The organism is Vibrio sp. C8 (genome assembly GCF_054051265.1).
Window position 1 is genome coordinate 357134 of the sequence record NZ_JBPAOE010000022.1, and the last position, 57671, is coordinate 414804.

44 protein-coding genes (2 of these 44 running past the window's edge) are annotated in these 57671 nt (G+C 43.6%); 14 read left to right on the forward strand and 30 right to left on the reverse strand.

The genetic code is table 11. The features are described 5' to 3' along the window. Positions 1–930, forward strand: partial view of an HlyD family secretion protein gene (locus ACRQQK_RS12945; RefSeq protein WP_457511994.1) — the 3' portion only. Its footprint begins 201 nt before the window's first position; the window shows 930 of its 1131 coding nt (coding positions 202–1131); the start codon falls outside the window, past its left edge; the stop codon is at positions 928–930. A gap of 78 nt (positions 931–1008) precedes the next feature. Here the strand turns inward: ACRQQK_RS12945 and ACRQQK_RS12950 are convergent, their stop codons facing one another. The 3 genes from ACRQQK_RS12950 to ACRQQK_RS12960 all read right to left on the reverse strand — a co-directional run bounded on the left by ACRQQK_RS12950 (position 1009) and on the right by ACRQQK_RS12960 (position 4115). Then, a complete protein-coding gene (locus tag ACRQQK_RS12950) occupies positions 1009–2394 on the reverse strand; it encodes a DASS family sodium-coupled anion symporter (RefSeq protein WP_457511996.1) in 1386 nt (461 codons plus the stop codon). A gap of 214 nt (positions 2395–2608) precedes the next feature. Further along, positions 2609–3466, reverse strand: a complete 858-nt coding sequence (locus tag ACRQQK_RS12955) for an alpha/beta fold hydrolase (protein WP_457511999.1) — start codon at positions 3464–3466, stop codon at positions 2609–2611. 58 nt (positions 3467–3524) lie between these two features. Further along, positions 3525–4115, reverse strand: a complete 591-nt coding sequence (locus ACRQQK_RS12960; RefSeq protein ID WP_457512001.1) for a TetR/AcrR family transcriptional regulator — start codon at positions 4113–4115, stop codon at positions 3525–3527. 197 nt (positions 4116–4312) lie between these two features. Between ACRQQK_RS12960 and zntR the strand changes: the two genes are divergently transcribed. The 5 genes from zntR to ACRQQK_RS12985 all read left to right on the forward strand — a co-directional run bounded on the left by zntR (position 4313) and on the right by ACRQQK_RS12985 (position 8737). Beyond that, positions 4313–4732 (forward strand): Zn(2+)-responsive transcriptional regulator, encoded by a 420-nt coding sequence (gene zntR, locus ACRQQK_RS12965; RefSeq protein ID WP_457512003.1) that lies wholly within the window; start codon positions 4313–4315, stop codon positions 4730–4732. 1 nt (position 4733) lies between these two features. Further along, complete coding sequence (locus tag ACRQQK_RS12970) at positions 4734–5834, forward strand: SO_0444 family Cu/Zn efflux transporter (RefSeq protein ID WP_457512005.1); 1101 nt, start codon at positions 4734–4736, stop codon at positions 5832–5834. Between the two features lie 136 nt (positions 5835–5970). Beyond that, the gene (locus ACRQQK_RS12975; RefSeq protein WP_457512007.1) at positions 5971–6933 is read left to right on the forward strand and encodes an AEC family transporter; all 963 of its coding nucleotides are present in this window, start codon (positions 5971–5973) and stop codon (positions 6931–6933) included. 129 nt (positions 6934–7062) lie between these two features. Next, positions 7063–8088: an acyltransferase gene (locus ACRQQK_RS12980; RefSeq protein ID WP_457512009.1), complete on the forward strand. Its 1026-nt coding sequence runs from the start codon at positions 7063–7065 to the stop codon at positions 8086–8088. Between the two features lie 7 nt (positions 8089–8095). Then, complete coding sequence (locus ACRQQK_RS12985) at positions 8096–8737, forward strand: START domain-containing protein (protein ID WP_457512011.1); 642 nt, start codon at positions 8096–8098, stop codon at positions 8735–8737. Positions 8738–8803: 66 nt separating this feature from the next. Here the strand turns inward: ACRQQK_RS12985 and glgB are convergent, their stop codons facing one another. From glgB to ACRQQK_RS13000, 3 genes are all read right to left on the reverse strand, one after another. Further along, entirely contained in the window at positions 8804–10990 is a 2187-nt protein-coding gene (gene glgB, locus ACRQQK_RS12990; protein WP_457512013.1) for a 1,4-alpha-glucan branching protein GlgB, read from the reverse strand. A gap of 175 nt (positions 10991–11165) precedes the next feature. After that, entirely contained in the window at positions 11166–13346 is a 2181-nt protein-coding gene (gene malQ, locus ACRQQK_RS12995; RefSeq protein ID WP_457512015.1) for a 4-alpha-glucanotransferase, read from the reverse strand. 156 nt (positions 13347–13502) lie between these two features. Then, positions 13503–15956 carry a glycogen/starch/alpha-glucan phosphorylase gene (locus tag ACRQQK_RS13000; protein ID WP_457512017.1) on the reverse strand — a complete coding sequence of 818 codons (2454 nt, stop codon included), beginning with the start codon at positions 15954–15956 and terminating at the stop codon, positions 13503–13505. Between the two features lie 531 nt (positions 15957–16487). Here ACRQQK_RS13000 and malT point away from each other — a divergent pair. Next, complete coding sequence (gene malT, locus ACRQQK_RS13005; RefSeq protein WP_457512019.1) at positions 16488–19196, forward strand: HTH-type transcriptional regulator MalT; 2709 nt, start codon at positions 16488–16490, stop codon at positions 19194–19196. 58 nt (positions 19197–19254) lie between these two features. On the opposite strand, the gene ACRQQK_RS13010 is transcribed toward malT, so the two are convergent. Both ACRQQK_RS13010 and ACRQQK_RS13015 read right to left on the reverse strand, forming a co-directional pair. Beyond that, positions 19255–19611: a YibL family ribosome-associated protein gene (locus ACRQQK_RS13010; protein ID WP_457512021.1), complete on the reverse strand. Its 357-nt coding sequence runs from the start codon at positions 19609–19611 to the stop codon at positions 19255–19257. A gap of 220 nt (positions 19612–19831) precedes the next feature. Beyond that, positions 19832–20779 carry a sodium-dependent bicarbonate transport family permease gene (locus ACRQQK_RS13015; RefSeq protein WP_457512023.1) on the reverse strand — a complete coding sequence of 316 codons (948 nt, stop codon included), beginning with the start codon at positions 20777–20779 and terminating at the stop codon, positions 19832–19834. A 134-nt stretch (positions 20780–20913) separates the two neighbouring features. On the opposite strand from ACRQQK_RS13015, the gene ACRQQK_RS13020 reads away from it, so the two are divergent. Next, positions 20914–21864 carry a LysR family transcriptional regulator gene (locus ACRQQK_RS13020; RefSeq protein WP_457512025.1) on the forward strand — a complete coding sequence of 317 codons (951 nt, stop codon included), beginning with the start codon at positions 20914–20916 and terminating at the stop codon, positions 21862–21864. 156 nt (positions 21865–22020) lie between these two features. On the opposite strand, the gene ACRQQK_RS13025 is transcribed toward ACRQQK_RS13020, so the two are convergent. From ACRQQK_RS13025 to cyoA, 13 genes are all read right to left on the reverse strand, one after another. Next, positions 22021–22905, reverse strand: a complete 885-nt coding sequence (locus tag ACRQQK_RS13025) for a GGDEF domain-containing protein (RefSeq protein WP_457512027.1) — start codon at positions 22903–22905, stop codon at positions 22021–22023. Positions 22906–23349: 444 nt separating this feature from the next. Then, positions 23350–24585, reverse strand: a complete 1236-nt coding sequence (locus ACRQQK_RS13030; protein ID WP_457512029.1) for a phosphopentomutase — start codon at positions 24583–24585, stop codon at positions 23350–23352. Then, complete coding sequence (locus ACRQQK_RS13035; RefSeq protein ID WP_457512031.1) at positions 24578–25747, reverse strand: YhfX family PLP-dependent enzyme; 1170 nt, start codon at positions 25745–25747, stop codon at positions 24578–24580. Before ACRQQK_RS13035 ends, ACRQQK_RS13030 begins: the two co-directional genes overlap by 8 nt. A 69-nt stretch (positions 25748–25816) precedes the next feature. Next, entirely contained in the window at positions 25817–27118 is a 1302-nt protein-coding gene (locus ACRQQK_RS13040) for a YhfT family protein (RefSeq protein WP_457512033.1), read from the reverse strand. A 9-nt stretch (positions 27119–27127) separates the two neighbouring features. Next, a complete protein-coding gene (locus ACRQQK_RS13045; protein ID WP_457512035.1) occupies positions 27128–27487 on the reverse strand; it encodes a DUF2620 domain-containing protein in 360 nt (119 codons plus the stop codon). Positions 27488–27495: 8 nt separating this feature from the next. Next, positions 27496–28374, reverse strand: a complete 879-nt coding sequence (locus ACRQQK_RS13050; RefSeq protein ID WP_457512037.1) for a phosphotriesterase family protein — start codon at positions 28372–28374, stop codon at positions 27496–27498. After that, complete coding sequence (locus ACRQQK_RS13055) at positions 28368–28745, reverse strand: hypothetical protein (protein ID WP_457512039.1); 378 nt, start codon at positions 28743–28745, stop codon at positions 28368–28370. The genes ACRQQK_RS13050 and ACRQQK_RS13055 overlap by 7 nt, the downstream gene beginning before the upstream one ends. 25 nt (positions 28746–28770) lie before the next feature. Continuing rightward, the gene (yhfZ, locus tag ACRQQK_RS13060) at positions 28771–29661 is read right to left on the reverse strand and encodes a GntR family transcriptional regulator YhfZ (RefSeq protein ID WP_457512378.1); all 891 of its coding nucleotides are present in this window, start codon (positions 29659–29661) and stop codon (positions 28771–28773) included. Between the two features lie 240 nt (positions 29662–29901). Then, positions 29902–30768 carry a heme o synthase gene (gene cyoE / locus ACRQQK_RS13065; protein WP_457512041.1) on the reverse strand — a complete coding sequence of 289 codons (867 nt, stop codon included), beginning with the start codon at positions 30766–30768 and terminating at the stop codon, positions 29902–29904. A 6-nt stretch (positions 30769–30774) separates the two neighbouring features. Beyond that, a complete protein-coding gene (gene cyoD, locus ACRQQK_RS13070; RefSeq protein WP_457512043.1) occupies positions 30775–31089 on the reverse strand; it encodes a cytochrome o ubiquinol oxidase subunit IV in 315 nt (104 codons plus the stop codon). Continuing rightward, positions 31089–31682, reverse strand: coding sequence for a cytochrome o ubiquinol oxidase subunit III (gene cyoC / locus ACRQQK_RS13075; RefSeq protein WP_457512045.1), 594 nt, complete (start codon positions 31680–31682; stop codon positions 31089–31091). The genes cyoD and cyoC overlap by 1 nt, the downstream gene beginning before the upstream one ends. Beyond that, on the reverse strand, positions 31672–33708 hold the full coding sequence (gene cyoB / locus ACRQQK_RS13080; protein ID WP_457512047.1) for a cytochrome o ubiquinol oxidase subunit I: 2037 nt from the start codon (positions 33706–33708) through the stop codon (positions 31672–31674). Before cyoB ends, cyoC begins: the two co-directional genes overlap by 11 nt. 6 nt (positions 33709–33714) lie before the next feature. Next, positions 33715–34629, reverse strand: a complete 915-nt coding sequence (cyoA, locus tag ACRQQK_RS13085) for a ubiquinol oxidase subunit II (RefSeq protein ID WP_042479557.1) — start codon at positions 34627–34629, stop codon at positions 33715–33717. A gap of 656 nt (positions 34630–35285) precedes the next feature. On the opposite strand from cyoA, the gene ACRQQK_RS13090 reads away from it, so the two are divergent. After that, on the forward strand, positions 35286–36947 hold the full coding sequence (locus tag ACRQQK_RS13090; RefSeq protein WP_457512050.1) for a methyl-accepting chemotaxis protein: 1662 nt from the start codon (positions 35286–35288) through the stop codon (positions 36945–36947). 145 nt (positions 36948–37092) lie between these two features. Further along, positions 37093–38979, forward strand: a complete 1887-nt coding sequence (locus tag ACRQQK_RS13095) for a methyl-accepting chemotaxis protein (RefSeq protein WP_457512052.1) — start codon at positions 37093–37095, stop codon at positions 38977–38979. Between the two features lie 115 nt (positions 38980–39094). Here ACRQQK_RS13095 and ACRQQK_RS13100 read toward each other — a convergent pair whose 3' ends face one another. The 5 genes from ACRQQK_RS13100 to ACRQQK_RS13120 form a co-directional block, all read right to left on the reverse strand. Beyond that, positions 39095–39970: an NAD(P)-dependent oxidoreductase gene (locus ACRQQK_RS13100; RefSeq protein WP_457512054.1), complete on the reverse strand. Its 876-nt coding sequence runs from the start codon at positions 39968–39970 to the stop codon at positions 39095–39097. Positions 39971–40136: 166 nt separating this feature from the next. Further along, a complete protein-coding gene (locus ACRQQK_RS13105) occupies positions 40137–40856 on the reverse strand; it encodes a YebC/PmpR family DNA-binding transcriptional regulator (protein WP_457512056.1) in 720 nt (239 codons plus the stop codon). A 72-nt stretch (positions 40857–40928) separates the two neighbouring features. Further along, complete coding sequence (locus ACRQQK_RS13110; RefSeq protein ID WP_042479545.1) at positions 40929–41138, reverse strand: DUF3283 family protein; 210 nt, start codon at positions 41136–41138, stop codon at positions 40929–40931. Positions 41139–41342: 204 nt separating this feature from the next. Next, positions 41343–41540, reverse strand: coding sequence for a PA3496 family putative envelope integrity protein (locus ACRQQK_RS13115; protein ID WP_042479543.1), 198 nt, complete (start codon positions 41538–41540; stop codon positions 41343–41345). A gap of 623 nt (positions 41541–42163) precedes the next feature. Further along, positions 42164–44140, reverse strand: coding sequence for a replication initiator protein RctB domain-containing protein (locus tag ACRQQK_RS13120; RefSeq protein WP_457512059.1), 1977 nt, complete (start codon positions 44138–44140; stop codon positions 42164–42166). A gap of 1254 nt (positions 44141–45394) precedes the next feature. Between ACRQQK_RS13120 and ACRQQK_RS13125 the strand changes: the two genes are divergently transcribed. Beyond that, on the forward strand, positions 45395–46612 hold the full coding sequence (locus tag ACRQQK_RS13125; RefSeq protein WP_042479538.1) for an AAA family ATPase: 1218 nt from the start codon (positions 45395–45397) through the stop codon (positions 46610–46612). Between the two features lie 7 nt (positions 46613–46619). Continuing rightward, on the forward strand, positions 46620–47591 hold the full coding sequence (locus ACRQQK_RS13130; protein ID WP_457512061.1) for a ParB/RepB/Spo0J family partition protein: 972 nt from the start codon (positions 46620–46622) through the stop codon (positions 47589–47591). Between the two features lie 51 nt (positions 47592–47642). On the opposite strand, the gene ACRQQK_RS13135 is transcribed toward ACRQQK_RS13130, so the two are convergent. Next, a complete protein-coding gene (locus ACRQQK_RS13135; protein WP_457512063.1) occupies positions 47643–48674 on the reverse strand; it encodes an ABC transporter substrate-binding protein in 1032 nt (343 codons plus the stop codon). Between the two features lie 220 nt (positions 48675–48894). Here ACRQQK_RS13135 and ACRQQK_RS13140 point away from each other — a divergent pair, with 220 nt between their 5' ends. Next, the gene (locus ACRQQK_RS13140) at positions 48895–50925 is read left to right on the forward strand and encodes a tRNA(Met) cytidine acetyltransferase TmcA (protein ID WP_457512065.1); all 2031 of its coding nucleotides are present in this window, start codon (positions 48895–48897) and stop codon (positions 50923–50925) included. 51 nt (positions 50926–50976) lie between these two features. Here ACRQQK_RS13140 and ACRQQK_RS13145 read toward each other — a convergent pair whose 3' ends face one another. After that, positions 50977–52647 carry a sensor domain-containing phosphodiesterase gene (locus tag ACRQQK_RS13145; RefSeq protein ID WP_457512067.1) on the reverse strand — a complete coding sequence of 557 codons (1671 nt, stop codon included), beginning with the start codon at positions 52645–52647 and terminating at the stop codon, positions 50977–50979. Between the two features lie 357 nt (positions 52648–53004). Here ACRQQK_RS13145 and ACRQQK_RS13150 point away from each other — a divergent pair, with 357 nt between their 5' ends. Next, the gene (locus tag ACRQQK_RS13150) at positions 53005–54678 is read left to right on the forward strand and encodes a DUF342 domain-containing protein (protein ID WP_457512069.1); all 1674 of its coding nucleotides are present in this window, start codon (positions 53005–53007) and stop codon (positions 54676–54678) included. Positions 54679–54764: 86 nt separating this feature from the next. On the opposite strand, the gene ACRQQK_RS13155 is transcribed toward ACRQQK_RS13150, so the two are convergent. Next, the gene (locus tag ACRQQK_RS13155) at positions 54765–56879 is read right to left on the reverse strand and encodes a type I secretion system permease/ATPase (protein WP_457512071.1); all 2115 of its coding nucleotides are present in this window, start codon (positions 56877–56879) and stop codon (positions 54765–54767) included. A 17-nt stretch (positions 56880–56896) separates the two neighbouring features. Then, positions 56897–57671, reverse strand: partial view of a bifunctional diguanylate cyclase/phosphodiesterase gene (locus tag ACRQQK_RS13160; protein ID WP_457512073.1) — the 3' end only. It continues 1136 nt past the right edge of the window; 775 of the gene's 1911 nt are visible here — the last part of the coding sequence; its start codon lies off the right edge, out of view; its stop codon occupies positions 56897–56899.

Consider the following 57671-nt stretch of genomic DNA (forward strand, 5'->3'; position numbering starts at 1 on the left):
TCCGGTGTTCGCGGCAAGGTTATTGAAGTAGACGTGATTCCAAACCAGCCTCTGAAGCGAGGCGATGTGTTGTTTAAAATCGACCCAACTCCATTCCAAGCTGAAGTTGTGCGTAAAGAAGCTGCGGTTGCAGAAGCACAGCAACAAGTTCTTCAATTAGAATCTGTTTACAAAGAAGCCGTTTCCAATACTACTAAAGCTGAAGCTGCTCGCGATAAAGCGAAAAGAGAGTTTGAGCGTTACGAAAAAGGCTTCAAACGTGGCGCATTTACTGCTCAACAAGTCGATACAACCAATCAGGCGTACAAAGGTGCTCAAGCTTCTTTAGAAGCTGCCCAAGCAAGTCAGGAATCTGCTCGACTAGCGTATGAGTCTGAGATTAACGGAGAAAACACAACCGTAGCTCGCGTTCAGGCAGAACTAACTCAAGCACAATTCAACCTAGAACAAACCGTTGTAACCGCACCTACTGATGGATTTGTCACTCAACTGGCTCTACGTCCGGGTATGATGGCTGTACCACTACCGTTAGCTCCGGTAATGACTTTCGTTCACACCGAGGACGTCTACTTCTACGGTGCTTTCCGCCAAAACTCTATGCAACGTTTACAATCGGGGTTTGAAGCTGAATTCGTATTTAGATCGCTTCCGGGTAAAGTATTCAAAGGAGAAGTGGTTGACGTCATCCCTGCGATTGCTGAAGGACAGGTTCAGGCGAGAGGTTCACTGTTGGGTACTCAGGCAATCAATACGCAAGGCCGAGTGATGGTTAAACTGAAACTCACTGATGACATGAGCGAATACCATCTACCACTAGGTTCAAGCGCAGAGATCGCGGTGTATTCAGATAGCTTTGAACACGTTTCGATTATGCGTAAAGTTCTTATCCGCATGAAGAGCTGGCAGAACTACTTATACCTAGATCATTAATCCTGTTTTCAAAGAGATAAAACAGACAGTAAAAAGGAGCAATATAATTGCTCCTTTTTATTTGCTTTAAAGCCAAACTCACCAGAATGTCATTGCGATGGTAGTCAAAATAGCAATACAGGCGATGTTGAGGATGAAGCCGACTTTCATCATCTCTCTTTGGTCTATATGCCCTGTTGCAAACACGATAGCATTTGGTGGAGTGGCAACAGGTAACATGAATGCACAAGATGCTGAAACCGCAATCAGCACTGATAGCAGAACTGGTGATACACCGAACACTTCCGCAACGCTTGCGAATACAGGAACAAGCAAAGCCGCGCTTGCCGTGTTACTTGCGAATTCCGTTAGGAATACAACGAATACAGCGATAACAAACACGATGAAGAATAAGCCAAAGTGTGAAATCAACTGGCTCAGTTCATTAGCAAGAAAAACACTGGTGCCCGTTTGTTTTAATACATTGCTTAAACAGATACCACCACCAAACAGAAGCAACACACCCCAGTCGGCTGTTTTTTCAATATCTTTCCAGTGCACAACTCGGGCAAAACTCACCATGATGATGGCAGAAAGTGCAATAAGTGAGTCAAAACTCTTAAAACCACCAAGCATGGCATTCACAGGCTTACTGAAAACCCACAGGAACACCACCAGCGAGAAGATCGCTAATGTGACAATTTTGCCTTTGTCCCAATCCACAGGTTCTGCATGAGTATCAAACTGACCACTGAGATCAGGCTTTAGCATGAAGTAGAGAATGGCCAAGCAAATTGGCAGCATAACTAAAGTGGTTGGAAGACCAAATTTCATCCAGCCGACGAATGTTAGACCAACTTCTGCGGCTGCGATTGCGTTAGGTGGGCTGCCCACCACAGTTGCAATCCCACCAATACTGGCGCTATAAGCAATACCTAGTAGCACAAACACATAGGTAGAGTGCCCCCTCTTATCATCCACTTTACTTAAAATACCAAGCACTAGAGGCAACATCATCGCGGTCGTCGCAGTGTTACTGATCCACATAGAAAGAGCGGCAGAAACACCAAACAACATAAAGACAGCGACACTCATTCGACCTTGAGCAAGTACGAGGACTTTATCTGCGATGACTTTATCTAAACCTTGACGATGCATAGCCGCCGCTAGGGCAAAACCGCCCAAAAATAGGAAGATAATCGAATTCGCAAAGTTGTTTAGGGCAGCTTGCGTGTCAAACACGCCAGACAATACCGCCATAATAGGGACAAGTATCGCGGTGACGGTTACATGTAATGCTTCCGTTAGCCAGAGGATGGCGATAAACGTCAGCATACTTAAGCCTAAAACAACGTTGGATTCAAACGGGAGGGTAAACAGTAAGATGAAAAACAGAGCAAGATCGGCAATGACAATCATACTGTTTCGGTGAAAAAACCATTCTCGGGTGTTACTGGGTAAAGGGACACTATCATTTCTATTCATTATTATTTTCCTTATAAAGGCCTTACGGCAACACAATGATCACACGTAACCAAACAAGGAGATAATAAATTTTTGTCAAGTTGTTAAACTAATCAACATTAAAACCAACAACTTAACATCATGAAATAAATAGAAATATAAATATCCCTTTTCGTTTGACTGATGTTTAATAAAACACCAGTTTTAAACAGTTTTCCAAGTAAAATCCTTAATCTTAAGAAACCTGCCTAGAAATTTGATCAAATGCGGTCATCACCTCAGGGCTTGTCATCACTCTGCCATGACCTTGGTTTTGAGTGGTGATAAGCGTAACATTTTCCATCTCTTGAGACGCCTTTTGCGATACCGAATACTTCGCAAACTTATCGTCTTCGTCATGAACAATTATAGTCTGAGACTCACGCTGCTTAAGCTTTTTGTATGGATCAATAGACTGAATTGGGTAGTGGTATTCGTCTTGGACTTCGTTGACGACTTCTTCAAATAGACGCATGGAATAACCAGAACGAGCTACGGTGCTGAACAGGTTATCTAGATAGTCCAATACGGGAGCAATCAGCAACATAGGACAATTTACTACTTTGGCGTGCCGACATTCCAAAGCCGTCGCATTGCCCATGCTATGTCCAATCAAACCAACCACATTTTCTTCACTGTCCAGAATAGCTTCCAGTCCGCGAACAAACGCAGGGATATGCCCTAAAGCCCCTTCACTTTCACCATGTCCTGGATGATCGTAAGCAAGGGCGGTAAAACCTAAAGAGGCGATGTGTTCCATCAAAGGATAAAACTGATTCGAAGAACCTGACCAGCCATGGGTTAATACCCAAACCGGTCCTTTACCCAAACGAAAAGTGGTTAATTGGCCTTCTGGTGAAGAAACGTAAGATTTGATTAAACCCTCAGGAGCCTGATTCTTCGCTTTCATACGACTTGGAGTAAGAAGGAGCTTTCTTGCTGTTTTTTTCGCGTGCCTTGGAGCCAACGAATGGTGCAAACGTGTGGTGACATTGACTAAGCTGCGACGCCAATTGAAACGTTGCGCTGTATTGAAGTAAATTTTCTCACTCATAACTATCCTTAAACCAAAAACGTACGGTCGTGCTTTTTATTGGTAAATTTTTTTCTGGTTAACGTTTCCAGCGATCAAATAAATCGCTGACTCCTTGCCAAAATCTCTCGTGGCTTTGCTCTTGTCCATAGATGGAATAGAACAAATGCGCGCTAAGGTACAAGCCATAAAGCTCGTAACTCGCTTGCTTGGCGTCCAAATCCGTTCGGAACTGGCGGTTCTCGACGCCTTTATCTATTTGAATTTGTAGATACTGAATCCAGTGAGAAATGATTTTCTTGAGCTCTTGCTGAATGGCACATTCACTTTTTGCCGATTCTTTCCAAGCATCCAAAAACATACAGCTTCCTTGGAATGAATGGTTCCATCCCATCCAGTTATCTAATAGGGAACGTAGTTTGTTTTCCATATCTTTATCACCCAATTCACGAGCGGGAGCAATAACGCGAGAGATAAAAACTTGGTTCGCAAAATCAACCACAGCTAATTGCAGGTTCTCTTTTGAATTGAAATGAGCAAACAGACCACTTTTTGACATCCCGCACTGCTTGGCAAGCTCACCTATCGTCAAGCTTTCCAGGCCATTCTCACTGGCAAGATCAAATGCTTTGGCCAAAATGTTTTCGCGGGTAATTTTTCCTTTGCTCATAACTCATCAGATTCAGTTCACACGCCAAGAAGTTTAGTACGATCGTTCTTTTATTACAAACAGTGTTTATGCGAGCAGTCTTATTACAAATAGAGATAGCGGAAATAAATGTAGATAGAAACAAATAAAGTATTGACCTTGTACTTAACTACAAAGTTTATACTGGTGGAAAATGACAAGAGAATCGAGGTTTGTACATGGCGTCTTTAACCCGAGGCCAACTGGCTAAACAGCTCGGAATCAACACTGAGGCAATTCGATTTTATGAGCAACAAGGCTTAATTGAACCACTGCGCGCCGACAATGGTTATCGTCAATATGATCAAAACTGCATTGATAAGTTGAAATTCATTCTTCACGCTAAAGAAGTGGGTTTATCTCTGAGTGATATTCAGGAACTGCTTTCGATTCAAATAGAACCGGAGCAGCACACATGCCAAGAAGTGAAAGACATCACTCAAGCAAAACTTCATGAGATTGAACTGCGTATTGCCCAACTTCAGCATATGCATGACGCCTTGAAAGTGATTAATGAACGTTGCTGCGGTGGCTCTCATTCCGCCGAACACTGCACTATCTTGACGGCCCTTACTCAAACTCAACCAGAGGAAGCTTAATATGCAAGCTATCACAACCTTTTTAGATACCTTACTCAATTTGTGGCTTGATGCTTCTTTCTGGCTGATCATAGGTTTGTTCGTGGCCGGTATTCTTAAAGTAACGCTTAGCAACGATAAACTAAGTAAACATCTTACCGGACACGGTATGTGGCCGAGTGTCAAAGCGGCTGTTTTGGGTATGCCACTGCCGCTCTGTTCTTGTGGCGTTATTCCAGCGGCGGTTGGGCTTCGTCGAGGTGGCGCTTCAAAAAGCGCAACAACTGCCTTTCTAATCTCAACCCCAGAGACAGGCGTTGACTCCATTGCCATTTCCTATGCGCTATTAGGGCCCTTTATGGCGGTCATTCGACCTATAGCAGCGACAACTTCAGCTATTGCTGCTGCGTTTCTGGTGTTGCTCACAGACAAAGAGACACAAACACCACCGCCAGCGACCGAAGCCGTCAAAACTTCATGTTGTTCAGGCTCTCACAGTTGTAGCAGCAGCTCTGGATCATCTGAACACTCGTCTCAACTAAAATCAGAATCATGGCTGAGCAAGTTATGGCAGGGGCAAAAATACGCATTTACCGATTTAATTGAAGACCTGTCACTGTGGCTTATTGTGGGTCTTATCATCTCTGCTTTGGTTGTGACATTTGTGCCATCCGAAGCATTGGTGGAAATCAGCCGTAGCCCTTGGGCAATGGTACTGATGGCACTAATTGGTGTACCTATGTATATATGTGCTTCTGCTTCAACGCCAATTGCTGCTGGCCTAATGCTGGCAGGTGTATCACCCGGTGCAGTATTGGTCTTTTTACTTGCAGGCCCTGCGACCAATATGGCAACCCTTGGTATTGTGAGAAAAGAATTAGGAACAAAAGCGCTGGTGAGCTACCTAATCGGTGTGGTGGGTGTGGCGATTCTATTTGGCTATGCCACCAACTTTTTAGTCGATACTTTCGCTATCAATATCGATGCACAGCTAGCGGCCAGTAATGAACTATTACCACCAGTGCTCGCTTGGACAAGTGGCATTGCATTGGCGGTTATCATTGCGGCTGACTTGTGGAAAAGATTTAGCCCGAAACAAGAGAAAGCGAGCTGTTGTTCATAGCGTTAACCGTTCGCATGCGTATTCCAATCAACTACAACACGCTGTAGAGTATAAAAATCTTACAATAAGCACCGTCGGTTGTTAGAACGACGGTGCTTTTTTCTTCAAATCGTTATCTTCACCAGAAGTTCAAGGAATGAACGTGGACAGTCTCTTTCAGTTATTAATGTTTTCGGCCTCAATTACAGGCCCTATTTGCTTAATGCTGGTACTCGGAGTATTTCTTAAACGTATCAATCTGATTAACGATAACTTTATCGAAGTCGCCTCCAAGATAGTGTTTGAAGTGACGCTGCCAACCATGTTGTTCTTGAGTATCATAAGTTCAAAACACGATTTCTCTTCCAGCGCATCTCTAATTATTTACGGCCTCGTAGCGAATTTTCTGTTCTTTCTGTTCACCACTTTTGTTACCAAAAAAGCGTTTAATCGCCCGAAAGATCAAGGGGTGATCATACAAGGCGCATTTCGCGCCAATACCGCTATTATCGCTATCGCCTATGTCGCCAATGCTTATGGTAATGATGGAGTGGCACTTGCAGCAATTTATGTGGCGAGCATGACATTGCTATACAACGTACAAGCGGTCATCGCGTTAAGCGCGAAGAGCGATACCAAAGGCACTCCGCCATCCAAAATAATCTTTCGCACTTTAACCAAAAACCCACTGATTATTGCGATTCTCTCCGGTCTCTTCTGCTACGGATTTTCCATCCCTATTCCTGAAATGGTCACAGATGCTGGACGCTATTTGGGTAACATGACACTGCCTCTGGCACTTCTTTGCACTGGTGGCTCGTTAGACCTAAAAGCGTTGAAAGATGATAATGCACCCGCTTGGTATGCCACAGGTTTTAAACTGATACTCGCTCCGCTTTTGACCACCCTTGGCGCACTAATGTTTGGATTCAGAGGAATGGAACTCGGGCTGGTTTTCCTGATGAGCTCAGCGCCAACCGCAGCGGCGAGTTACGTGATGGCGCGAGCGATGGGCGGAAATGCCACCTTGGCTGCCAATATCATTGCACTCACCACTGTTTTTTCCCTTTTCTCATGCACCTTGGGAATCTTCCTGCTTTCAGCATTTGGTCTGATGTAACCGAACAGAATCGAGTTCACATATTGGAGTAATAATTCTCACCAAGAACGAATTTATTGACGTGCGTCGAAAGGGATAAGTTGCATATACAGTATTGTTCTCGCTTTCCTTTTTTCTGTGTAAGTACTTATGTCTTCGATAAATAAAATCAAGAGCCTAGAGTTCGGAAGAACGGTGGCTATGCTCGCTATTATAGGCCTTCACTGCCAGTTATTTACCACTCATACCTTTTACAATGATGAACCTTGGCTTGCATATCTGTTTAATCAAGCCACTCGTTTTGCAGTTCCGCTTTTCTTCTTGATATCAGGTTACCTTATTCAGCCTAAGCTAAAGGCGATACCTTTCGACACGGTGAAACGATATTCTCTACCACTAATTCGTATTTGGTTAGTCTGGAGTATTCTCAGCCTTGTGATGCCTTTTAACTCTGACGAACTGATAAAAAGCGGCTATCTCGCAGAGCGCATGATCTACTGGGACTATCTGCTGATGAATCCGGTGAACTCTTTGCTTGAAGGCGGCTTAGTACACCTATGGTTTATACCTTCACTGATTATGGCGATAGCAATTATTGCTGCTTTAGTTCGCTGGAATATGTCAAAGTGGATCATTCCAGTCGCGGCAATGCTATACATCTATGGTGTACTGGCGGGAAGCTACAATGTAGTGACGGAATTGGAAGCACCATTTTTTACTCGTAATGGCCCGTTCTTTAGTACTTTGATGGTGACTATTGGTTATGTGATACGCGAACGCAATATCTCCTGTAACATAAAAATGGCATCGTTATTGGCGCTATCGGGAATGGCTCTGCATTTCGTTGAAGCCTTTGGGTTACACCAATATGGGCAAATGTTTGGCTATAACGATTACCTATTTGGTACGCCATTATGGGGCGTGGGGATTTTCTTTGTGCTGTTAGCAAAACCCAACTGGGGAAGTGCAACGTGGATACAATCTTTCGCCAATAGCGTATTGGGCATCTATGTTAGCCACTTACTGGTTGCGATAGTGGTGATGAACATTTCTGGTATATTGCAACAGAGCAGTTGGGATAGAGATATCACACTGTTTGCAGGAACGACGATTATCACACTACTCTTAGTGAAAGGAATCGAGCGTACTCCTCTCAGGAGGATACTGTTTAGATAGGAGTTTTATGTTTACGCGCGTCATCACTTTATCGCTGCTTTTCGCTCAAAGTCTGGTTTGGGCGAACAGTGACAACACAGACATGCCATGGAAACTCGCAAAAAGCGAAGACGGCATTCGAATTCACATTCGTGAGCATCAAGGAGGCTTGGTCGAAATCCGCGCACAAATGTTTGCTCCCACCACATATCAAGCGTTCTTAGTATTACTGGAAGACAGTGAAAACCTGCCCAAATGGCTCGACAACGTCAGCAGCAGCAAGGTATTGAAGCAGATATCACCCAACGAAAACATCGTCTATACCCAGTTCTCTGCCCCATGGCCTGCCCGAGACAGAGATATGGTGACGTACTCAAAATACCAAGTTGATAATGGTGCGTTTAAGCTGGAAATCAAAGACGCGGCAGATCAATACCCAGAACAAAAAGACTACGTTCGGATAAAATCGGTTCAGGCGGATTGGACTTTAGAAAAGCTCACCAATGGATTAACACATATCGATTACACTGCATACGCAGATCCGGGTGGTTTTCTGCCTGACTGGCTGGCAAATCAGCTTTCTGTTTCGAGCGCTTTCAACACTTTTGAAGCACTAAAAGCTCAGCTGCCTCAATACCAAAATCGGCAGCATCCAAACATCAATGAGTGATTGTTGAAGCGATAAAAAAAACCCCGATTTATAGTGTAAATCGAGGCTTGCTTTTCTCAGTTTTTACTACGATTTTAGCTTGTAGAACAGGGTCGAAAGTGGCGGTAAACGCACCAATAGAGACTGGTCTAAACCTTCACTTTGTACACTTTCCGTTTCTGCTACTGTGATCGTTTCGAAATCACTGCCTGAATAGTGACCACTATCCGTGTTCAGTAGCAACTCATAGCGTCCCTCGTTTGGCACCCCTAAACGGAAGTGTTCATGCGGTACTGGTGTAAAGTTGGTAATGGCTAAGATTCTCTCGCCCTTATCACTGATACGCTCATGAGCAATCACGCTAATGTCCGCCGCATCTTGCAAACGCCACTCGAAGCCGGATGGTTCGCAATCTCGTTCATGTAAAGCAGCTTCATTCTTATACAGATGATTCAGGTCACGAACTAAACTTTGAATACCACGGTGGCGATCAAACGCGGTTAAGAACCACTGTAACTGGTCGTCATGATTCCACTCTGCCGTCTGTCCAAACTCAGCCCCCATGAAGTTGAGTTTCTTACCCGGCTGCGCGTACATATAGCCAAAATAGGCACGCATATTCGCCGTCTGTTGCCACTCATCTCCTGGCATCTTGTGGATCAACGACTGTTTACCGTAAACCACTTCATCGTGAGACAAAGACAACACATAGTTCTCACTGAATGCGTAAATTAACGGAAAAGTTAACGTGTTGTGGTGGTATTTACGATGTACCGGATCTTCTTTGATGTATGAAAGGCTGTCGTGCATCCACCCCATATTCCACTTGAAACCAAAACCTAAGCCGCCCATAAAGGTTGGCGCTGATACGCCCGGAAAGGCTGTTGATTCTTCAGCAATGGTCATCGCATTTGGGAAGTACTTATAAACCTCTTCGTTCATCCACTTAAAGGTTGCGATGGCATCATAGTTTTCACGACCACCATCGACGTTTGGAATCCACTGATCATGGCTACGTGAATAATCGAGATAAAGCATCGACGCCACAGCATCAACTCGAATACCGTCGACATGGAACATATCGAACCAATACAGAGCATTGGAGACTAGGAAACGACGCACATGTTCACGTCCAACATCATAGATGTAAGAATTCCAGTCCTGATGCCAGCCACGGCGCGGATCAGGGTCATGGAATAGCGGCGTACCATCGAAGTTGGCCAAACCATGATCATCCGACGGGAAGTGTGCAGGAACCCAATCGAGAACCACACCAATACCTGCCTGATGGCACATATCAACAAAGTATTTGAAATCATCCGGCGAGCCATAACGACTGGTTGGAGCAAACAAACCAACCGGTTGATAACCCCAAGAGCCATAAAACGGATGTTCAGAAACCGGCATAAGCTCTACATGGGTGTATCCCATATCAACCAAATACGGAATCAAATGCTGAGCTAACTCGCGATAATTGAGGAAGTTTCCATTCTCGTCACGTTTCCACGAGCCTACATGCAGCTCATAAAAAGAAAGGGCTTCTTTTCGCTTTTGCGTAACAGGGCGATGTTGCCATTCACTGTCTTGCCATTGATAACGGCTATGATCATAAGTCACAGAGGCAAATGAAGGATGTTGCTCAGCATAAGAGCCCCAAGGATCTGCTTTATGAGGCAAGCCTTCACCATGTGGTCCTTTCAGTTCAAATTTGTATTGAACACCTTCCTCTAGCCCCGGTATGAACAGCCCCCAAACACCATAATCTAAACGTTGCATCGGATGACGACGGCCGTCCCACTGGTTAAAGGAACCAACCAAACTACACGCAGAAGCGTGAGGTGCATAAACAAGGAAACGAATACCTGAGATCTGCTTACCGTCGCGTTCTAACGTAATGAACTGCGATCCCATATGACGATACATCTCTTTCGGAGTGTGCAGATCATCATATTCGGCATAAATTCCGTGGTACTGGTATGGGTCATCAATAATTTGCTCGCTACCCGCCCAGTCAATCGCAAGGGAATAATGGGTGAAGCGAAGGTCTCTGTCTGATCTAAGAATAAAACCGGCATCGATTTCTCTTTCAAGAGCCACTCTCGGCTCTCCTTCCACTAACAGCTCTACTTTATCAGCACCCGGCATCCATACGCGCAATGCCCCTTGCTTAGAAGAAATAAACGGACCTAAAAATGCAAATGGATCAGCAAAACCCGCATGGGAAAGCTGGTTATAGGCAACTTGTGTTTTCGATGGCTTTTTAGCTTTTTTCAATACTCTTCTCCCAGCGCAACAGAGAAATAAAAATGCCCGCTACATTGGCGGGCATACTAGCGTTAATTCATCTTACAGAACTCAGGAGAACGAGAGAGTGACCTAACTTAAATTTCTTAGTGTAAATATAAGAAATCACTAAATTTCCCCCTGAGTTTTTTAAGTACAAACTCTATTACTGACTGGCTTTCGCACGCGTTTCCGTTAAACGTGCTGAAATTCGGTTCACATCTTCACGGGCGAAGATTTCATCCAAATTCATCGACAACTTACGACGCCAGTTTGGATATTCATCAACGGTTCCCGGAATGTTGACAGGATTATCCATTTCTAACCAGTCTTCAAGCTGAATACTGAGTAGACCTGAAGAACCTGCCGCAACATGCAGTTGCAATGCTTCACTCAGGTATGAATCCATAGGAACCAGACTTGCATCACGACCTACGCCTTCAGGCAAGTAACCATGCCAAGCCACAGAGTCCAAAATGCCTTGTTTGCACTTCAAGCGGTCATCAAACAACTCTGCCAGTTGTTCTTTGTCTGGATACAAGCCAATTTCGCTACCCATTTTCAGGTCAGCGCAGTGCCAGAAACCACGCAGAGTCGGCATATCGTGCGTACACAGAGCCGCCATGGATTGAGGCGCATAGTGCTTAGGAGAAATAAAACCGCCGTCTTCTTTAGATGTTTCGAAGAAGAAGACTTTGTATGAGTGAACGCCCGCATCACGAAGCAGATCCACGATTTCGTCTGGTACAGTACCTAAATCTTCACCGATCACACTGCATTGGTGACGGTGCGATTCCAGCGCAAGAATAGCTAACATGTCTTTCACTGGGTAGTAGATGTACGCACCTTTAGTTGCGTTTTCACCTTTTGGAATCCACCATAAACGCAGCAATCCAAGTACATGGTCGATACGCAGAGAACCACAATGCTTCATGTTGGCACGCAATAGCTTGATGTAAGCATCATAGCCCGTCGCTTGCAGCACTTGTGGGTTTAGCGGTGGTAATCCCCAGTTTTGACCTAGCGGACCAAGAACATCTGGCGGAGCGCCAATACTGGCATCGAGAATCAAGTTGCCTTCATCAGCCCATGTTTCAGAGCCAGAATCCGCGACACCTACCGCTAGGTCGCGGTACAAGCCAACAGCCATGCCTTTTTCTTCGGCCAATGCCTGAGCTTCGTTGATTTGCGTGTCAGCAACCCACTGCAAGTACATATAAAGGTGAACAGCATCTTGGTTGTCTTCAATGAAAGTTTGTACCGCAGGGTTTTCAAAGCGGCGGTATTTTTCAGGGAAAACAGGCCAGCCCCAAACATTGCTGTCTTCTGCATGCAATTGTGCGTGCAGTGCATCAAAGGTTGCTTGATGCAATAGGCTATCACCGCCCTCTTCCACAAAGTCCAAAAACGCGCGAGCACGATCGGTATTTTTGTCCAAATGACGAGCTTTAAATTCAGTGAACAACAGTGGCAGTACGCTCATTTTCATTTGCGCGACTTCGGTGTAGTTCACCCAATGAGATTCACGTGCTTTTTGCAGACGCTGTTGGAACTCTGCACTGCCCACTTTTTGCTGTGCTTCACCGCTTAGAGCGAACTCAGGTACTGAGCTCACATCAATATAGAGAATGTTCAACCAACGACGAGAAGACGGGCTGTATGGGCTCGCACCTTCTGGGTTTGCTGGGAACAGAGAATGAATTGGGTTCAAACCGACAAAATCACCACCACGAGATGCGATATCTGCAACCAACTGTTTCAAGTCACCAAAATCGCCGATACCCCAGTTGTGCTGAGTTCGTAATGTGTAGAGCTGTACACTTGGTCCCCAAAGCTTTTGGCCTGTTTCCAGAGCTGATTGTTTGTAACATGCTGTTGGTGTCACAATAACCGTCATCTCATAAGGCGTTTTACGACGCTTACGAGAAACAAATAGCTTGTGGTAACCCAGCGCTAAATCGCCCGGTAAAGAGAATACAAGCGGACCACCTTCTGCGCGCTCATCACGAACGATTTGAGATTGTAGGTAGCCTTCAAATACTTCGCCCTGTTCGGTTTCTAGTCGCCAGTCAAATTCACTTTCACGAGCACTAGAACCTAGGTTGAGAGAAACCTCTAACGGCTCTCCTTGACGAATTACTAATACGGGTTCCAATACATCGGCTTTGTGTTTTTTCTCAGCCGATTTTAATAAGGTTTGATCATTGGTTGTGTCATAACCTAAAGAAGCCAAAAGACGACGAATTGTTTCATCTTCTACCTTTGCTTCATCGCCCCAAGCACTCACATAGCTGTCGGCAATTTTTGCCATCGCAGCGACTTGTTTTAATGCATTTTGTTCTTTCATCGCTCTCTCCGAAGGGACTGCATAATCCTTCAAATGTGTAGGGTGTGTGATTATTAATCTTTGTCGTTTTGACTTTTATTCATTCTGTAACATATGTTCGTTAAGCGTTATAAGCCATTCAGCCAAGGCTTTCGCCTTGGCTGTTTGGTTTTGCTATTAACGTTTCACTGTTTCAAGCTGCCAAATATTATTCACGTAATCGCGAATACTGCGATCTGAGCTGAACTTGCCCACCAATGCGGTGTTCAATATTGCTTTCTTCGCCCACCCCGCCTGATCACGGTACTGCTTATCCATATCTTCATGCGCTTTCACATACGATGCGAAATCTGCAAGAACAAGATAAGGGTCGCCACCATCAAGCAAGCTGTCGTAAGTAGCGCGAAGCTTCGCTGGCTCACCTGGAGTGAACTCATCTGACATCAACAGTTCCATTGAAGCTTTCAGTAATGGATCCGCATTGTAGTAGTCATAAGGGTTGTAACCGTTTGCTTTCATTGACTCTACGCCATCCACATCCAGACCGAAGATGTATATATTGTCATCACCCACTTCTTCACGAATCTCAACGTTTGCACCGTCCATCGTACCGATTGTTAGTGCACCGTTTAACGCCATCTTCATGTTGCCAGTACCTGATGCTTCTTTACCTGCGGTAGAGATTTGCTCAGACACGTCAGCAGCAGGGATGATGATCTCCGCCATGCTTACACGGTAATCAGGAATGAAGACCACTTTCAGTTTGTTACCGATACGTGGATCGTTATTCACTTTCTCTGCAATCTTGTTGATTGCGTAGATGATCTCTTTCGCTAGGTGGTAACCTGGCGCTGCTTTCGCTGCGAAGAACACCACACGAGGATGCACATCAAAAGATGGATCGTTGATGATGCGGTGGTACAGAGAAAGAATGTGCAGCATGTTTAGATGTTGACGTTTGTACTCATGCAGACGCTTGATTTGAACGTCAAAGATCGCATTGGTATCAAGTTCGATACCCATGTTCTCTTTTACCCAATCAGCTAGACGCTGTTTGTTCTCTTTCTTCACAGCCATAAACTTCTTCTGGAACTTCGCATCACCTGCGTACTGAGAAATCGACTCTAGTTGATCGAGATGTGCTGGCCACTGGTCACCAATTTTCTCAGTAATCAATGCAGACAGAGCTGGGTTACAGAATTTCAACCAACGACGAGGAGTAATACCGTTGGTAACATTCTGTAGACGACTCGGATACAACTCGTTGAACTCAGGGAACAGGTCACGTTTTACTAACTCTGAGTGCAGAGCGGCAACACCGTTTACAGCGTAAGAACCTACTACACAAAGGTTTGCCATACGCACCATGCGATGGAAGCCTTCTTCAATAATTGACAGTTTCTGTTGTTTAGAAACATCACCAGGCCATTTCGCACGAACTTCCTGCATAAAGCGATGGTTGATTTCGTAAATGATTTCCATATGACGAGGAAGTAGTCGCTGAATCAAAGACTCGCTCCAAGTTTCCAATGCTTCTGGCAACAAGGTGTGGTTGGTGTAAGCGAATGTCTTAGAACAGATGTTCCAAGCTGCTTCCCAAGATAGACCGCGCTCATCCACCAAAATACGCATCAATTCAGGAATTGCGATGGTTGGGTGAGTGTCGTTAAGCTGAATAGTCTCTTTCTTCGGTAAGTCTTCCAGCGTAAAACCAGCACCTTCATGACGACGAAGAATGTCACGTACCGATGCCGCACTGTGGAAGTACTGCTGCATCAGACGCAGTGTTTTACCTTTCTCATGGTTGTCGTTCGGGTAAAGCACTTTAGTAATGTTGCCCGCATCAATCAGTGAGTGCTGAGCTTCGAAGTAGTTACCGTTGTTAAAGCTCTCTAGTGAAAATGGTGCAATGGCACGACATTCCCAAAGGCGCAGTGGATAAACAGTATCGCTTTGGTAGCCCACAATTGGTAAATCCCAAGGCATCGCTTGCACTAACATGCCCGGAACCCATTTACGTACTTCTTTACCGTTTTCATGGGTCACTTCAACGTGGCCGTAGAAACCGATTTCTTGTTTCAGTTCAGGGCGTGCGATTTCCCAAGGGTAACCTTCGATACCACACCAAGCATCTGGCGCTTCTTTCTGATGACCTTGCTCAAAAGACTGTTTGAATAAGCCATATTCGTAGTGAAGACCGTAACCTACTGTTGGGTATTCTTGAGCAGCACATGAATCCATGAAACACGCAGCAAGACGACCAAGGCCACCGTTACCCAATGAAGGGTCGCGCTCTTCTTCCAACAAATCCGTTAAGTTTTGGCCTAATTCCGCCATCGCCTCAGAAACCTGTTCATAAAGGCCCATGCTAATCAAGTTATTACCTGTCAAACGACCAATCAGGAACTCAAGAGATAGGTAGTTCAAGCTTTTCGCATTGACGATACGTTCGTCTTGCTCTGTTTCAAGCATGTCGAACGTTGTTAATTCTGCTAGAGCATGACCCATAGCCAAATACCAAGAGCGGCTAGAAGCATGTTCAACTGTGGTCGCGTATGTCGCGGTAAGATTACGCTTTACGTTCGCTTGGAACGCTACTTTATCAAACGTTTTCTGTTGCGTAGGTTTCATCGAGAAATCTCTCTTATCAGTTCTAATTCATCTGTGCCATATCCTGCCCGTACAACAAAATGTAAACATCCTCCCAAGTTGTCATGAGTTTAGGAGGAGGAGTGAGGGCGTAGAGGGTGTAGCACTTAAGTCGGAGTGATCAATCTCTCATTGATTGTCCAATACTCGAGATTCTGAGTGATTGAGATCACAACGACTGCCTCAATAACCTTAGACGGGGTTTAAACAGCTAGGATATTCAAGCAGTGAACCTTTTGCTCATAATGTATACTTCGTCACACTAAAATTATCGTTTTTACTCAAATTACATAAAATTTCGTACAACCCACCAACCAAAAAATCGGATACCCCTAGAATTTTCTTGATCTAAATCACAAATTAGGGGCGTAGTCAGCTTAAGAATGTGAATAGTGCGAAATTCGAGAAAAGGATCAATAAACGTAGTGAAAAACTTCAAGTAACATCGTTGCCATAAAAGTGACAGAGATCTCTGTTTTCACCTCCTACTATTTGATCGAAGGGAAATCAAGAATGTGGATACCTTCTAAACTGACGCGCCCTGGGCGTCTACACAACGCCATTGTTCGCCCAAGAGTGCTGGACATTTTGCATAACGCCACTTGCTATAAGCTAGTGCTATTTCGCTCCCCTGCAGGCTATGGAAAAACCACCATGGCTGCTCAGTGGCTTGCCGATAAACCTCATGTTGGTTGGTACAGCATTGACGATAGTGACAATGATCCTTTCCGTTTCTTGAACTATTTTCTACAAGCGATCAATAAAGCAACGGATCAAAGTTGCCCGAATGCGCAAAAACTGGCGGAAAAGCGTCAGTTCTCTTCGATTCATTCACTGTTTAGTGAAGTGTTCACCGAAATGGCGCACTACCATCAAGAGTGCTATGTGGTGCTGGATGACTATCATCTTCTGTCTGATGACGAAATACATGAAGCGATGCGCTTTTTCATCAAACATATGCCAGACAACATGACCTTAGTGGTAACCAGCCGTGCAGCTCCACCTTTGGGCACGGCTAACCTTCGTGTACGCGATTTAATGATTGAAATTGGTAACGAACTGCTGGCATTCGACACCGAAGAAACCACCCGTTTCTTTAATCAGCGAGTTACCGACGGCGTAGACGACTCTACAGCAAACAGCTTACGTGATTACGTGGAAGGCTGGCCTTCAGCGTTGCAACTTATTGCGCTGCAAGCGCAATATCAAAAACGAACGCTGGAACAAAGCGTGGAGTCCGTTTCTCACTTCAATCACGCACATTTGTGGGATTACTTGGTTGAAGAAGTATTTGACCTTCTCGACAACGAAACTCGTCAATTCCTTATGCAGTGTTCAGTATTGGAACATTTCAACGATTCTTTAGTCACCGCACTGACCAAGCGTGACGATGCGTTAAGCATGATTGAATCGCTTAACCGTTTTGGCTTGTTTATCTACCCGTTAGAAGGCGAACACAACTGGTATCGCTTCCACAATTTGTTTGGTGAATTCCTTGCTCACCAGCGTCTAGCGCGCATTCCACAGCAAGAGCACGATTTACACCGCGAAGCTTCACTGGCTTGGTTAGAAATGTCTAACCCGCACCAAGCTTTGCGTCATGCCAAAATCGCTCAGGATACCGATTTACTCGCCACTATTTTAAGCAAACACGGCTGGAGCATGTTCAACCAAGGCGAATTGGAGATGTTGGAGTCTTCAATCAACCAGCTTTCTTCTAATCAGCTTTATAGCGAACCTAAGCTCTGCATGCTTCAAGCTTGGCTCGCTCAAAGTCAGCACAGATACAACGATGTCGGTGCCCTGCTTTCGAAAGCTGATGAAGAGATGGCAAAGCTTAATGTGGAATTGTCGAGCAAAGAGCAAGGTGAATTCAACGCATTACGCGCTCAGGTTGCGATTAACCAAAACGAGCCGGAAAAAGCTTTAGAGCTCGCTGAATTGGCGTTAAGCCAGCTCGATAACACCATCTATCGCAGCCGAATTGTAGCAACGTCCGTTGTGGGTGAAGTTAACCACGTATTAGGTCAACTCAGCCGTGCTCTACCTATGATGCAGCAGACCGAGAAATTGGCTCGCCAGTATCAGGTTTATCATCAGGCGCTTTGGGCATTATTGCAGCAAAGCGAGATTCTGATTGCTCAAGGTTATGTTCAAGCCGCTTATGAGGTTCAGGATAATGCATTCAAACTGATTGAAGAACATCAACTTCACCAGCTTCCGTTGCATGAATTTTTGTTACGAGTACGAGCACAAATTCTCTGGTGTTGGAACCGTTTGGATGAAGCCGAAGAGTGCGCCTACAAAGGTTTGGACGTTCTCGGCAATCACTCACCAAGCAAACATCTGCACAGTTATTCTATGTTGGCGCGTATCTCAGTTGGCCGTGGTGAACTAGACAAAGCGAGCCGCTTCATTGAGCAGATTCTGCACCTGATGAAGCAATCTAGTTACCATGTTGACTGGACGGCGAACGCATCGCTTTCATTGCTACTTTACTGGCAAGCTCGCGGTGATATGGATTCGATTCAGAATTGGCTGAATACTTCTATTCGCCCAGAGAGAGCGTGTAACCACTTTTCGCAACTGCAATGGCGCAACATTGCCCGTGCTCAAATTAACTTAGACATGATGGAAGAAGCCCAACAAACGTTGGAATTCATGCAAGAAGAAGCGAAGAAGTATCAGTTAATTACCGATATCAACCGTAATCTGATTGTTGAGTCGATTCTGGCAACTACTCTTGGCAAAGAAGAGGAAGCACGGGATAAGCTGAAGCAAGCGTTAGCACTCACTAACCAAACCGGTATGATTGGCAACTTTCTGATCGACGGTGCCAAAGTGGGTCATGTGTTAGAGAAACTGATTCAACGCGGTGAGCTGGGCGATTTAGAACGCCACCGTGCGCAACAGTTAATGAAAGAGATTTCTACGACCCAACGCAGCCGGTCGGTTCATTTTGATGAAGAGTTCGTAGAGAAACTGATCAATCACCCAAATATTCCGGAGTTAGTACGTACTAGCCCGCTAACCCAACGTGAATGGCAAGTGTTAGGTTTGATCTATTCCGGTTTCAGCAATGAACAAATTGCACAGGAGTTGGATGTGGCAGGAACAACCATCAAAACTCACATTCGCAATCTGTATCAGAAACTCAATATTGCCAACCGCAAAGAAGCGGTTCACACCGCAGAGAATCTGTTGCAGTTGATGGGGTATTGATTCATGTAAAACGCAAAGAGCCAGCAAATGCTGGCTCTTTTTATATTCTTTCTAAAAGTTAGAAAGGTTTTGGCGCGAAACCAGTCATCACTTCAACACGCATGGCTTTACCAATTTTCGTCATTGGGTGAACAACCACTAAGCCTTTTACTTTCTTCTTAAGCTTGCCTAAATCCGCTTGCTCTTCTTTCGTGATTTCACGAGAGAAAGCCATGTCCGATAACTCTTTACGCTCTTTATTCAGATCGTACTCAGCTTTGTGCTTCAAGCTTTTTAGCTGCTTAGTCAGTCTATCGATGTCATCGGTAAATTTAGTGATCATCGCACTATCGCCGCGAGTCTTGGCTGCATCCAACTTGTGATGGCAAGTATCGATGCGATTGTTCAGTTGTTGAATGTCGTTCTTCAGACTCATGGTTTAGTCCTTACATAAAATTTGGAGGCGGAGTATAGCATAGCTGCTTCTGTAGGACATGTGGAATTTATAGCGAATCAATTCGTTGCTACTTATTCACTTCCTTGGGCATAAAGTATCAAGGTATGAATATCGACCTTGTGGTTACAGACACTCAATTCACCTCAGTGAAGAACAAACATCAGCACTGAGGTGAAACAAGATTATTAAACCAAGACCTCTAGGTTAATATCGGCACAAGTTGATGATACAAGCCGATTCCCAGCAAGACGTTGAATGGGAATGTCAAACCCAGAGAACTCAGCATCGCAAGACCAATGTTTGCTTCCGGTATTGCCGCTTTAATCGCAGCAGGAGCCGCAATGTAGGACGCACTGGCGGTTAAGCTGGCAAGTATCACTATCGACCCTTCGCTTAAGCCGAGAAGACCGCCAATCACCACGCCTATTGCACCTAAACACAGTGGAGCGCAGAGTGCAAATACCATCAATCGCCATTGATGAACAGGTAAAGGTCTAAGTGTATGCGCAGCCGTAATGCCCATTTCTAATAGGAATAGAGCCAGCACCGCTTTAAAACCGCCCATTAGTAAATCGGTTACCGGAGCGCCTTCTGTACTGCCATACATTAGACCGATAATCACTCCACCCACCAGCAATATAACGCCTTTGTTGGTTAATGCTTCATGCCAAAGCGCACCAATAGAAACAGGCTTAGCATTCGGTAACGCAGAGCTGTGACGACGGTATAGCAACAAGCCAACGATGATAGCTGGAAGCTCCATCATGACCAAATACAGAGTCACTTCGGCGCCAACAACAAGCTGTTGCGCTTGTGTGTACGCTAAGGCGACGGCAAAAGTACCGGCACTCACAGAGCCATAATGAGCAGCGATACTGGCGCTGTCTGCCAAACTTAAGCCAATAATTTTTCGTAAAATTGGGAAAAAGCTTAATGGAATCAGAGCACCAATCATCACTACCGCAGCCATTTCAGGTACGATTCCCCAGCTCAAATTGCCATGGAGAGCCATCCCGCCCTTAAGGCCAATGGTCAGCATCAGCAATAAACTTAACATCTCATACATAGCTTTAGGGATGGTCAGATCTGAACGGACTAAACCGGCAAATAGGCCCAACACAAAAAACATTACAACGATATCTGGCATTTATCTTCCTTTTGTTCGGTGTTGTTTTATTACAGTTTTCATTCTGGGCGGGATAATAGGGGAGATTTATCATTGACAGAAATAAAAATATTGATAACCATCCATAGATAATTATCAATAGTAAAAAATCAATCATGAACATTCGTCACCTTACTTTTCGTTTATTGCAGGTTTACGTGGATGTCATTCAAACTGGCTCTATCAGTGAGAGTGCTAAACGTCTGCACCTCACTCAACCCACTGTTTCCCTGCAGCTTAAGCGACTGCGGGAAGCGATAGATGACCCCTTATACACTTTGGAAAACAACAAAGTTGTGGCGACCGATACCGGGCAGGAGTTGTATCGTGTTTGTCAACAAACCTTAAGCAATTTCAATGACTTCAATCAATACCTAGATTCAGTTCAAGCAGGGCAAAGTGGTCACTTTAGTATTGCTATGGTTAGTACCGCGCAATACATATTGCCTCGCCTTCTCGGGCCATTTAGTCAGCGATTTCCCGCCGTCGATATCAAAGTAGAAATTGGAAACCGAGAGCAAGTTTTACGACGCTTTGAACAGGGTCAGGATGATTTATATGTATTTAGTCATCCTCCTTCACTTGAACATGCGTTTGCTGGACGATTTTTGCTAAACCCATTAACTCTGGTTGCTCCCGCAGACCACCCCTTGGCACGACAAGGTAAAATTTCCTTTTCCGATCTGAAACAACAACGATTTTTGTTACGTGAGCAAGGTTCGGCAACACGTATGTTGTTTGAAAGCTGGTTGCAAACACACGGGATGACGTTGTCCAGTAGCTTGCAAATGGCCAGTAATGAAGCGATTCGAGTGGGCGTCAGTTCTGGTATGGGATTAGCGGTATTGTCCAGCCATGTGCTTCCTGCACATGACCAAAGTATCGTCGCTTTAGATGTTGAGGATTTTCCTATTGAAAGCCACTGGTACTTTATTGCTCGTAACGATCGGCATCTTGCTCCGACAGCTCTCGGTTTCTTGCGTTTTGCAGAACAGCACCTTGAAACTTACTTAGGAAAAAAATGGGCGAGGAAAGGTTTAGAAGAGATGCTCAGCAAGTTAGTTTGACTTCGCTAAAGCTTCAAAAAAACCTGACGGCAAGTATCGATACGATTGTTTAGTTGTTGAATGTCGTGTTCTTAAGGCTCATGGTTTAGTCCTTACATAAAATTTGGAGGCGGTGTATAGCATAGCTGTTATGATAGGCTCTATGTAAAAAACACATCACTCTTGGTAAACCTCGACCTTATTGCGCCCGTTATTTTTAGCATGATATAGCGCCATATCCGCCTGCTTAACCATTAGATTAAAATCAAAATGTTGAGTACAGAAAGCAATACCGAAGCTACAAGTAATGCCAAGTGTTTGCTGCTGGAATTCAAATTCACTTTGTTCAATTTTTTGTCTCAAGTCTTCCGCAACTCTAATAGCAAATTCAGGCTTTGTTTGCGGCAATATCAAAACAAACTCTTCACCACCAATACGAGAGAACAAGTCATCCTGACGAATATTCTGGCTAATCAGCTCACTAAAAGCTTTTAACACAAAATCGCCAAAGTCATGACCATATCGATCATTAATGTTCTTAAAGTAATCGATATCCAAAAGAAGTAGCGATATATCTTGCCGTTTAAAAAGCAAAGATTGAACGTGCGCTTCAAGTCCTCTGCGATTTAAGACATTCGTAAGAGGATCTGTTTGTGATTGACTGATTATCCGAAGTTTGTCTTGAGTAAGAATTGAGGTTATGAAACCAAGTCCAACTAAGAAGAAACCAACCGTCCCACTTAATATGGGCAACCGATACTCGAGAATTTGTTCCGCAATCCACCAGCCACCAAATAACTCTACCAGTGCTGATAAAAATTCCAACACAATAGCAAGGGTAATTAGGATAAGTCCTATATCTCGCTCTTTATGATTGACGTCCCTATCAATACTTTTAATCACATATAAAGCAGCTATATCTATAGGCAATGAATATAAGGAAACAAAGTCATAGAAGCTAATTTGCCTATTGATCATAAAAACGAATGCAATGCCTGCTGCAGAGAAGACACTAACCCACTTGATCAATCTAGGGTGATGAGACAAGGCATTCAATGCCATGAATACACACCAATGAGTCAAAATATAAATGACCGCATTAATATGTAATGTAAATGGTAACAGACTCGTTTCTATCAACCATAAATTCACCCACGACACAATATTAATGACAAAGAAGCCGATGAAATATCCAACGTATCGCTTATTTAGAGCAGTATTGAAAACCTGTTGGCTTAAAAACACAAAAGCAAGATTGATAAGAAATACCACTAAATAAAAATAGTGGGTGTAGAAGCTTACTGTGGCAATTTCCGGCATATGTATATTAAGGTAAGTGCTGTGATACCGATATCTTAACAGCGTTCAGTAACCACACCAAATTTAGTGATTTAGTCTCATTCCAAAACCTAATTAAAATGAAAAATCCAGACCGAACGTTTACGCTAAGAAAGTTTCAACAATACGATCGCCAATCAATGTTATCTCTTCTCCAAAATGACGGATTTATGAATTATTCTCCAACACATTGATAAATGAACACCCGCTTTGAGGGGAGTTTGCACCAAAGAACTCTGTAACACTGGCACCCACATCCGAAAGAGAGCTGCGCAAACCTAAATATCGCCCTTCTATCCCCTGCTTAGCCAGCATCAACGGCACTTGCTCCCGAGTATGTCGGCTATGGCCAATAAATGGGTCATTGCCATGGTCCGCCATAACGACAAGTACATCTTCTGCATTGATCATTTCGAGCACTTTATTGATGCCTCGGTCTGCTCGTTCCAGCACTCTCCAATATTGACGCGGATCCTGTTGATGGCCAGACAAATCCGTTTCTTGAACATTGAGACAAAAGAAGCCGTCATCAAAACGGCTGAGATCATCAACTAACAGAGAGAACAATTTATCGGTATCCACCACTGAACAATAAGATGTCCCCTCCGGGTTTTGCACGATGTCTGCTACTTTTCCATACAACCAAGTATAAACATTCCGCTGCTTCAGCAAATGAGGCACCTGAGTAAACCGATCCACACCGTAACCGAGGTGAACCACTTCAAACCCGTGCTCATATACCCCAGTATCTGGCGTGTTAGTGCCGATAAATGCCGGAGTTCCACTTGGATCATTGCGCGTTTCTATTGCATCGGTTATCTGCGCAAAACTGCCGACATGTCCACCGAAAACAATATTACGCCCAGCTTCATTAGCGCTACGGACGACTTCAGCGATCTGTTTTACTCTTTCAAAACTTATCTGATCAAAGTTGGCACAGAGGTTATACACCTGCCCCAAATCCGCTTCTAAATTATCACCAATAAAAACAGCGTCTTCGACCACCAGCGCGGCGAGATCATCACGCCAAACTCTTTGATGTTTGATATCTGCTGTCGAAAGCGCATCCTCAATTTGAGTGATAACTTGTTGGAAAGGCGCTTCAAGAGGCTTTTGCGGCAGCGTCCCCATGATCTCTTGATGGCCCATAAAGGTATCGCCGCCAAAATGGGCAAGTTGAGCCATACCAAAGTTCGCCGTTGAGCTTGGAGTCATAACGCTGCCGGTTCCGGGAACCAGATTAATTAGCCCAAGCTTTTCTAGCGTAGGTAAACGCTTTAAGGGGAAATGATTCAATAGCTTGGCTGCTGTGTTTGCACCGCAATCAAACGGCCTGACCATAGCCACATCAGGCATTTCTCCCACACCAAAGCCATCAAGCACAACGACGATAAATCTAGCCATGTTCCACCTCATTACCTAGTGAATCCCAAACACCAATCACTCTAGGCTGGCCATGATGTATTCCAGCAACAATGACTACATCGCTTCGGGTAACAAAAACCTGAGTTCGAAACGCCATGACTACGGGTGTACCAACAGGAGCGACGCCTGATAGACGCAAGTGGTAGTCAATACTGGCTTGATTATCATTATGCACTTGGCACTGAACGGCGGATTCTCCCACCTGCGGCCAAATCAGAGCGTTTTCCATATGGCCACGTCGATAATAGCCACCACCGAAGCAATAACTCTTTCCTTGATGATGATGCGACACTTCACTCAAGTACAGCATCGCAATTGTTTCTGGCTGAGGTTGCTCAAATTGATGCATTGGCGTTGTTCCGGTTAGTGCATGACCGGGTTCACCATGAGTTGCTCCTAGCTGAGAAAGCGTTGCCATGGAAGAGCAACAGGTCATTGAAGGTAAGTTAAGTTGCTCTACCTCAATCCCTAAATCTCTGCACTGTTGAGCCGCGGTTGCGACGGTATGTGCATTCAGTGTAGGCATCACTTGCTCTTTATCCGCTAATAAGCAAGGGAAATGCGTTATTCCCGCAATACGAATACCAGGTAAATTCTCTATTTCGGCAACCACAGACGGTAACTCAGCCAAAGGAAATCCAGTTTCCTGATTGGTGTAAAACACATCTTCCGCATCATAGAACTTCAATAGCACTTTCTGAACGCGGTTAGCCTTGATTGCGGCTTGTGATAATGCGATGGCTTTTTCCATCGTCACCACAGTCACCACATCTGGCTGAACATCACGCATTAATTGCGTCAGCATTGCCTGAGGTGGCTGAACCAGATGACCAACATTGGCTATTTTGATGCCGTGACGAGAAAACAATCGTGCTTCTTTGTAATCCACGCACACAATGCCTTGATAACCGATCTCTTCAACCAATAAACGGGCAAGGAATGGGTTGCGACCAAATTGTTTGGTCATGGCATAAAGCGCGATTCCGTGTTGATCTGCTTCTGCTTTAATCTTTTTCGCATTATCGACAAAGGTGTCTAAGTCTATGATGTAGCTATCCGGTAGAACTTTTCCCTCTGCGTGTAAACACAATGCTGCATCAATCAAAGCAGGATTATGCTTCTGTAAAGCGTTAACAAACATAACGATATTCCGACTGAAAAGAGTGTCAGCCCAAATTGAAAGGGGGATTAGACTGACACTGAAAAACAACTAGACGGCAAACAGTCCGACTACATACAGCAGGTTGAGAATGATACCGGTGAAAATCGCCGCCACTGCTGGAGCCGCAATCTTGAGAACAGGACGTCCCATCACTTCATTCAAGAAGTAGAGCATGGCGAAAATGGTCAAACCGGTTGTCGATCCCATCTTCATCACCGCAAGTACACCACCGATCAACAGCGCAAATTCCATCAGTGTATTCATTGAATTTCGAATGTTGTCTGACGCGTTACGAATGGATGGGAATTGCTCCAGAACTCGACCAACACTACGAAGTAGGAACACTTCTAAGCAGATTGTTACGGCACCTAAAGCGGCTGCCACAGCGATGTTGGGAGACAAGTAGCCCACCACAAACACAAAGGTCATACCGACTACGCCGTATACACCCGTCGCTAACGCCGTTGTAGCAATCAATGGAATAAAACCAAGCCCGCGCATAAACTCAGACAATGCGACCTGCTGGAGTGCAGCATCCTGTTCCGCCGGGTCGGTAATCTTGTACGCTTCTGCAAGTGAGTAGATAGACACTTCAGAGCCTGCGAATATGCCAGCATTTGAAACCGCAGCAATAAGGGCCCCTGTGAATGCGAGGAAAGGCAGATGCTTCACAATACGTTTTGTGCGCTCATCGAAAATGCTGTGCATACCAGACATATCCGGTGGACTAATGCCATTACTTCTATCACTCAAGTCTTTACGGATCGCAGTTAAAATCAGCATCACCATACCCACGAAAATCTGGATAGACTCTGGATAGATACCTGTGTACTTCATAATTAGAAGTCGAGAGAGAAGAACCACCGCCGCGGCGACCGCTCCTGCTTTCCAGCCAAATTGATAAAAAATAGCCAGCAAAGGGAACAGTGCAAAAGCCGACATCACCGGCGTGCCCAGCTCACCCAAAGCACCTAGCGCATCAATCGGTAGCCCTGTCAGAACCGTATTCACCGCGGTTAATGACGTAACAACAAGAATTCCCCATACAGCGCCGCCAACAGCTGCAAGGATGCGGCTACCAATCATGACACCGATAATGTCAGTCGGTAAAAACAGTAACCAAGGGTTCAGTAGGCCAGTAGAAAGAGTAAAAGAGATGCCTACTGAAGCCACAAAACCAATCGATAAACCGAATGCAACCGAACCTGCATCGCGGCGTGTCATGTTGCCTTCGAACAACTGAGGTAAAATTGGACGAATGCCGTCGTGAAAAACAGCCGCACTCATATTTGCGACTAGTGCTGTCGTGGCACATAACAGCGCAACGAGTCCTAAGTTCATGATATCCATATTCGTTCCTTACGCCTCGAGCAACGACTGAGTCAACATAGGGATGGCATGTTCAACATGCTCAACGGAAAGGCCGAAAGCGACGCGCCCTTCTTCAATAAAACGGGTCACTTCCGCTTGTTTTGCCTGAATAGATGGTTTGGCAATGGTGCAGCTTTTGTTGTAACCGATAATGGCTATCGCAATCGATAATGCTGCTCCTGCACCGGTATTACAGCAACCAATGTAGTAATCAAGTTGCCCAGCTTTAACCTTCATCGCCGCATCCATGTCATTGAGGATATGAAGTTCAAATTGTCCGGGAGCAACTTGCTCTATTTGTTGCTTTATTTGTTCACGTTGAAGTCCTGCTATTCCGATTCTTTTCATAATCGTGCCTATTTGAATAATTGGTATGGGTTTTGTTTCATCATGATGTCTATTTCATTCTCACTAATACCAGCGTCACGAAGCCTTGGTAAAAAATCAGTAATCAAGTAACTGAAGCCAAGGCCACCGTTGGCTTTTAAGTGAGAGCGGCGAGTAATGTCCATCGAGAGCATCACTCGCTCTAGGAGGCCACGCTTTGATAATTCCACCAGCATGGCTATCCGTTGTTCATCGGGGAAGTAACTGTTCTTACCTATGGTGTCGAACTGCACATAGCAGCCTTGATCAATCATCCATAAGATCTCTGTTAAGTTACTTTTCAAGTCACAATGTCCGATCGTGACTCGTTCTAAATTCACTTGGTGTTTAAGGAAGAAGGTGACTTGCTCACGCCCCATTGTGCTCATCGACTGATGGGTCGATATCGGCCTTCCCGTTTCTTTATGCGCAATCACTGCGGCCTCAAACACTTTTTGTTCAAGAGGAGTAAAGGTGTTTTCACTGCTCCCCACTTCGCCAATCACACTGGCTTTAAGCTGGCTTTCACCTAGCCCGACCTCCAGTTCTGTAATCATTCGATTGGCTAATTGTTGTGCTGTTTCATTCTCAACCTCTGGAGGGAAAAAGCCTTCTATGTAGTAACCGGTTGAAAGTAAGACATTAATACCGCTGTCCTTGATTAAATCTTCAATAAATTGAGGATTTCTTCCCATAAAAGAGTTGGTTACCTCAATGATGTTAGAGACACCCAACTGTTTCAGTTCACGCATTTCGTCAGCTATTTTTTCATAGTGATCGAGGCGACAATCCAACTCCTGCTTTACCGCAGAAAGATCAATGTGAAGATGTTCATGGCAATAGGTGTAACCAGTAGGATCGATCAACATAACTGCGCCTCATCTTGAGCTGCATAACTTAATGCAAACAAATTACTGATCAAAAAACGGGTTTCCGCCTGATTAGCTTCATCAATGCCATACAGTGCCAATAATTGAGAATTGAGCTCTAGCAATTCACTGAACTGTTCGTCTTGCTCGATATCCAGCCAAACTTCATCATCAAGACATTCCTCAACTTGTTCATCGTTGAGTACTCTGTCCGCGGCTCTTGCCATATGAGTCACGAGCATTTGGTATTGCTGATTGTCTTCATCAACGCCAAATCTAGCCTCTAACAACGGCAGAGCTTTTAACGTGGCTTGATAGCTCTGTTCGCTGATCACATCGCTCTGTTTTAGCAGTAATAATCTCTGTTCCATAGGGATACCACCTAGGGTCTAATATCTAATAATTGGGGAAAATCTCTCCGTCGATCACAGCTTGTTGATGCTGTCGAAGTCCATGTATATTTAGCAACTTACGCAATAATATCCGTATATGTGGACTGTCGTTGTTCACTAACATCACAGCTTCAGACGCATGCTGGCACTCTTCAAACTGATCTAACGATTTCTCTTCTAGCTTAAGTTGCACCATGTCCGTTGCTTCCGGCAGCCACACCACAGCATCAATCGCTTTATTTTTCAGAAGGTTGATACCTTCACTGTATCGAATCTCAACTAACTCAATATCTTTGCCCGCAAACGCCAACTCTGTGAGTACTTTTTGGTCTGGAGAATCAAAGTCGACGCCTACTCTTCGGATTTGTTCATACTCCCCCTGACGGAAAATCAGTCGGTGAGGGTTTGAGTAAGAATTAGGCCCCAAATCTAATGCTGTTACTAGCCCATCAGCGTATTCATTCGCAGCTAGGCGAGACATAATCGCAATATCATACGTTCCAGACTTCAGGCACTCCGCACGAACATTCGCTCCGCGCATATGAGCAAAAAACACTGGCAGTGTATTCATTTGTGCCTTAATACCACTCGCGAGCCCTTCGTAATGCTTGGTATACGGAAGTGGCATTGCGCACACCATGTGAACAATACCTGCAAGCTGAACAAGTTTTGATTCATTCAGCGACTCGATAATTGTTCCATTGCGCCCTTGGCGACGAAGGTGCACCGCTTCATGCTCTTCAATCGTGGTCAGTGCCTTCTGAATAAATCCAATTGAAACGCCATACTCTGTGGATAAAGCATCGATGGTTTTTACCCTATCGCCGACGCGTGTTGACAATAAATACTTGGCAACATTAATTACGGCAGAACCTTCTCGGCTAATGTATTGCATAGTCACTAATATATCTTCAATATTTTGAAGATATATTAGTGAGCAATTTTCAATTTAGATATAACAAGGAGATAAAAGTGTGAATTAGGTCAGTAAAAACTTGTTTATTAAACAACCATCACTAACTTATTAAAAAATTAAACCTTTAATTTCAGATGGTTGATAAAATTTCTAACCAAAAGAAAAGGCACCTAAAAAAGGTGCCTTTGAGCTTGTGACGGGTTTTCTAAATAGGAAAACTTAAATTGAGAGTGGAATTAGCTCTATACCCAGTACAGTACTGATGCCCATGACAACCAGTAGCGATACTTTGAATACCGCTTTTGACCATTCAACATAGTTTTCTTCAGTGACCTTTTTGAAGGTCACTTGTGTCCACATGAAACATACGCCTGCAGCGACAACCAAGTATTCATAACCACCATTTCCAAGCAGGAACAGGGCTAATGCCACAAGGTTGAACGCAACCACATACGCAATCATGTGTTTACGAGCCTTTTCGATACCAGACACCACAGGCAACACAGGGATGCCCGCTATTTTGTAATCTTGCATACGAAACATTGCAATCGCGTAAGAATGCGGCATTTGCCATAAACAGAACAAGGCAAACAGCAGTACCGCTTCCAAGCTGATGTAGTTTGTCACCGCTAGGTAGCCAACCAAAGGTGGTACTGCCCCAGAGACGCTGCCGACCAGAGTTCCATACACTGAGTTGCGTTTGTACCACATGGTGTAAAAGAATACGTAGAACACGTAACCCAATAGCACCACCACAGCTGATAGAGGATTTGCCATGCTATAAAGCAAGGCGGTTCCCGCTAGCAACAGTACAATGGCAAACACGAACGCATGATCAATGTTGATGTCACCCTGAGCCAATAAACGGCCACGTGTTCTGTCCATTTTCAAATCGATATCGCGATCGAAAATATTGTTCACTACGCAGCCTGATGCGATCACCATTGCCACACCCGCTAATGAGCACAACAGTAATAATCCATCCGCAGCTTCTGATTTAGCTGCGAGGAAATACCCCGCAGCGACAGAGATCAAGTTGCCGATGATAATCCCCGGCTTAGTGATTGATAGGTAACCTCTGATCATTTCAACCTACATCGACATGTTGACGTTAAGGTTCCACATGATCCAGATAGAACCCGCAATCAGTATCAAGACAACCAACGCAGTGAACATCAGTGAAACAAAGTTCCACTTGCCTTCATCCGTCTTAATTTCCATATGCAGGAAGTAGATGAAATGAACAATCACCTGAATCACCGCACAACCAAATAAGATTGCGTATGTGATGTCTTTTGGCAGACTTTGAGTCGCAACAAAGTAGAACGGAATAATGGTCAGTATAAGTGACGCAATAAAACCTTTTACGTAGTCGCTCTTCGCGCTATCTAAATGTTGGTTGCTCATTACATAACCCCCACTAGGTAAACGATGGTAAATACACAGATCCAAACGATATCGAGGAAGTGCCAGAACAAGCTCAAGCAGTTAAAGCGAGTTTCCATCACGTCGTTCAAGCCTTTGGTTGATAGCTGCCAGTAGCACACTGCCAACCAGATCAAACCAAAGCTCACGTGTAGACCGTGTGTACCAACTAGCGTGAAGAACGCAGATAGGAACGCACTACGTTGAGGGCTTGCGCCTTCCGCGATCAAATGGTGGAACTCATATAATTCCATCGCAATAAAACCAGCACCAAGAACGAAAGTAATCGCTAACCAACGTTTAAGAGCCGCAATGTCTTTGCGCTTCATTGCAATCATGCCGAAACCGAAAGTGATACTACTGAACAGCAGCATCATGGTTTCTACAAATACGAATGGCAGTTCAAACAGCTCTTTCGCATCTGGGCCACCAGCGGTCGCGTTAGCAAGTACTGCGTACGTTGCGAACAAGCTCGCAAACAACACGCAGTCGCTCATCAGGTAAATCCAGAAACCAAACAGTTTCAGACCACCGGTATCGTGGTGATCATGTGCATCATGGGTATTAGCGTGCATAAGTCACCTCCATATCGCTGTCGTCTTCGTTCTGAGCCGGTACTTGACCTCTCGCTTCTAGAACACGTTTACGGTGCGCTTCCTCAATCGCTTTGATCTCATCAGGTTGCACATAGTAGTCGATGTCTTCATTGAAGCTATGCTTGATAGCCGTTACGACAACACCGATGAAACCAACAGCAGCCAACCACCAGATGTACCAAATCATTGCGAAACCGAAAATCAGAGCAAAGGCAGAGATATACATACCTGTTGCCGTATTCTTTGGCATATGGATTGGTTGATATTCCACTTCTTTAGTGATGTCGTGTTCGCCACGCTCTTTCTGGTACCAGAAAGCATCTAACTCGTTGCCTTTTGGAATCACAGCAAAGTTGTAGAACGGAGGTGGAGAAGAAGTCGCCCACTCCAAGGTACGGCCATCCCAAGGGTCACCAGTAACATCAGGGTTCAAGTGACGGTCACGAACACTTACGTAGATCTGAATGAACTGACACAGTACGCCTAGCGCGATAATCGCCGTACCGAATGCTGCCACTGCAAGTAGCGGGAAGAATTCAGGATCGAGATTTTGGCTGATACGACGAGTCATCCCCATAAAGCCCAGAGCGTAAAGTGGCAGGAATGCTAGGATAAAACCTGTAATCCAACACCAGTAAGCACGTTTGCCCCATGTTTCATCAAGCATGAATCCTGTCGCTTTCGGGAACCAGTACGTAATTGCCGCAAAACAGCCGAATACCACACCACCGATGATGACGTTGTGGAAATGCGCAATTAGGAATACTGAGTTATGCAGAACAAAGTCAGCGCCCGGAACCGCCATCAGTACGCCAGTCATACCACCAATCGAGAATGAAATCAGGAAGCCAACGGTCCACATCATTGGCGTGGTGAAAGTAATACGGCCTTTGTACATGGTGAACAACCAGTTGAAAATCTTAACCCCTGTTGGAATTGAGATGATCATAGTTGCGATACCAAAGAAGGCGTTTACGTTCGCTCCACCACCCATAGTAAAGAAGTGATGCAACCACACAATGAAAGCAAGAATGGTAATAACGATCGTTGCCCATACCAGTGACGTGTAGCCAAACAATTTCTTACGAGAGAAGGTTGCCGTCACTTCAGAGAACACACCGAATACAGGTAATACAAGGATGTAAACCTCTGGGTGACCCCATGCCCAAATCAGGTTGACATACATCATCATGTTGCCACCCATGTCATTGGTGAAGAAGTGCATCCCCAAGTAACGATCAAGCGTTAGCAGCGCGATGGTCACAGTTAAAATTGGGAACGAAATAATGATTAGGATATTCGAACATAACGATGCCCATGTGAAGACAGGCATCTTCATCAATGGCATGCTTGGTGTACGCATACGTAGAATGGTCGCAAAAAAGTTCACGCCTGATAACGTAGTACCGACACCCGAGATTTGCAGCGCCCAAATCCAGTAATCGACCCCTACCCCCGGACTGGCATCGATACCAGAAAGCGGTGGATACGCAAGCCAACCAGTACGACCAAACTCACCCACAGCCAGAGACATATTGGTCAGGATAATACCCACAACAAACAACCAAAAACTGAGGTTGTTCAAGAACGGATACGCAACATCGCGAGCACCAATTTGCAGTGGCACAATAATGTTCATCAAACCAATGACGAGTGGCATCGCCACAAAGAAAATCATGATCACGCCATGCGCGGTAAAGATTTGATCATAGTGGTGCTGAGGCAGATAACCTGCTTCACCCGCTGATGAAAGTAGCTGTTGGCTACGCATCATCACTGCATCTGCAAAACCACGAAGTAACATGATCATTGCTACAGCAATATACATAAAGCCAAGCTTTTTATGGTCTACCGATGTAAACCACTCATTCCAAAGATACTGCCATTTACCCATGCGAGTAATAGTCGTAACAACAGCAAGGCCAACGATCGCAATCACAGCAAGCGTGATCATGATAATTGGCTCATGGTATGGAATGGAGTCTAAAGTAAGTCTTCCAAACATCGTCTGTTACCCTTTATGTTCTGCCATGTCCATATGACTGTGTTGTGTCTCTCCTTCACTCATATTGAGTGAACCCATGTGTTGCATAACAACCGACTCGAATAGGTCTTGTGGTATGTGAGAGTAGTAAGTCACCGGAACGTTTTCACTTGGCTCTGCAAGCGCTTGGTAATCACTGAAAGCGTGTAGCATGGATGGCTGCTTTTTCACTTCACTAACCCACTCTTCAAAGCTTTGCTCGTCAGGTAGTGCATTGGCGACAAATTTCATGTGTGAAAAGCCTTCGCCGCTATAACTCGACGATATACCTTTGTACTCTCCCTCATGGTTCGCAATCAGGTGTAGACGTGTCACCATGCCGGGCATAGCGTAAATTTGACTGCCTAAACGAGGAATGAAGAAAGAGTTCATGATGTTGTCAGACGTAATTTTGAACGTCACAGGAACATCTTTAGGGAAGGCAACGTAGTTAACCGTAGCGATTTTTTGTTCTGGGTAGATAAACAACCATTTCCAATCCAGTGAAACCACTTCAATCGTGACGGGTTTGATATCACTTTTCAGCGGCACAGACGGTTCTAGCTCGTGAGTTGAACGCCAAGTAATCACAGCCAAAATCGCAATGATGATGATTGGAATCGTCCAAACAACCAACTCGATCTTAGTTGAGTGAGACCACTCAGGAGCATATTCAACTTCGGTATTGCTAGCACGGTACTTATAGGCGAAGTAAATTGTCATTAAAATCACAGGGATAACAACAATCAACATCAAGAGAAGAGAGGTAATGATCAACTCTTTCTCGCGCACTCCTACTAGGCCCTTGGGATCCAGCAAAGCAGACTGACATCCAGACAGGAGCAAAATTGCACAAAACAATCCCACTCGCGACAAGATGCTTTTATATCTTGAGGCTTCCATTGACTTTCTCGATTATGTTTACGGAATTCCTTAGCAAAAGTTGGCACTTTAAGAATCCGTATGAATTTATATGAGTTTTATTGTGTTGAGCGTGTAACAAAAGCACTTCTGTATCTTTAACCCAGACAAATCTTTGAAAAATCATTCACACCTATCAAAAACTCATCAACTTAAAAGTTACAAAAGGAAACATTTGGTTACATCCGGCGCATTATGCTTACATAGAAACGGCATTCAAAGTGCAGCAAAATGAAATCTAACCTTCCAAAAATGAAATTCCCCTTCAAAATTAACCACTTACAAACAAAGGTTAATAACCTTAACTTGTTGTAATGCTGAGACAAAGTATTTGTTGATCTAAATCAATAAACTGTCCTATTGAACAGATAAATTACCCGCTATTTTTTTTAATTTTTATCTATGTATTGACACCGTCGATTTTTTGCTTGGGACCGTTATACGAGTAGCGCTAGGAATGTAACTCCTCGTTGTAGTTGCAAAAACTTCAAGACCTCAAGCAAGAATGCAAGTGAATTCCCTCAAGCTTTCATCTTCCAGTACAGAGTTTATACAACTTCTGAACTAATCTTATTGATAACAACATTAACAACTAAAAAAGCCAGTTGTTATGGTCTTTGACTAAAAAGGATGTGACCATGAATATAACCATTCGAACTAGACTTTATATTCTGTCTATTGTTCCACTTTTACTGATTGCTGCCAGTATGATGTTTGTGAGTTTTACTCAATCGACCAGTTTGAATAAACACCAAATGGAATCGACAAGTAACGCTATGATGGCGATGAAACAAACGGAGCTGAAGTCCTACTTACAAATCGCCGACTCAGCTTTAATCCCATTAAAGAAAAGCAACGCTTCTTTGGAACAGGCGTTGGAAATCCTTAAAGAAGTTCAATTCGGTCAAAACGGGTATCTGTTTGGTTATGATTCAAAAGGGACTCGACTGCTGCTTGGCAAAAGCAGCGCTGGCATCGGTGAGAACTTCTGGACACTGCAGGATGCTCAAGGGAACTACCTGGTTCAGGATCTCATTCGCAACTCTAAAACCGGTGATTTCACCACTTACTACTTCCCAAAACCGGGAGAATCCACGCCGTTACCAAAATTGAGCTACTCCGTTTACATCCCGCAATGGGACCTAATGATAGGCACAGGCTTTTACACCGATGATATCGATGCTGAAATTGCAACTATGGATAAACGGGCAAATGATGAACTTATGCAAAGCTTATGGAGCTTAGCTACGGTAACAGTCGTTATAATACTTGTTGTCGGTGTATTTACTCTGTTCTTCAATCGCACCATAATGCGCCCGATCGAATTATTTGATGCTTCGATTCGCTCGTTTGCCAGTGGGGATGCCGATCTCACCGCGCGAATGGAGATGTTTACCGTACCAGAATTCGCCTCTCTAAGTACCAACTTCAACGCTTTCGTTAGCAGCCTGCAAGAAATCATTAAACGAGTAAATCAAGTAGGCAGACAAGTGGTTGATGAAACAAATCTGATGACAGAGCGCGCAGCTCAGGTCGACAACTTAGCCACTAATCAGAGCGGAGAAACTGAACAAGTTGCCACCGCAATGACAGAAATGACCACTACCGCAAACGAAATTTCAAACAATGCCATCCAAGCCGCACAATCAGCTAAAGATGCTGATGACAATGCAATATCGGCGCACGAGATAGTAGATTCAGCGGCGCAATCGGTACAGGCATTAGCGGAGGAAGTCTCGCAAGCGAGCAATGTTATTTCTAAGCTTGAAGGCGATGTGAAAAACATTTCAGTGTCTCTAGAAGTTATTCAGGACATTGCGGAACAAACCAATTTGCTGGCACTCAATGCTGCAATAGAAGCGGCAAGAGCGGGAGATCAAGGTCGAGGCTTTGCGGTTGTTGCCGATGAAGTGCGTAAGCTAGCCAGCAGAACTCAACAAAGTACGGGTGAAATACATGCGGTTATCAATCAGCTAAAAACCGCTTCAGATGCTGCGGTGCATGCTATGGACTCAAGTCAAAGCAGAAGTGAAGCGGCTGTGAATGAAGCCAATGCAGCAGCTAAAGCTCTGGAGAAAATTCAGCAATCCATCAGCACGATTATGGATATGAACTCTTTAATAGCAACCGCAACAGAAGAGCAAAGCATCGTTGGTCAAGAAATCTCACAACGTATTGTTGTTATCTCCGATCAAAGTAGTGAATCTGCGAGTCTGGCAAACGAAAACCGACATGGTAGCCAAAGCCTGAATGAACGAGCACATGAGCTGTACGATCTGGTAGCTAGATTTAAGGTGTGAGTAATTTACACTGTAAACAACGACTTTGAATAACTAAAAAAAGGGAAATGAGCGACGGTTTTAATTATCGACGTTCATTTGTCGCCTGTACTCCGACAAAAACACAAATTTCTAATGAATGCACAAACATCATAAAGGCCTGTCTATGTTTAAAAATCTGTCTTTGAAAAACAAACTGGCAATCTCTGCCAGTATCGCCATCATCCTCGGTGGCGTATTGGTAGAAGCATTATCCTATAATGCAGCTCTAGAGCGACTCGATATAGAAGTGGAACAACGCCTACAAAGTACGACGACCTCTTATAACCAGTACGTTAACGACTGGCTTATCTCAAAAGAGCGAGCTTTGACAGCACTGTCAGAAGAAGCGAAAAAAGAAGACATTGTTACTCATTTAAAACAAGTTCGTGATTCTGCAGGTTTTGACAATGTATTCTTGGCATATCCAGATGGCTCTCAGAGAAATGCCAACGGTGTAAAACTGCCGCCAGGCAATGACGACCCTCGAAAATGGGGTTGGTACATCAATGCCAAAGCCAATCCTGCCAAAGTGTTTATGGATAACCCAACTGTTGCAGCGGCAACAGGTGCCAACGTAGTTTCGCTCGGTAAAGCGTTAAACTTGCATGGTCAACAAGTTGTATTGGGAGCAGATGTAGAAATCACGGATATCATCAACAACATTAAACAGGTAATTTTGCCAGGTGAAGGTTATATGTTCATTGCCAACGAGCAAGGCAACATATTTACACACACTGATACTAAACTATTGAATAAAAATGTCTCTGAATTAGGCATCGACTTCGCTGACATTAAAAAAGCGGTTTCCAGCCAAACCGATCTGACGATTTCGGTGGCAGGTGAAAGCTATGTACTTTACGCGAGAAACATAAACAACACCCGTTTGACTACGGTAACAGTGATTAATTATGAATCGCTGGTGGCACCTTTGTATGACGCTATTTTGGGTCAGTTACTTGTAACAGCTATTGTCGTAATTCTCTGTACCGTATTGTTCAACCTATTGTGTAACGTTCTATTCCGTCCATTGAATAACGTTTCAAACGCGCTGGCACAAATCGCCAATGGTAGCGGCGATTTAACTCAACGTATTGAAGTTGAAAATAATGACGAAGTTGGAACATTAGCAAACAACTTCAACACCTTCGTTGAAAGCTTGAGACAGTTAATCGAACATATTCGCCTACAGGCGCAGCACCTGTCCGAACAGTCAGAGCACGGCGCACATCGAGCGAATCAATCTGCGTCTGAACTGAATCATCAGCATCAGGAAGTGGTAATGGTGGCAACAGCAGTCACAGAGATGGCGTCGGCGACACAGGAAATAGCTTCCCATGCCGAGCAAACCGCTCAAGCAGCACAAGATTCAGCCATTAGCACAAATAATGGTCATGATTTAGTGATTCAAACCAAAGGTTCAATTAATAGTCTGGCAAATTCGGTGAGTGAAGCAAGCACGGTAATTTCAGCGCTCAATAAGCATGCTCTTGAAATATCAACTGTCCTCGCAACGATTCAAGGTATTGCTGAGCAAACCAACTTACTGGCTCTTAACGCTGCAATTGAAGCGGCTCGCGCTGGTGAACAAGGTCGCGGATTTGCTGTGGTAGCTGACGAAGTTCGTGTTTTATCACAACGAACTCACACATCAACGGAAGAAATCAAAGCAACTATCGAGACTTTGCAAGATACCACCAAACAAGCGGTAAACTTAATGGAAAGCAGCTCTGAACTCGCTAGAGATTCAGTAGAAGATGCAGATAAGGCAACGGTAGCACTGGAAGATATCAAAACTGCCGTTGCGCTCATTAGTGATATGGCGACTCAAATCGCAACAGCAGCGGAAGAGCAGACCCATGTTACCAGTGAAATCACGCAAAATGTTACGTCAATCAAAGATGTAACAGATCAGCTTGTTGTCGGGTCAGAAGAGAGCTTAAGCCAATCCAATGAACTGAGACACCAAGCCGATGAACTTAGAGCGAAAGTGGCGACATTTAAACTCAGTTAATAAGCGTTAGTGTGATAAACAAAAGCCGCGCCCATTTCTGAGGCGCGGCTTTTCATTTGTTCTTTAACACCGTCTTCGACGAAGCGAGGCATCAACACTCAATGTGGTAAGAAAATTAGTGTTCAGATTCTTTCTTAATCGCTTTGATCAAAATGGAGGTATCCATTCGACCATCACCTTGTTCAGACAGCGATTTATATGACTCAATTGTTTTTTGAGTCATTGGCAACGTAATACCTTGACGCTCAGCTTCGTCGAGACAGAAACCAAGATCTTTGATCATCCAATCGATAGCAAAACCGAAATCGAATTTATTCTGCGACATGGTTACAGCTCGGTTTTCCATTTGCCAAGATCCTGCCGCACCGTTTTTCAAACACGCGACGAGAGTTTCAATATCAAGGCCAGCTTTTTCAGCCAGAATCAGACCTTCAGAAATACCAGTCAGCGCGCCAGCAATGCAAATCTGGTTAACCATTTTAGCGCGTTGTCCCTGCCCTACTTTGCCCATCAGAATAGAAGAGCGGCCATACGCATTAAATATAGGCTGAAGATAATCGAAGACCTCTTGTTCACCACCGCACATAATCGTCAGAACGCCATTCTCAGCGCCAGCTTGACCACCAGACACTGGTGCGTCTACGAAGCGTACACCAACAGCCTGAGCGGCTTCTGAGAGCTCTTCAGCAAGGATTGCAGATGTTGTCGTATGGTCAACCAGCACAGATCCTGATTTCATAGATGCCAATGCGCCTGTTTCGCTGGTGGTCATACTACGAACGTCGTCATCATTTCCAACACAAAGCAAAACCACATCCGCCTCTTTCACGCACTCAGCTACTGTTGAGCGATAAGCGCCACCATGTTGCTCCGCCCAAGCTTTCGCTTTTGCTTCTGTGCGGTTAAAAACGGTAACGTCAAATCCTGCTTTGACTAAGTGACCAGCCATGGGATAGCCCATAACACCTAAACCAATAAAACTGACTTTCATTTAAATATCCTTAAGAATTGAGCTTTTTAGCCAGTGGAGTGCGGCCATTCCATCGATGGGGATTCGCCTTAATTCTAATGTACTGACTAGGTTGATTCTTATAAACTGACTGACTTACACGATTCAAGTTCAAGAGCAAAAAACCGAGCCTAAGCTCGGTTTTTCATTATTGGATTTCAGCGTTGTGGTAAACCTGCTGAACATCGTCACAGTCGTCTAGTAGATCTAGGAACTTCTGGAACTTCTCTGCGTCTTCACCTGAGATTGGGCTTTGGTTCTGAGGAACAAAAGTGATCTCTTCAACATCAAGAGTTAGGTCTGGGAATGCAGCATTCAATGCCGTTTTCACTTTGAAGAACTCTGTGTTTGGTGCAAATACAGTGATTACGCCGTCTTCAAGCTCGATATCCGTTACGTCAGCATCTTCCATCATCAATGCTTCTAGTACCGCTTCTTCATCATCGCCTTTGAACTGGAATACCGCTTGGTGATCGAACATGTGTGCAACAACACCAGGAGTACCGATTTTAGCGCCAGTCTTAACGAAGCATTGACGTACATCTTGGAAGGTACGGTTGCCGTTATCTGTTAGACAGTCAACAATCACGCTCACACCGCCAGGACCAAAACCTTCGTAACGAGCTGGTTGATAATCTTCACCGCCGCCGCCACTTGCTTTGTCTAACGCTTTATCAATAACGTGAGCAGGTACTTGGTCTCTTTTCGCTTTGCTGATTAGGTGGCGTAGAGACAAGTTCATGTCTGGGTCGATACCACCGTTCTTTGCACAAACGTAAATCTCTTTACCGTATTTTGAGTAAACTTTAATTTTTGCGCCTTGAGTTTTCGCCATAGAGGCTTTGCGCACTTCGAAACTTCTTCCCATCGGGATGTTCTCTCTAGTTCAATTTAATGCGACGGATTCAAGCAGAAAGTGAGGTTTCTGCTTAGGTGGGCATTACATGACGCCCATAACCCTTTTGTATTTGTCCACCGACTGTTGAAACCATTCTTTATCTTGTTCAGATGTCAGAGTGGTTAGATGCTTAGTAATCTCTTCCGGTCCGCCTTTTGCCTGCTTCATTTTCCAAATCAAAAAAGAAGCCTGTTTATCCAGTTCTATTTTGTTTTTCTCATTTGCATCAAGCAGAGCAAGGTTGAAAGACATTAGTAAACCCACAGTCGATAAAAACATGGGGCGAAATATAGCATAGGAATAGCAAAAATTAAGAGTCAAAAATATCGGATTCTATGACTTTAGTTGCTAAGCGTGCAAAAAATCGAGTTATGTGAAAATTTTGTATTGGGCTGAGTACCCACAAAATAGAAAGGGTGGCCACAGCCACCCTTGTAAACCTAGCAAGTGAGTATCTTAATGAAGGAGTCCCAGTTCCTTTGCTTCTTCAATAGACAAGCCACTTTCACGGATCTCTCTTAATGCTTCAATGCGACGACGAGCTTCCGCTGATTTTTGTTTGCTTACTGGAATCTGAGTATCAACTTCTTCTTTGAAGTCCCACTTTTCTGTGATGCCAGTGATTTCATCATGGTTAATAGAATTAATGGACATTGTAACCTCCGAACAAACCATGCAAGGACATGTAATCTGTAGCAAAGGACCAAATCAGTGTTAAGTACATTTGAGCAAGAATGTGATTCAGACGATAATTCAGAAATCTAATTTATAAATATCTCAATTATATTTTGTAGAAGCTGAAATCTGGCAGTACATTTAGAGAATTCACTGCGAAAAATTCAACCTGATCCAGCTCAAATTTTCTCTCTCCTAAGCCCCGTCACTTCTCGACATACGCCATTTATCCCCTATCAAAAAATGTTCAATTGTTGCTTATCATTTATTCTAGCTTTTGAAGCCGTTTCTAATTTGGAATATCAGTCTATATTTTTACTTAAGCTCAACAGCTCGGAAAAATGATCAAGGGATAGAAGAGAATTACGAAAGCATGATCATGGAAGATTTGTCGATCAGCCCAAATTTTAGGCAAAAAAAAATCGAGTCCTTGGGGAGAACTCGATAAAAAGTATTCAGAATGAATGTAACAATATGAGCCAATCTTTAAATTCATCAGATAGGGCAAAAGGTTGTCTATTCGGGTTAACTTTAGCCAACAAGCGCAGGCATAATGTCAGACATATGTCAGCGTTATGTTCAAAGTCTGTTCATTTGTTGAGTTAAATCCCAATAGCCACTTCATCAAGTGCTCTGAACACAGATTCATCCAGATGTCCGTCAAAAACTTGCTTACAAACTTTTCGTCTTACCGCTAAACCAGAGATCAAACGCTCGATCGAAAGATGCTTGTTCTCATTCTGGGTGTTATACAGCTCAATCATCTTACTCAAAGTCTCATAAGGGATGACTTGATCATCTACTCGTAGCCAATCTAGCTTGTCAATCAACTCTAAGCACTCTTCTCTGATTGATGAAGGTGCATGTCCAGTCATTGCCGCTAACGCGCTTATACTGCGTTCTAGAGCTTCTGATGAGGTGTACTTAGATAACGTAATGGTGATCTCATCAGCATTGATTTCAACCAAGTGCTTACGTTGTTTTACTCGACGCCCCAATTTGCCCCTTGGAGAAGGCGATTTACGTTGGATAGGCTCAAATTCACCATCAATGATCTCTGAGAGCTCAGCCAATTTCTGCTTCGATACCATTTCATGGCGAAGCGGGTTGGGTAATGTTGGCGCCATATTACGTTTACCGGCATTCGTCATTTTCGCTCGTGAATATCGTAAAACTTCTTCAACATCGCATTTGATGTCTACTTGGTAATCGACAACCTTACCTTTATCAATTGAAGTAGTGATCGTCAGATGGTAACCCCACAGGTTAACGACAAACAGATCTTCATTGCCTTTGCCATCAGAGAGACGTTTCAGCTCTCTGATCAAATCCATCGAGAATCTACGCCATTCGATATTACGCGCAAGCTTCTGATTAAGTTCACTTAACATCATTACATCGGTATGTCTGCGAGACATACGGCTTCTGAAGTACGAGTACATCTGGAAGACCAGTGTATGTTGCTTCAGAATTTCAGGTGGAAACAGGAAGAAGTAATCACGAGTCATTAATTCTTCGAAAAATGAAGGTTCCCAAACCAGAATATACAGATTTGGTTTGATCCTGATTTCACCATCACTTCCCTCTGTTGGCGCTTCTTCTGAAGCGGTGATCGTTCTCGCTAAGAAACGGAACCGATCACTCTTAAAGCCTTCAGGCATATTCTCGCTCAGCCATCGTCCTGTTAACTCATGCAGTTGAAAGTCGGTGAATTCAATACGATCAATACTGTCACGAATAGAGTCTCGAGCAGGTCCACTGTCCTTCTTCCCTCTTAGTGAAAGAATATCTGTGATGTAGAGCGGTGTTTTGTTCGGTACGTGACTAGCATTGAGTTGATAATCTTCATGGTGATGATCATGGTATTGCACCGTGAGTGTAAACAAAGCGAACAACGTCATAAGATCATCGACTGTCATGATGTTCTTTGATGAACGAGTTTCAATTACCGCTCGGGTGCCAGAAATAGAAACCATTGATTTTTGGTAGCTTTTTCGTGTTCTCGGTGGTGCCAACGCTTGATCAATGATTCCGGCCCAGTTTGTTGGTGAAACAACGAACTGCTCAGTTTCATCTTTCATCGCTGGTGGCGTATTGAGACCGTGTTCATTCAGCAGTCGTTTATTGACCTGTGTTTGAGCCAGCGCTTTAGAACGTTTTTGCTTTTCTGATTGTTTAACAGATTCAGTCACTAAACTTGTGGAACCCAATACAGAAATAAGCTGGTTTGGATTGATAAAACGGTGAAGCATCGTCTTACCGGCTAGGCCTTCCTCAAATCGCACAGGGATTTGTTGAAACAGACCAATACTTACAGCAGCACGCAGTCTTTGCTGGATAGCTGCTCGTGTCAGCTGACCATCTGTTGCATCTATCAATTCTGTTGTTGAAACCAATCCATCTTTACTGCTAAAGCCACGAAGTGAGATAAGATTAAGCAGTTCGATAATACTTTTCGTTACACCTTTAAAATGTTGATACTGCTCTATCCAATCGATCGCAGATTCAGAAACGGCAAAAAGATGTCCATCTTTGTGGCTTCTTGGTGCTTTGATCAGTATTTTTTCTTCTGATGCCATTATTAGATCTATCCCACACTAACCGTAATATTGCTATAGTTCCAAAAGAATAAAGAAAAAAAGATCATAAATAAAGAAAAAGTTGTTGTTCTTAAATAACTGATCTTTTTGATTATAATGATTAATAGTGATTAGAGTGATCATATGATCTGAGAGGCAATTTGCTTGTAACTGACTGTATTTTAAATAGATATAATTTTCACCTTCAGAAGCATGATCATAGAGTTCCCGAAACCATGATCATTAACTCTTTGAAAGCATGATCAATATTATTTAGAACGATGATCATGATGATTTCGAATGAATGATCAAAGCAAACCTCAAAGCATGATCATGGTGGGTACACAAGTTATCCACAATTCCAATTCATATTTTTTTGTTCAATCATTTTACTGCATGGTTTTAGTCGAAATTACTTCGGACGCATGATCAAGGATTTCAAATAGAAGTTACTTATTGAACAAATTTTAATCGTATAAAATAGAAATGCATATTCAAAGGACATTCGGTGTACAAGCTGTATTCACAAGGACTTATCGAAAGCATGATCATGGAATATTTCATATTCGACCTTTGTCGTTCTAATTTGCAATGAATAGTATACCTGGACCATCGAAATTGACTAAATCCCCTACTACAACTGACATGTACCGTAGTTTGGTCGATTTTTTTCATGCTTCCGAACGATGTATATCTCTTGATCATTGATCCGAAAATGGATCTTCAGATCAAATATGTTCGTTGAAGAAAATCACCAACCAGAATCCTTGATCATCGTTCCTATTGTGTCTGTTATCTTCGGAACTATGATCATCATTGATGCCTTGATCATGCTTCCTAATTTATTTTTGATAAATATATTATTAAGTAAGGTGCCCAATTCGCAGCTTATTTTCTTGGTCAAATCACTTCGATAGATAATCTTCCAGTTGAATTTACACCTACCGTAATTTATTCGGTGTCTTTAATCGTTCCGAGAGAATCTAAATAAGTTTTAAAGTTAATCTCCGGTTTACATTGTAAATAAGTGACACTGTAATATTTTAAATCTTAAATGGTTTACCTAACTTTGTTCGAGTAAATAAATGTTGTAATCAGACTTATTTTTGACCATTTCATAGCTCATTCATTTAAATGATACTATTTTGTCAATTTAATGTGATTTTCATCTAAAAGTGATTGTTCACCTTTTTATTGTAAATTAAGCTCAATGCTGTACAATCTTTTGCAAGAAACTAATAACGGAAATTGGCTATGAAAAGAGAACAAACAATCGATAATCTCTACAAGCTCGCCGAACAAACACAACAGGTGCAGTCTGACCGTATTGAGATTGTTTTAGAAGAACGTCGTGATGAGCATTTTCCACCGATGTCAAAAGCTTTGATGGAGACTCGCTCAGGTTTAACTCGACGTAAGCTGGATGAAGCGATTGCGAAAATGGAGGAAGCTGGCCACCAGTTCACCAAGAACAATGCTAACCACTACTCCATTTCTTTGTCTGAAGCTCATATGTTAATGGATGCGGCGGGTGTGCCGAAATTCCATGAACGTAAGAAGAACTCAGAAAACAAACCTTGGATTATCAACGTACAAAACCAAAAAGGTGGTACGGGTAAATCAATGACAGCAGTTCATTTAGCTGCTTGTTTGGCTTTGAATTTGGATAAACGTTACCGTATCTGTCTGATTGACTTGGATCCACAAGGCTCACTGCGTTTGTTCTTGAATCCACAGATTAGCGTGACTGAGCACAGCAATATCTACTCTGCAGTGGATGTCATGCTGGACAACGTTCCAGAAGAAGTCGAAGTGGATAAAGAGTTCTTGCATAAGAACGTATTGCTTCCAACCCAATATCCGAACTTGAAGACTATTTCGGCATTTCCAGAAGATGCGATGTTCAACGCGGAAGCTTGGCAATATCTATCTCAAAATCAATCGCTTGATATCGTTCGTCTACTGAAAGATAAACTGATTGATAAAATTGGCGATGATTTCGATGTCATCATGATTGATACCGGTCCACACGTTGACCCCCTTGTATGGAACGCTATGTATGCCTCAAACGCCCTGCTTATTCCATGTGCAGCTAAACGTTTAGACTGGGCTTCAACGGTTAACTTCTTCCAACACTTGCCAACAGTCTATGAGATGTTCCCTGATGACTGGAAGGGCTTGGAATTCGTTCGTTTAATGCCGACCATGTTTGAAGATGACAACAAGAAGCAGGTTTCGGTGTTAACGGAAATGAACTATCTGTTGGGTGACCAAGTAATGATGGCGACAATTCCACGTAGCCGTGCGTTTGAAACGTGTGCAGATACCTATAGCACTGTATTTGATTTGACTGTGAGCGATTTTGAAGGCGGTAAGAAAACCTTAGCAACCGCGCAAGATTCTGTTCAGAAAAGCGCGTTAGAGCTTGAGCGTGTTCTTCACAGTCACTGGACTTCATTAAATCAGGGGTAAGTAAGTTATGGCAATTAAGACATCTGATCTGAATGCAAAATTGTTTGGTAAAGTTGATAAGCGCCGTGCAACTACGCCCAAGGAAGCTCAGTCAGCAGCAAAAGATCAGGCGCAAGTTATTGAGTTAGCCGTTGCTGGTGAACAAATGGTAACGTTTGAACTGACGCGGATTCCGGCTGTAGAGGTCGAAGCTAAAACCCAAGTATTCGCAGCAAATGCTCGTGAGCAAAGCTTTTTAAATGAGCACGCACTGTCTGACATTCTAAGCACGTTACGCGAGCGTGGGCAGCAATATCCTGCTGTTGGTCGCCGAATGGCTGATGGAACCATTGAAGTTCTTGATGGTAGCCGTCGTCGTATGTCGTGTATTTTGGCTGAAAAAGAGTTCCTTGTTTACGTTGCGGATGACATTAATGCGGAACATGCGAAGTTTTTGTCTGATGTAGCGAATGCTCATAAGCCGCTTTCTCTGTATGAGAAGGGTAAAGAGATGCAAGCTAAGCTGGATAGTGGTGAAGCTGAAGACCAAAAAGCACTGGCAAAGATGTTCCAATGTAGTGAAGCTCTTGTGAGCGGCGCTCTTAAAGCAGCGGCGTTACCTCTAGAGTTATTGCAAGCTTACCCTAATGTGGTTGAACTGGGACGCCCCACTATTGTTAAACTGCATAAGCAATTTAATGAGCTAAACGACAAGCAACGTTCTGCATTGTTAAACAAGTGCCACGAAGAAGAAGGTTTTGTTTGGCAGCGTTGTCAGTCACAAGGTGTTGCTCGAATCACAAAAGAAGTGACCGAAACTTTAGAAGAGTGGATTCACGATTTGGTTCCACCTAAACGTGCTGTCAGCAACAATGTCGATTTGATAAAGGGGCGAGTGAGTTATGCTCGTAAAGGCAATAACTTGACCTTGAACCTGAAGAAAATTGATGATGCTTTGATGACGGATATTCTCGAGTTTTTAGAAAGTAAAATCGACTAATAAAAATCCCGCGAATTTCGCGGGATTTTTTTATGTATGTTAAAAACAGGATTAGTTTCTTAGACGCTGCCAGTATTTCTCGTAAATCGCTAGTGCTTCTGGACCTACGTCGTTAATGAATTCACCGTTCGCGATATCTTCGTCCGTTGGGAAGATAGTGGTGTTATTTCTTAGCTCATCCGGTAGCAGTGCACGGCCAGTCGTTGTTGCCGAAGCGTAGCCTAAGCTGTTAACGATTTCAGCTTGGTTATCTGCTTGATACATGAAGTTAATAAACTTGTGCGCCAACGCTTTGTGTTCACTTCCTGACGGGATAGTGAAGTTATCCATCCACAATACAGAGCCCTCTTTAGGGAACACAAATTTAAGTTCTGGCATATCCGCTTGGCCTTGATATGCGTTACCGTTCCATTGCATACCTACAGAGGCTTCACCAGACACGTAAGGAACGTGGGGTGCATCTGAGTTGTACAGTAGAACGTTATCTTTAAGTTCAACAAGAGACTGATACGCTTTTTCGATCTCTTTTTCGTTCTTGGTATTGATACTGTAACCGTTCAGTTTTAGCGCCATACCAAACACGTCGCGAATATCGTCAATCAGCATCACTTGTTGAGCGTACTTTTTATCCCACAAGTCAGTCCAACGAGTCACTCCTTCAGGAATCACCGCTGAGTTGTAGCTCATACCTGTTACACCGAAAATATATGGTAGAGAGTATTTGTTCTCTGGATCATGAGCTTGACCCAGTAGCGCTGGCAGAGCATCTTTCATATTTGGAATTTGGTTATGATCTAGTTCTGCAAGCAAGCCTTCACGGCCCATCTTCTCAATAAAATAAGCCGATGCGAAAACAACGTCATACCCTGTACCTTTAAGAAGCTTGAGTTTGGTATACATTGACTCATTGTTCTCAAATGTTGAGTAGTTAACTGTTACGCCTTCTTGCTCTTCAAATTTTTTGAGCGAAGCTTCAGGCAGATAGCCGCCCCACGCATAAACGTTTAGCGTCTGCATCTCTGCACTTACTTGAGCAGATCCAATTGTTGCAGCTAATACCAATCCTTTGATGAAAGTCTTCATTAATAATCTAGTCCTGACAGCCAGTACCATACTGGGGTTCAAAGGAATAATTAGGCAAATTGTTAGCTCAATAAAGCAAATATAATTTATCGTCAGGGAAAATTTTTTTGACCTTAAATAGTTAGAGCCAACAAGGCGTTATATACATGCCTGAACAGAGCTTATTGTCTATTATTGGGCTGTGTTACCATACGATTACTTTCACTGATTGCGTAAAGTTATGTCTTCTGAAACCACTCAATTTGTACCTTATTTATTGTCATTACGTCAGCTTGCTCTCAAGCACCAATATCGCTTTGGTGTGCTTTTGCAAGGAGCGCAAGAATGGAATCAGTCGTTGATTCAACATTGGCTGAAAGATTCAAATAACAATACCGCTTTCCAAGTTGGTGGTGATGCTTTTGAAGGTGTGCGGTATGTTCCGTTTAATAAAGGCCAACAATTGTTGGGGCAAGAGTGCGATCTTCTTATTTGTGATTTATCCAAAGGATGGGATGCAAACAGTTTTAGCGCTGCATTAGGTACGCTTATCGGTGGCGGAATCTTGCTTGTGTTAGGTGCAAACTCTTTTTCTGCAAACTATGCTGACGTATGGCTAAAAAAAGCTTTAGACAATTTGATTGTTATGTCTCCGGACATTCAACCTTCCCTACCCTCAGTTTCTGCTGAAGAGCATAGTATTGATTATTCTCAGCAGCAGCTAGCGGTAGACAACATCGTCAAAGTGGTTACAGGGCATAGAAAACGCCCACTGATTTTGACTGCAGACCGAGGCCGAGGTAAAAGCAGTGCGTTAGGTATGGCAGCTGCAAAGCTGATGTCAGAACGCAATATTTCTATAGTGGTTACCGCTCCAACTCTTGCCTCTGTAAGCCCTGTTTTTCATTTTGCACAGAAATTGTTGGTGGGCTCATCTGGTCAGAAAGGATTGGTTGAATACGAGCGTTCTAGTCTACGTTTTATTGCACCAGACGAGTTATTAAGAAATGGAGCTGATTGTGATTTGCTCTTGGTTGATGAAGCCGCTGCTTTACCTTTACCAATGTTGGAAGAGATGGTGAACCGTTATCATCGTGCTGCATTTTCATCAACTATTCATGGATACGAAGGTTGTGGGCGAGGCTTCTCTTTAAAGTTTCAGTCGTGGCTAAAGGATGTTCGCCCAGAAATGAAGCTACAAAACATGACTCAACCAATCCGTTGGAGCCAAGGCGATCCGCTGGAAGCATGGCATCGAACGAGCTTTTTACTCGATTTTGAATTCCAACCTATCAGTGATGCGGTTAACATTGAAAATCTTCAATTTAGTCATGTCACACAGAAGAGCCTTTTAGATAATCCTTCATTACTCCATAGTATTTTTAGCTTGCTAGTTAATGCTCATTATCAGACGTCACCGAATGATTTATTTCATTTATTGGGTGATGAAAAAATGTCTGTGTACACTGCAACGGAAAAGAATGTTTTGATGGGATGCATTCTATCTGTGGAAGAGGGGGCATTGGACAAAGCTTTGATTGAAGATATCCAACTTGGGAAAAGAAGACCTAAAGGACACTTGTCTCCGGTCACTATTGCTAACCAACTTGGTATAGCTGAAGCGGCGGTTCAAAGCAGTCAACGAATTATGCGTATTGCGGTTCACCCTGATGTGCAGAATCAAAATATTGGTTCTGAGTTGGTAAAACACTTTGCTTTGCAAAGTGTCAGTGATTACCTTTCGACGAGTTTCGGTGCCTCCTCTGCACTTGTGAATTTCTGGCGAAAATGCGGTTTTCAAACCATCAAAGTTGGGTCACAGCGAGATCAAGCAAGTGGTTGTTACTCTGTTCTTATGGTGAAAGGAAAAAACATCCATTGGCTAGATCTGGCTAAGCAGAGGCACGCACAGCATTTCGATTTTGAGTTATCTGATTCGCTCCAGTCGATGGAGCCTGATTTAGTTAAAAAGTTACTAAGCGAAAACCTATATCCCTATACTCTACCGCCAATCGCTCTTGTTCACGATTATGCGCTTGGTGGCTCAAATTATGAAAGTGTCGCGGTTTGGTTACGGTCATTCGCTTTGTCGATAGGAGAGGTACAAGTAAATGCTCTTTCGGATCTGCTTATATCGAAAGTTGTTCAGCGATTATCTTGGATGGAATGTGCTGAGCGTCATCAATTAACAGGAAGAAAGCAAGTTGAAGCGAATATCAGAAAAGAGTTACTTATTCTAATCGAAGATTTACAGTGTAAACTGGGACGGTAGTCTTAAGTGTTGAGTGTTTTACACTGTAAATTTACGTTATCCAACTGATTGTTAAGGATTTAAATTAAAAGAAGGATTTAATCCATCAATCAGCATTGCCTGTTCTACAGGCATTGGTTTTGCAATCAAATAACCTTGATATGAACCAACATTGAGTTGCGAAAACGCTTCAACCATCTCTCGATTTTCAATACCTTCGATGGTCATTTCCATCTGCTTGTTTTCACATAAAGTTGATAAAAATTGAAGGTACCCAAAAGCTTCGTTTTCAATGATAGATTGATTGGCAAGTTCTCGATCGACTTTTAACATTTTGAACGGTAGCTTGAAGATAGAAGTAATTGAGCTGTATCCAGAACCAAAATCGTCCATAGCCAAAGGAAACCCCATGGAATTTAACTCATAGAGTCCTTCCAAAACTTGCTGGTTGTTGTCGATAAGAACTGATTCCGTGAGCTCCAAAACTAAGTTTTCAGGCTTGGCTCTTTTATCATGAGTTAACTTCAACAGTTTTTCTGGAAATGTCTCTTTCAGCAATTGGAGTGCTGAAATGTTAACGTGCACTTTTAAACTACAGTTCCAAGCCTGATTGTATTGCACGATAAATTCGGCTGACTTAGAAAATATCTTTTTACCGACTAATGAAATAAGGCCGAGAGCCTCTGCAACGGGAATGAATTCATCTGGACGTATAAAGCCAAATTGTTCTGTTTCCCAACGAGCTAACGCTTCAAAGGATTTCAGTTTACCACTTCTTGCATCAACGATAGGCTGTAGGTGTATTGTTATTTCATCATTTTCAATCGCTTGCTTTATATGGTTTTCCACATAAAAGTATTTGTCTACTTCTGGCTTTATTTGGTCGTTATAAATCACCCAGTTTTGCTTGGATTTTTCAATTGCATATTCACACGTCTGATAAGTAGAATTAATGATTTCTTCTGATGAAAGCTCGCATTCTCGGCAAACGTAAATACCTAGATAGGCATCACCAAAGTAGGAAACGTTGCTGCGCGCGATTGTTTTGAACTGGTGGATAAATTCGTTGGCTAATATCCCAAGTGCTTTGTCGGATAGGTCTTCCGCGATAAGTACGGAAAATGTATCCAAACTGCTTCTGTAACACTGGCTTTCATAACGACTAAATATGTGGAAACATTCTAACAAACTCGATATGAAATCGGTCAGGATAAATTCGCTGTACTGGCTGACATAAGATTTAATGCCCGACACATGAATTGTTACCATGGTAATGCTGGAGGTACGCTTCGATAAATCTAACATGAGCTTATCTTTGTTTGGAAGGCCTGTTAGTTTATCAAAATAAGCCAATTGCCAGATCGACTCTTCCAGATTCTTTTGTTCGGTGACATCTTTATGGTTACCCACCATATATTCGCCAAAATCATCCACTTGGTTGATTCCAGTACCTTCGATCCAGATGTAATCGCCATCTTTCTTTTTTACGCGGTATTGGGTAATTACGCAGTTGTCATCACCTACAGCTTTAACATGGGTAGTCACATTATTGCTGAAGGGTTTTCTATCATCTGGGTGTATTAACTGAATCCAGTTATCGAGAGTGGTTTGGCAGTCAATGTTGAATTGTTCATAAAAACGTTGATTGTAGAAGGAGACTTGCCCGTCAGGCATCATCATCCATAAACCTTCTACGGCTGAATTAAACATGTTGTTAAAACGTTTTTGGATCAATTCATCCATATCAAGGAATATCCTTTCTCTCGCTGAATGCTTACGTTTACAGTACGGTAAACGTACATGATACATGTGTTACATGATTTATATCAATTACATTAATATCATTAATGTGGTCGGGTTAGCTGATATTGTGCGATGAATCCGGTTGTTGCTAGTTTCAGCACTTATAGATAAGGTGGCTCAAGTATTGCTTGTGTAAATGAGTACAGCCTCTGCAATTTACACTGTAAAGGCGTGTATGGGAGGCGTATGACTTTTTGGGTGATATACGCCTTAGTTTGAATATATGGATGTTTGGTATACGTCTCAGTTTCGATACACTGGAAATCAACGTTATGTGTACCGTAAAGGTTTAGTTGTATGTGGAAGGATGTCATTACACTCACGAACGATAAAACTCGTGTAGTCGCTAAATTAACGGATGGTAAATTCGACAAGAATGAGGCCACTCAAGAAAGTTTAGCGAGTGCGCTACAACATCTTGATGCTTCTAAATTCTATCTAATGGAAGAGGAAGTAACACGTTTCGTCAATTGTGCCAGCGAAGGCAAAGGTGAAGCGTACGAAGGTATTGTTATCGCGGAAATGCGTAACGCAAGCGTATTAGTGGTACTTAGCGAACATGACATGATTGCAAGCATGGTTGTTACAGGTGCATACGGTGGCCGTGGACTTCAAAGTGGTGAAATCATCCAAGCCTTGGCGGACGCGAATGTAATAAAAGGCATCAACAAAGCCGCATTGAAGAAAGTCTTCGTTGTCAGTAATAAGTTGGCAGGCGGTGAGACGTTTACTCAACCTGTCGCGCAAGGAAAAGAGGCGATAAACGGTAAAGACGCTAAGTTTTTACCGTTGGTCGAAGATGTCAATAAACGTGTGTTAGCGCCTCAAACCGTAAAAGGTCAAGACAAAATAGATATGCGTGATTTGGGTGAAACCATTACAGTTAGTGAAAACGATCCTGTAATGCGCCGTCAACCTGCGACTAAAGGTGAACCAGGATTCACCGTTCAAGGCAAAATTCTACTTCCTAAGCCGGGTGTTGATGCTGCTCTGGTGGCAGGTAACGGTACTCATATTAGTCCTACTAATCCTAATCTACTACTGGCATCAATTAACGGCATGCCTGTATTTAGAAACAAAACCATCGACGTCGAAAACGCGATTTGTCTGAACAACGTGAGTGTCGCAACTGGGCATGTGAAGTTTAAGGGTAATGTGGTTATCACTGGAGATATCGAACCCGGTATGATTGTACGTGCAACGGGCTCAGTGACGGTCGGTGGTTTCATTGAATCAGCCGATGTTCAGGCGCAGGGTAATATTGAAGTTGGTAAAGGAATCATTGGTCATACAGCGACCGAGGGTGAAGAAAAGAGTTGTACTGTTAAATCTGGAAGTACTATAAAGGCGAACTATTCACAATACGCAGAACTGCAGGCCGGAGAAGATATTCATCTTGCCGTTCACAGTATGGGGAATGTTATTCGCTGCGCTAAAGACCTAATCGTTCTTGATGAGAAAGAGACTCAGGGTACATTAAGTGGAGGTACAGCCAAAGTTGGCGGGAAAGTTGTGTGCCTTAATTTAGGCGTAGAAGGGGATACCGTTACTCACCTCGAAGCTTTTGCCAATTTTAACCGTTTTAAAGAACGTATTGCCAGCCACAAAGACCAATACAAACAAGCTCAAGAAGGTACGATGGATGCAATTCGTAGAGAGCTGGAGTTCAAGAAGCGTCCTAAAGCAGAGCGTACGGAAGAAGAAGAGCTCGAAATTAACGAGATAAAAGAGAAAGCTAATGAACGCTTAGAGAAGGTTAAGAACTCACTTGATTTGCTGAATGAAGAGTTCGAGCTAGCTATGGCAGCGAATACAGTTGAAGCCAAAAGCAAAGTGTTTACTCATGTTACGGTTCAGTTTGGTGAAGAGAAAGTAGTAACTAAACGAGTTCGTGGCCCATCGATATTTTCATTCAATCAATATGAAATTCAAGTGTCTTCGAAACTGGAAGGTGAAGACGTTGGCGTTTAAATCTTGATCTAAAAATGAAATAAGGCTGAAAACGACAAAGGGGAGCATTCGCTCCCCTTTGTCGTTGGACTGATATCAAACTACTCTTAATTCACTGCGCGTATCTTGCCGTGTTTAAGATCGCTCAGTACCATGGATTTTGGTCCATCTGCAATGATGGTGCCTTTCTCCATGACAATTACACGGTCAACTACATCCAGCATTGATGTTTTATGGGTTATTAGAATCAAAGTTTCACTAGGGGTAAGCTGTTTCATTTGATTCTTAATGTGCATTTCAGAGCGATTATCCATTGCACTGGTTGGTTCATCCATAAGTAATACAGGAGGGCGACCTAATAGTGCTCTAGCTATTGAAACCGCTTGTCGTTGACCACCTGATAGTAATAAACCACCCTCACCAACTTGACGCTCTAACCCCGCGGGATCTTGTTGGGTAAATACGGTAACGCCAGCTCTGTTAGCGGCGTCCATAACTTCTCTGTCGTCCACCAGCGGGCGTCCTAGAGTAATGTTATCTCTGATAGTGCCGTAAAACAGAACGCTCTCTTGAGGCACGCAGCCAATATTACGACGGATATCTATGTGATGAAGCTGGGCAATATCGGTATCGTCAATGCGTACATGACCTTCAGTTGGTTGGTACAAGCCCATGATTAAACGCTCAAGGGTTGTTTTACCTGAGCCTATACGACCGATAATCGCCACTTTCTCACCCGGATTAATGGTCAGGCTCAAATCGCGAATTGAGGCAATTGGCGAATCTGGATAATGGAACGTCACCTTATCCAGTTCGATTTTTCCTTGAATCATCGGACGGTGAATATAGCGTTTGCCTTCTTCTTGCTCATCTGGCATTGCCATTACTTGCTCAATGATTTTCAAAGACGCTTTTGCTTGGTTGTAACGGGTCGATAATAGAGATAGCTGAACCATAGGGCCAATAGCGCGGCCGCTTAGCATCGTTGCCGCAATAAGACCACCCATCGTAAGGTTCCCTTGCGCTATTAGGTAGACACCCAAAATAATCATTCCAACGCTCGATGCTTGTTGAACCAAACCTGCTGTGCTTTGAATACCATCTGTAATTCGGCGGCTTTTAATATTCCAGTTTGCCATATGGGAAATGGCTTCTTCCCAACGATGTTGGAACTGACCTTGTGCACCAAACAGCTTTACAGTTTCTAGGCCAGCTAAGCTCTCTATCAGGTTCGCGTATTTTTGAGATGCAAGGCGAGAGCCTTCTTCTATCGCTCGGCGAAGAGGAGCTTGAATGAGCAGAGAATAAATGATCAGAATACACACACCGATAATCGGTACGTAAACCAGATCACCAGCCATTAACCAAATAATGATCAGGAATAGAATCGAAAACGGCAGATCAATCAGCGAAGAAATGGTCGCTGAAGTGAAGAACTCCCTTATGGACTCAAATTCTTGTAGATGGCGAGCAAATGCACCAACTGATGGAGGGCGAGACTCCATTCGAATCCCCATTACTTTACTGAACAGTTTTGAGGAGATGAGGATGTCCGATTTCTTACCAGCAACATCAATAAAGTAGTTGCGAAGCATCTTCAATGTGAAGTCGAACAGGAAGATGATAAACACGCCACTGGCTAAAACCCACAAGGTCTCAAAGGCGAGGTTAGGCAGTACCTTGTCATACACTAAACGGGTAAACATCGGCGCTGCAATAGCAAACAGGTTTGTCAAAAGAGAGGCGAATATGACATCACGATAAATGCGCTTTGATTGCCAAATTGTGCCCCAGAACCAGTGTCCTTCACGAGTTTTTAGAATTTCAGGTGAACGTTCATCGTAACGAAACTGCTTTTTCACCATGAAGTAGCGGCCGATAAAGCGGGCATTCAACTCTTCTAACGGGTAAGCAATAGGCACCATGCCGGACTCTGCAGTAACAATCTCGGCTTCTTGTTTCTCTTCGTTAATACTGTTGAGAACACAAGCTTCATTTCCCCGCAGCAGGAGAATGACAGGGAAAACTAAGCGAGGGATTTCTTTCAGAGTCGAACGGTTTTCTTTGGCGATAAGCCCCGCACGCTCTGCAGCGCGGGGGAAAAGAAATGGAGTCAGCTTGCCATCTGTCAGCGGTAATCCATTGATTAACGCATCAGGTGAATTCGCCAATCCATAATAACGACTCACATAGACCAGTGAATTAAGTAGCGTATCTTGCATTAAACTGACCTTTATCCTTATTTATCAACGATGAAACCTTGGAATACTTCAATAAAGTGTTCCGATAGGAAATCCAACTGAGCCTGAGTTTCAACGCGAGAAGCGATGGTCTTAATACCTAGGTTATGCGCAGTTCTTGAAATAGAGGTTAAAGTGAACTTTTGCTTCTCATCGTCTAAGTGGTGAGTAAACAGATAATCCAGTTTCACGTATTTAGGTCTAAATTCGTTGATGTAATCCAAAGATTGGAAATTACGACCATAGTTATCGACACCAAATTCAGCACCCGCAGAGCGAATCGCGTTGCAGAACAGCGCAGTATGGTGTGGCGCATTGATAAAACAGCTTTCTGGTATCTCAAAGTGGAGCAGGGCGCAAACCTCTTTATGTTTGGCCAGTTTTTGCGTGATCCAGCGGATAAAGCTTGGCTGTTCAATACTGCTTTGAGCGATGTTGATCGCCAGTGGCGCATTAAACTCGTTCGCCTCTAGCTTCTCAATCATTTTATCAATGACGTATTCATCGAACTGGTGGCTCGCATTTAACTGTTCAAGAGCAAACAGATATTGGTTGGCGGTATAGCGCTGTTCGCCGTTATCAATCGCAGAGAATACTTCTCGGTGGAAAGTTTCACCCCAACCATCATTCGCCGCCTGAAAGCGGTATTGGAACCAGTCGTTGTGCATGGCTTCTTCAACCAGTGCTTTCCACTGTTGTTTACCCATAATGACTTGGTCTGATTCCGCTTTGATAAAGCCATATTTCACTTCCGCGTTGGCCTTAGAAGCTGCG

What these genes read in the sequence shown, in the direction of transcription:
- ACRQQK_RS13045 (WP_457512035.1), bottom strand. Translation starts at nt 27,487, where the DNA reads ATGAAAAGAATCGGAATAGCAGGACTTCAACGTGAACAAATAAAGCAA.
- cyoD (WP_457512043.1), bottom strand. Translation starts at nt 31,089, where the DNA reads ATGAGCAACCAACATTTAGATAGCGCGAAGAGCGACTACGTAAAAGGT.
- ACRQQK_RS12955 (WP_457511999.1), bottom strand. Translation starts at nt 3,466, where the DNA reads ATGAGTGAGAAAATTTACTTCAATACAGCGCAACGTTTCAATTGGCGT.
- ACRQQK_RS13110 (WP_042479545.1), bottom strand. Translation starts at nt 41,138, where the DNA reads ATGTCTTTCAACCTTGCTCTGCTTGATGCAAATGAGAAAAACAAAATA.
- ACRQQK_RS12960 (WP_457512001.1), bottom strand. Translation starts at nt 4,115, where the DNA reads ATGAGCAAAGGAAAAATTACCCGCGAAAACATTTTGGCCAAAGCATTT.
- ACRQQK_RS13025 (WP_457512027.1), bottom strand. Translation starts at nt 22,905, where the DNA reads ATGGCATTGAATGCCTTGTCTCATCACCCTAGATTGATCAAGTGGGTT.
- cyoC (WP_457512045.1), bottom strand. Translation starts at nt 31,682, where the DNA reads ATGCACGCTAATACCCATGATGCACATGATCACCACGATACCGGTGGT.
- ACRQQK_RS13115 (WP_042479543.1), bottom strand. Translation starts at nt 41,540, where the DNA reads ATGTCCATTAATTCTATTAACCATGATGAAATCACTGGCATCACAGAA.
- ACRQQK_RS12970 (WP_457512005.1), top strand. Translation starts at nt 4,734, where the DNA reads ATGCAAGCTATCACAACCTTTTTAGATACCTTACTCAATTTGTGGCTT.
- cyoE (WP_457512041.1), bottom strand. Translation starts at nt 30,768, where the DNA reads ATGATCAGAGGTTACCTATCAATCACTAAGCCGGGGATTATCATCGGC.
- ACRQQK_RS13120 (WP_457512059.1), bottom strand. Translation starts at nt 44,140, where the DNA reads ATGGCATCAGAAGAAAAAATACTGATCAAAGCACCAAGAAGCCACAAA.
- ACRQQK_RS13130 (WP_457512061.1), top strand. Translation starts at nt 46,620, where the DNA reads ATGGCAATTAAGACATCTGATCTGAATGCAAAATTGTTTGGTAAAGTT.
- ACRQQK_RS12950 (WP_457511996.1), bottom strand. Translation starts at nt 2,394, where the DNA reads ATGAATAGAAATGATAGTGTCCCTTTACCCAGTAACACCCGAGAATGG.
- yhfZ (WP_457512378.1), bottom strand. Translation starts at nt 29,661, where the DNA reads ATGCAATACATTAGCCGAGAAGGTTCTGCCGTAATTAATGTTGCCAAG.
- ACRQQK_RS13000 (WP_457512017.1), bottom strand. Translation starts at nt 15,956, where the DNA reads ATGAAACCTACGCAACAGAAAACGTTTGATAAAGTAGCGTTCCAAGCG.
- ACRQQK_RS13030 (WP_457512029.1), bottom strand. Translation starts at nt 24,585, where the DNA reads ATGGCTAGATTTATCGTCGTTGTGCTTGATGGCTTTGGTGTGGGAGAA.
- cyoA (WP_042479557.1), bottom strand. Translation starts at nt 34,629, where the DNA reads ATGGAAGCCTCAAGATATAAAAGCATCTTGTCGCGAGTGGGATTGTTT.
- ACRQQK_RS13125 (WP_042479538.1), top strand. Translation starts at nt 45,395, where the DNA reads ATGAAAAGAGAACAAACAATCGATAATCTCTACAAGCTCGCCGAACAA.
- ACRQQK_RS13140 (WP_457512065.1), top strand. Translation starts at nt 48,895, where the DNA reads ATGTCTTCTGAAACCACTCAATTTGTACCTTATTTATTGTCATTACGT.
- ACRQQK_RS13035 (WP_457512031.1), bottom strand. Translation starts at nt 25,747, where the DNA reads ATGTTTGTTAACGCTTTACAGAAGCATAATCCTGCTTTGATTGATGCA.
- ACRQQK_RS13050 (WP_457512037.1), bottom strand. Translation starts at nt 28,374, where the DNA reads ATGTTGATCGATCCTACTGGTTACACCTATTGCCATGAACATCTTCAC.
- ACRQQK_RS13105 (WP_457512056.1), bottom strand. Translation starts at nt 40,856, where the DNA reads ATGGGAAGAAGTTTCGAAGTGCGCAAAGCCTCTATGGCGAAAACTCAA.
- ACRQQK_RS13010 (WP_457512021.1), bottom strand. Translation starts at nt 19,611, where the DNA reads ATGAGTCTGAAGAACGACATTCAACAACTGAACAATCGCATCGATACT.
- ACRQQK_RS13095 (WP_457512052.1), top strand. Translation starts at nt 37,093, where the DNA reads ATGTTTAAAAATCTGTCTTTGAAAAACAAACTGGCAATCTCTGCCAGT.
- ACRQQK_RS13040 (WP_457512033.1), bottom strand. Translation starts at nt 27,118, where the DNA reads ATGGATATCATGAACTTAGGACTCGTTGCGCTGTTATGTGCCACGACA.
- ACRQQK_RS13055 (WP_457512039.1), bottom strand. Translation starts at nt 28,745, where the DNA reads ATGGAACAGAGATTATTACTGCTAAAACAGAGCGATGTGATCAGCGAA.
- ACRQQK_RS12980 (WP_457512009.1), top strand. Translation starts at nt 7,063, where the DNA reads ATGTCTTCGATAAATAAAATCAAGAGCCTAGAGTTCGGAAGAACGGTG.
- ACRQQK_RS12975 (WP_457512007.1), top strand. Translation starts at nt 5,971, where the DNA reads ATGAACGTGGACAGTCTCTTTCAGTTATTAATGTTTTCGGCCTCAATT.
- ACRQQK_RS13150 (WP_457512069.1), top strand. Translation starts at nt 53,005, where the DNA reads ATGTGGAAGGATGTCATTACACTCACGAACGATAAAACTCGTGTAGTC.
- zntR (WP_457512003.1), top strand. Translation starts at nt 4,313, where the DNA reads ATGGCGTCTTTAACCCGAGGCCAACTGGCTAAACAGCTCGGAATCAAC.
- ACRQQK_RS13020 (WP_457512025.1), top strand. Translation starts at nt 20,914, where the DNA reads ATGAACATTCGTCACCTTACTTTTCGTTTATTGCAGGTTTACGTGGAT.
- malQ (WP_457512015.1), bottom strand. Translation starts at nt 13,346, where the DNA reads ATGAAAGAACAAAATGCATTAAAACAAGTCGCTGCGATGGCAAAAATT.
- ACRQQK_RS12985 (WP_457512011.1), top strand. Translation starts at nt 8,096, where the DNA reads ATGTTTACGCGCGTCATCACTTTATCGCTGCTTTTCGCTCAAAGTCTG.
- ACRQQK_RS13155 (WP_457512071.1), bottom strand. Translation starts at nt 56,879, where the DNA reads ATGCAAGATACGCTACTTAATTCACTGGTCTATGTGAGTCGTTATTAT.
- cyoB (WP_457512047.1), bottom strand. Translation starts at nt 33,708, where the DNA reads ATGTTTGGAAGACTTACTTTAGACTCCATTCCATACCATGAGCCAATT.
- ACRQQK_RS13090 (WP_457512050.1), top strand. Translation starts at nt 35,286, where the DNA reads ATGAATATAACCATTCGAACTAGACTTTATATTCTGTCTATTGTTCCA.
- ACRQQK_RS13015 (WP_457512023.1), bottom strand. Translation starts at nt 20,779, where the DNA reads ATGCCAGATATCGTTGTAATGTTTTTTGTGTTGGGCCTATTTGCCGGT.
- ACRQQK_RS13145 (WP_457512067.1), bottom strand. Translation starts at nt 52,647, where the DNA reads ATGGATGAATTGATCCAAAAACGTTTTAACAACATGTTTAATTCAGCC.
- ACRQQK_RS13135 (WP_457512063.1), bottom strand. Translation starts at nt 48,674, where the DNA reads ATGAAGACTTTCATCAAAGGATTGGTATTAGCTGCAACAATTGGATCT.
- malT (WP_457512019.1), top strand. Translation starts at nt 16,488, where the DNA reads ATGTGGATACCTTCTAAACTGACGCGCCCTGGGCGTCTACACAACGCC.
- ACRQQK_RS13100 (WP_457512054.1), bottom strand. Translation starts at nt 39,970, where the DNA reads ATGAAAGTCAGTTTTATTGGTTTAGGTGTTATGGGCTATCCCATGGCT.